General features: G+C 65.9%; 46 protein-coding genes and 1 other RNA gene. 25 read left to right on the top strand and 22 right to left on the bottom strand.

The window, feature by feature from the left end:
- Positions 1-154 precede the first annotated feature (154 nt).
- From DNK34_RS22865 to DNK34_RS22880, 4 genes are read left to right on the top strand one after another with little or no spacing between them, the layout of a single operon-like run.
- Entirely contained in the window at positions 155-622 is a 468-nt protein-coding gene (locus DNK34_RS22865; protein ID WP_131177599.1) for a MarR family winged helix-turn-helix transcriptional regulator, read from the top strand.
- Positions 622-2,082, top strand: coding sequence for an efflux transporter outer membrane subunit (locus DNK34_RS22870; protein ID WP_207390815.1), 1,461 nt, complete (start codon positions 622-624; stop codon positions 2,080-2,082). Before DNK34_RS22865 ends, DNK34_RS22870 begins: the two co-directional genes overlap by 1 nt.
- Positions 2,083-2,091: 9 nt before the next feature.
- Positions 2,092-3,276, top strand: coding sequence for an HlyD/EmrA/EmrK family protein (locus DNK34_RS22875; RefSeq protein WP_131177600.1), 1,185 nt, complete (start codon positions 2,092-2,094; stop codon positions 3,274-3,276).
- A 12-nt stretch (positions 3,277-3,288) separates the two neighbouring features.
- Positions 3,289-4,818, top strand: coding sequence for a DHA2 family efflux MFS transporter permease subunit (locus DNK34_RS22880; RefSeq protein ID WP_131177601.1), 1,530 nt, complete (start codon positions 3,289-3,291; stop codon positions 4,816-4,818).
- Between the two features lie 246 nt (positions 4,819-5,064).
- Here DNK34_RS22880 and DNK34_RS22885 read toward each other — a convergent pair whose 3' ends face one another.
- Together DNK34_RS22885 and DNK34_RS22890 are read right to left on the bottom strand one after the other, a co-directional pair.
- Positions 5,065-6,000: a hydroxymethylglutaryl-CoA lyase gene (locus DNK34_RS22885; RefSeq protein ID WP_131177602.1), complete on the bottom strand. Its 936-nt coding sequence runs from the start codon at positions 5,998-6,000 to the stop codon at positions 5,065-5,067.
- A gap of 270 nt (positions 6,001-6,270) precedes the next feature.
- Entirely contained in the window at positions 6,271-7,476 is a 1,206-nt protein-coding gene (locus DNK34_RS22890) for a CaiB/BaiF CoA transferase family protein (RefSeq protein WP_131177603.1), read from the bottom strand.
- Positions 7,477-7,654: 178 nt separating this feature from the next.
- Here DNK34_RS22890 and DNK34_RS22895 point away from each other — a divergent pair, with 178 nt between their 5' ends.
- The 5 genes from DNK34_RS22895 (at position 7,655) to dctM (ending at position 12,439) form a co-directional block, all read left to right on the top strand.
- The gene (locus DNK34_RS22895; protein ID WP_131177604.1) at positions 7,655-8,545 is read left to right on the top strand and encodes a LysR family transcriptional regulator; all 891 of its coding nucleotides are present in this window, start codon (positions 7,655-7,657) and stop codon (positions 8,543-8,545) included.
- A gap of 277 nt (positions 8,546-8,822) precedes the next feature.
- The gene (locus DNK34_RS22900; protein WP_131177605.1) at positions 8,823-9,827 is read left to right on the top strand and encodes a DctP family TRAP transporter solute-binding subunit; all 1,005 of its coding nucleotides are present in this window, start codon (positions 8,823-8,825) and stop codon (positions 9,825-9,827) included.
- A gap of 27 nt (positions 9,828-9,854) precedes the next feature.
- Positions 9,855-10,232, top strand: coding sequence for a VOC family protein (locus DNK34_RS22905; protein ID WP_131177606.1), 378 nt, complete (start codon positions 9,855-9,857; stop codon positions 10,230-10,232).
- 294 nt (positions 10,233-10,526) lie between these two features.
- Entirely contained in the window at positions 10,527-11,159 is a 633-nt protein-coding gene (locus DNK34_RS22910; protein ID WP_131177607.1) for a TRAP transporter small permease, read from the top strand.
- The gene (gene dctM, locus DNK34_RS22915) at positions 11,156-12,439 is read left to right on the top strand and encodes a C4-dicarboxylate TRAP transporter large permease protein DctM (RefSeq protein ID WP_131173287.1); all 1,284 of its coding nucleotides are present in this window, start codon (positions 11,156-11,158) and stop codon (positions 12,437-12,439) included. The genes DNK34_RS22910 and dctM overlap by 4 nt, the downstream gene beginning before the upstream one ends.
- Positions 12,440-12,926: 487 nt before the next feature.
- Here dctM and DNK34_RS22920 read toward each other — a convergent pair whose 3' ends face one another.
- Positions 12,927-14,474, bottom strand: coding sequence for an EAL domain-containing protein (locus tag DNK34_RS22920; protein WP_131177608.1), 1,548 nt, complete (start codon positions 14,472-14,474; stop codon positions 12,927-12,929).
- Positions 14,475-14,702: 228 nt separating this feature from the next.
- Between DNK34_RS22920 and acs the strand changes: the two genes are divergently transcribed.
- From acs to argR, 6 genes are all read left to right on the top strand, one after another.
- Positions 14,703-16,664: an acetate--CoA ligase gene (gene acs, locus DNK34_RS22925; protein WP_131177609.1), complete on the top strand. Its 1,962-nt coding sequence runs from the start codon at positions 14,703-14,705 to the stop codon at positions 16,662-16,664.
- A 457-nt stretch (positions 16,665-17,121) separates the two neighbouring features.
- Entirely contained in the window at positions 17,122-17,898 is a 777-nt protein-coding gene (locus DNK34_RS22930) for an ABC transporter substrate-binding protein (protein ID WP_131177610.1), read from the top strand.
- A gap of 100 nt (positions 17,899-17,998) precedes the next feature.
- On the top strand, positions 17,999-18,688 hold the full coding sequence (locus DNK34_RS22935; protein WP_131177611.1) for an ABC transporter permease: 690 nt from the start codon (positions 17,999-18,001) through the stop codon (positions 18,686-18,688).
- A 13-nt stretch (positions 18,689-18,701) separates the two neighbouring features.
- Complete coding sequence (locus DNK34_RS22940; RefSeq protein WP_131177612.1) at positions 18,702-19,400, top strand: ABC transporter permease; 699 nt, start codon at positions 18,702-18,704, stop codon at positions 19,398-19,400.
- A gap of 26 nt (positions 19,401-19,426) precedes the next feature.
- Positions 19,427-20,191, top strand: coding sequence for an ABC transporter ATP-binding protein (locus DNK34_RS22945; RefSeq protein WP_131177613.1), 765 nt, complete (start codon positions 19,427-19,429; stop codon positions 20,189-20,191).
- A gap of 55 nt (positions 20,192-20,246) precedes the next feature.
- On the top strand, positions 20,247-21,227 hold the full coding sequence (gene argR / locus DNK34_RS22950) for a transcriptional regulator ArgR (RefSeq protein WP_131177614.1): 981 nt from the start codon (positions 20,247-20,249) through the stop codon (positions 21,225-21,227).
- A gap of 236 nt (positions 21,228-21,463) precedes the next feature.
- Here the strand turns inward: argR and DNK34_RS22955 are convergent, their stop codons facing one another.
- From DNK34_RS22955 to coxB, 4 genes are read right to left on the bottom strand one after another with little or no spacing between them, the layout of a single operon-like run.
- Positions 21,464-22,285 carry a cytochrome c oxidase assembly protein gene (locus DNK34_RS22955; protein WP_131177615.1) on the bottom strand — a complete coding sequence of 274 codons (822 nt, stop codon included), beginning with the start codon at positions 22,283-22,285 and terminating at the stop codon, positions 21,464-21,466.
- Positions 22,276-22,629 (bottom strand): hypothetical protein, encoded by a 354-nt coding sequence (locus tag DNK34_RS22960; protein ID WP_131177616.1) that lies wholly within the window; start codon positions 22,627-22,629, stop codon positions 22,276-22,278. Before DNK34_RS22960 ends, DNK34_RS22955 begins: the two co-directional genes overlap by 10 nt.
- Positions 22,629-25,157 carry a cytochrome c oxidase subunit I gene (gene ctaD, locus DNK34_RS22965; protein ID WP_131177617.1) on the bottom strand — a complete coding sequence of 843 codons (2,529 nt, stop codon included), beginning with the start codon at positions 25,155-25,157 and terminating at the stop codon, positions 22,629-22,631. Before ctaD ends, DNK34_RS22960 begins: the two co-directional genes overlap by 1 nt.
- Positions 25,154-26,044, bottom strand: coding sequence for a cytochrome c oxidase subunit II (gene coxB, locus DNK34_RS22970; protein WP_131177618.1), 891 nt, complete (start codon positions 26,042-26,044; stop codon positions 25,154-25,156). The genes ctaD and coxB overlap by 4 nt, the downstream gene beginning before the upstream one ends.
- A gap of 117 nt (positions 26,045-26,161) precedes the next feature.
- Here coxB and DNK34_RS22975 point away from each other — a divergent pair, with 117 nt between their 5' ends.
- Positions 26,162-26,620: a DUF2231 domain-containing protein gene (locus DNK34_RS22975; RefSeq protein ID WP_131177619.1), complete on the top strand. Its 459-nt coding sequence runs from the start codon at positions 26,162-26,164 to the stop codon at positions 26,618-26,620.
- Between the two features lie 51 nt (positions 26,621-26,671).
- Here the strand turns inward: DNK34_RS22975 and DNK34_RS22980 are convergent, their stop codons facing one another.
- Positions 26,672-27,085 (bottom strand): CopD family protein, encoded by a 414-nt coding sequence (locus DNK34_RS22980; protein ID WP_131177620.1) that lies wholly within the window; start codon positions 27,083-27,085, stop codon positions 26,672-26,674.
- Positions 27,086-27,316: 231 nt separating this feature from the next.
- Positions 27,317-27,961 (bottom strand): TetR/AcrR family transcriptional regulator, encoded by a 645-nt coding sequence (locus DNK34_RS22985; RefSeq protein ID WP_131177621.1) that lies wholly within the window; start codon positions 27,959-27,961, stop codon positions 27,317-27,319.
- Positions 27,962-28,187: 226 nt separating this feature from the next.
- Between DNK34_RS22985 and moaA the strand changes: the two genes are divergently transcribed.
- A complete protein-coding gene (gene moaA, locus DNK34_RS22990; RefSeq protein ID WP_131177622.1) occupies positions 28,188-29,183 on the top strand; it encodes a GTP 3',8-cyclase MoaA in 996 nt (331 codons plus the stop codon).
- Positions 29,184-29,390: 207 nt separating this feature from the next.
- Entirely contained in the window at positions 29,391-29,840 is a 450-nt protein-coding gene (locus DNK34_RS22995) for a PA2169 family four-helix-bundle protein (protein WP_131177623.1), read from the top strand.
- Between the two features lie 65 nt (positions 29,841-29,905).
- Here DNK34_RS22995 and DNK34_RS23000 read toward each other — a convergent pair whose 3' ends face one another.
- From DNK34_RS23000 to puuE, 5 genes are all read right to left on the bottom strand, one after another.
- Positions 29,906-31,195, bottom strand: a complete 1,290-nt coding sequence (locus DNK34_RS23000; protein WP_131177624.1) for a urate hydroxylase PuuD — start codon at positions 31,193-31,195, stop codon at positions 29,906-29,908.
- Positions 31,196-31,232: 37 nt separating this feature from the next.
- A complete protein-coding gene (locus tag DNK34_RS23005) occupies positions 31,233-31,739 on the bottom strand; it encodes an ureidoglycolate lyase (RefSeq protein WP_131177625.1) in 507 nt (168 codons plus the stop codon).
- A gap of 66 nt (positions 31,740-31,805) precedes the next feature.
- On the bottom strand, positions 31,806-32,801 hold the full coding sequence (gene alc, locus DNK34_RS23010; protein ID WP_131177626.1) for an allantoicase: 996 nt from the start codon (positions 32,799-32,801) through the stop codon (positions 31,806-31,808).
- Positions 32,802-32,832: 31 nt separating this feature from the next.
- Entirely contained in the window at positions 32,833-33,348 is a 516-nt protein-coding gene (uraD, locus tag DNK34_RS23015) for a 2-oxo-4-hydroxy-4-carboxy-5-ureidoimidazoline decarboxylase (protein ID WP_131177627.1), read from the bottom strand.
- Complete coding sequence (gene puuE, locus DNK34_RS23020) at positions 33,345-34,277, bottom strand: allantoinase PuuE (protein WP_131177628.1); 933 nt, start codon at positions 34,275-34,277, stop codon at positions 33,345-33,347. The genes uraD and puuE overlap by 4 nt, the downstream gene beginning before the upstream one ends.
- A 341-nt stretch (positions 34,278-34,618) precedes the next feature.
- On the opposite strand from puuE, the gene uraH reads away from it, so the two are divergent.
- Positions 34,619-34,972 (top strand): hydroxyisourate hydrolase, encoded by a 354-nt coding sequence (gene uraH / locus DNK34_RS23025; protein ID WP_131177629.1) that lies wholly within the window; start codon positions 34,619-34,621, stop codon positions 34,970-34,972.
- 614 nt (positions 34,973-35,586) lie between these two features.
- Here uraH and DNK34_RS23030 read toward each other — a convergent pair.
- A complete protein-coding gene (locus DNK34_RS23030) occupies positions 35,587-36,213 on the bottom strand; it encodes a LysE family translocator (protein ID WP_131177630.1) in 627 nt (208 codons plus the stop codon).
- Positions 36,214-36,450: 237 nt separating this feature from the next.
- Between DNK34_RS23030 and DNK34_RS23035 the strand changes: the two genes are divergently transcribed.
- Positions 36,451-37,176, top strand: coding sequence for a GntR family transcriptional regulator (locus DNK34_RS23035; protein ID WP_131177631.1), 726 nt, complete (start codon positions 36,451-36,453; stop codon positions 37,174-37,176).
- Positions 37,177-37,233: 57 nt separating this feature from the next.
- Here DNK34_RS23035 and guaD read toward each other — a convergent pair whose 3' ends face one another.
- From guaD to xdhA, 4 genes are all read right to left on the bottom strand, one after another.
- Positions 37,234-38,541 carry a guanine deaminase gene (guaD, locus tag DNK34_RS23040; RefSeq protein WP_131177632.1) on the bottom strand — a complete coding sequence of 436 codons (1,308 nt, stop codon included), beginning with the start codon at positions 38,539-38,541 and terminating at the stop codon, positions 37,234-37,236.
- Positions 38,542-38,685: 144 nt separating this feature from the next.
- On the bottom strand, positions 38,686-39,558 hold the full coding sequence (gene xdhC / locus DNK34_RS23045) for a xanthine dehydrogenase accessory protein XdhC (protein ID WP_131177633.1): 873 nt from the start codon (positions 39,556-39,558) through the stop codon (positions 38,686-38,688).
- Positions 39,555-41,945: a xanthine dehydrogenase molybdopterin binding subunit gene (xdhB, locus tag DNK34_RS23050; RefSeq protein WP_131177634.1), complete on the bottom strand. Its 2,391-nt coding sequence runs from the start codon at positions 41,943-41,945 to the stop codon at positions 39,555-39,557. Before xdhB ends, xdhC begins: the two co-directional genes overlap by 4 nt.
- Positions 41,938-43,395 carry a xanthine dehydrogenase small subunit gene (gene xdhA / locus DNK34_RS23055; RefSeq protein ID WP_131177635.1) on the bottom strand — a complete coding sequence of 486 codons (1,458 nt, stop codon included), beginning with the start codon at positions 43,393-43,395 and terminating at the stop codon, positions 41,938-41,940. Before xdhA ends, xdhB begins: the two co-directional genes overlap by 8 nt.
- A 451-nt stretch (positions 43,396-43,846) precedes the next feature.
- On the opposite strand from xdhA, the gene smc reads away from it, so the two are divergent.
- The 3 genes from smc (at position 43,847) to ligA (ending at position 50,848) form a co-directional block, all read left to right on the top strand.
- The gene (smc, locus tag DNK34_RS23060) at positions 43,847-47,335 is read left to right on the top strand and encodes a chromosome segregation protein SMC (RefSeq protein ID WP_131177636.1); all 3,489 of its coding nucleotides are present in this window, start codon (positions 43,847-43,849) and stop codon (positions 47,333-47,335) included.
- Between the two features lie 235 nt (positions 47,336-47,570).
- Positions 47,571-48,386, top strand: coding sequence for a cell division protein ZipA (zipA, locus tag DNK34_RS23065; RefSeq protein ID WP_131177637.1), 816 nt, complete (start codon positions 47,571-47,573; stop codon positions 48,384-48,386).
- A gap of 104 nt (positions 48,387-48,490) precedes the next feature.
- Positions 48,491-50,848 (top strand): NAD-dependent DNA ligase LigA, encoded by a 2,358-nt coding sequence (gene ligA, locus DNK34_RS23070; RefSeq protein WP_131177638.1) that lies wholly within the window; start codon positions 48,491-48,493, stop codon positions 50,846-50,848.
- Positions 50,849-51,308: 460 nt separating this feature from the next.
- Here the strand turns inward: ligA and DNK34_RS23075 are convergent, their stop codons facing one another.
- Positions 51,309-53,021, bottom strand: coding sequence for an OPT/YSL family transporter (locus DNK34_RS23075; RefSeq protein ID WP_131177639.1), 1,713 nt, complete (start codon positions 53,019-53,021; stop codon positions 51,309-51,311).
- A gap of 164 nt (positions 53,022-53,185) precedes the next feature.
- Positions 53,186-53,464: an HU family DNA-binding protein gene (locus DNK34_RS23080; protein ID WP_131177640.1), complete on the bottom strand. Its 279-nt coding sequence runs from the start codon at positions 53,462-53,464 to the stop codon at positions 53,186-53,188.
- A 402-nt stretch (positions 53,465-53,866) separates the two neighbouring features.
- Here DNK34_RS23080 and DNK34_RS23085 point away from each other — a divergent pair, with 402 nt between their 5' ends.
- Positions 53,867-55,501: a methyl-accepting chemotaxis protein gene (locus DNK34_RS23085; protein ID WP_131177641.1), complete on the top strand. Its 1,635-nt coding sequence runs from the start codon at positions 53,867-53,869 to the stop codon at positions 55,499-55,501.
- 99 nt (positions 55,502-55,600) lie between these two features.
- Positions 55,601-55,696: signal recognition particle sRNA small type (gene ffs / locus DNK34_RS23090), an RNA gene on the top strand.
- 317 nt (positions 55,697-56,013) lie between these two features.
- Here ffs and DNK34_RS25805 read toward each other — a convergent pair.
- Positions 56,014-56,100, bottom strand: an 87-nt coding sequence (locus DNK34_RS25805) for an OprD family porin (RefSeq protein WP_165497344.1), incomplete at its 5' end; no start/stop codon positions are given.

Genomic DNA, 56,100 nt, shown 5'->3' on the forward strand with positions numbered 1-56,100 from the left:
CCTGAACCCCACCCAGCCCCCGACAGTCCTTTCAGAACCTCTTAATATTTCAAATTATTTCCAAAATTGATATCGAGTATTACGAAATGTAATTGGGCGTTTATCTGCCTAGGCAGTAATCTGCGCGGCATCAACTGCCTGGGCAGGTAATCCGATGCCACATTTCGACCGCGAGCGGTTCTCGCTCCAGCATTCCCCCGGTCATCTCATTGCGCTGATCAACCAGCTCAAGGACCGGCTGCTGGAGCGCCATCTGGTGGACCACGGCGTCACCGCCGCACAGTTCAAGGTGGTGCTGTTGATCAGCCAGGGCCGGGCCAGCACGCCGGCCGACCTGGTACGCCTGCTCAGTCTCGACAGTGGGGCGATGACCCGCATGCTCGACCGCCTGGAGCAGAAGGCGCTGATCACCCGCGAGCGCAGCAGCGAGGACCGCCGTCAGGTGCGCCTGGCCCTGACCGAGAGCGGGCATGCCCTGGGCGTGCGGGTTCCACAGATCGCCGCGGACGCCACCAACGATCTGACCGGCTGCCTGAGCCGCGCCGAACTCCACGAGCTGGAACGCCTGCTGAAAAAAATGCTGATGGCCGCCGATGCCTTGCCGCACGAGCCAGGAGAATGATGAACACCATGCCGTTGCGTACCCCTCTGACCCTGCTTTTCGGCGCCTGGCTGCTGGCCGCCTGCGCCTCGCCCGATGGCCTGCACACCGAAGGCCATACCTTGGATGCGGCCAGCCTGCGCGGTGAACACACCTTCGCCGGCAATCTGTCGCCTGCGGCCTGGCCCGCCAGTGACTGGTGGAACCGCCTGGGCGATCGGCAATTGAACGGCCTGATCGAAGAGGCGTTGCGCGCCAGCCCCGATCTGCAGGTCGCCGACGCCCGGGCCCGGCAGGCCGATGCCGCGGCGCTGGCCGCCGATGCGCAGCGTCAGCCGACGCTGGACGCCAATGCCGGGGTGACCCGTTCGCGTTCCGCGCGGGTCGACGATCCCAGCGGCCAGGGTGGGCGTTACGGCACCCTGCGCAGCCTGTCGCTGGACGCCGGCTATCGCTTCGATCTCTGGGGCGGCCAGCGCGCGGCCTGGGAAGCGGCCCTCGGCCGCGCCCGCGCCAGCGAAGTGGATCGCCAGGGCGCTCGCCTGACCCTGGCCGCCGATGTGACCCGGGCCTACAACGACCTCGGCCTGGCCTACGCCACCCGCGATCTGGCCGAGCAGGATCTCAAGCGCAGCCGCGACATGCTCGACCTGGCCAGCAGTCGGGTCGATGCCGGGCTCGACAGTGAGTATCAGCTGCAGCAGACCCAGAGCCTGGAAGCGGCCGCCGAGGCCAGCCTGACCGCTGCCGCGCAGCAGGTGGACGGTGCGCGCATCCGCCTGGCGGTATTGCTCGGGCAGGGGCCCGATCGCGGTGAAACGCTGCCGCGCCCGCAGTTGATCGCGCCCACGGCGCTCAGCCTGCCGGCCAATCTGCCTGCCGAACTGCTCGGTCGCCGTCCTGATCTGGTCGCTGCACGCTGGCGCGTCGAGGCTGCCACCCGGGACATCACCGCCAGCAAGGCCGATTTCTACCCCAACCTCAATCTGACTGCCGCGGCGGGCAGCAAGTCGCTGCTCGGTGACGCCCTGTTCGGCGGCGCCAGCCGTTTCTTCAGCGTCGGTCCGGCCCTGAGCCTGCCGATCTTCGACGGCGGCAGTCGCCGCGCCGCCCTGGCCGGGCGCAACGCCGACTACGACGTGGCCGTGGCGCAATACAACCAGACCCTGGTCACGGCCCTCGGCGATATCGGCGAGGGCATCAGCCGGGTGCGCTCGCTGGAGCAGCAGATCCAGCAACAGCAGCGCGCCCGCGACATCGCCCGCAACTCCTACGACATCGCCATGCAGCGTTACGCCGATGGCATCGGCAACTACCTCGATGCGCTGAGCGTCGAGCAGCAACTGCTGCAGAGCGAACGCCAACTGGCCAGCCTGCGTGCCGAGCGCATCGACGCTTCGGTACTGCTGATGCAGGCCCTCGGTGGCGGCTTCGAGGCCGCCGCTCCGTCATCGGCTCCCGCCGTCACTTCCGCCCGCTGAGTACTCGCCATGACCGAATCTCAAGCCACTCCCGCTGCCCCGAACCCGGGCAAACGCAAACGCCTGTTGCTGGGCCTCGGCGCCCTGGTGCTGCTGTGCGTGGTGGCGGTCTTCGCCTACCACGAACTGTATGGGCGCTTTTACCAGGAAACCGACGACGCCTACGTCAATGGCAACCTGGTGCAGATCACCCCGCAGATCACCGGCACGGTGACGCGCATCGCCGTCGACGACGGTGACTACGTCGAGGCCGGGCAGCCGCTGGTGTGGCTGGACCCCGCCGATACCGAAGTGGCCCAGCAGAGCGCCGAGGCCAACCTGGCCAAGACGGTGCGCCAGGTGCGTGGCCTGTTCAGCAATGTCGACAGCTACAAGGCCCAGGTGGCTTCGCGCAAGATCGACGTGCAGCGGGCCCGGGCGGATTACCAGCGCCGCGTGACCCTGGCGCGCAACGGAGCGATCTCCCGCGAGGAGCTGGCCCATGCCCAGGACACCCTGAGCAGCGCCGAGAGCGCGCTGATCTCGGCCCAGCAGCAACTGGACACCAACCAGGCGCTGATCGACGACACCGTGGTGGCGTCCCATCCGGATGTGAAGAGCGCCGCCGCGCAGTTGCGCCAGGCCTTTCTCAACCATGCGCGCAGCACCCTGGTGGCGCCGGTCAGTGGTTACGTGGCGCGCCGCTCGGTGCAGCTCGGCAGCCGGGTCCAGCCGGGCAGCGCGCTGATGGCCGTGGTGCCGCTGCACGAGATCTGGATCGACGCCAACTTCAAGGAAACCCAGTTGCGCGACATGCGCATCGGCCAGCCGGTGACCGTCGAGGCCGACCTGTATGGCGACGAGGTGACCTATCGGGGCCATGTCGAGAGCCTGGGCGTGGGGACCGGCAGCGCCTTCTCCCTGCTGCCGGCACAGAATGCCAGCGGCAACTGGATCAAGATCGTCCAGCGCCTGCCCGTGCGCATCCGCCTGGACGAGGAGGCGCTCGAGCGTCATCCGCTGCGCATTGGCCTGTCCACCGCGGTGACCGTCGACCTGCATGACCAGAGCGGCGTGCAACTGGCCGAACGGACACCGGCCGAGGCGCGCTTCGCCACTGCCGTGTACGACGCGCCCTTGGTCGAGGCCAATGCCCTGATCGAACGCATCATCCACGCCAACGGCCCGGCCCAGGTCGGCGCGGCGCGTGGCTGAGGCGCAGATCCCATGAGCGATGACCTGTTCCGCCCGGCCAGCATGCTGCTGGCCACCATCGGCATCTCCCTGGCGACCTTCATGCAGGTGCTCGACACCACCATCGCCAACGTCGCCCTGCCGACCATTTCCGGCAACCTGGGGGTCAGCGCGGAGCAGGGCACCTGGGTGATCACCTCGTTCGCCGTGTGCAACGCCATCGCCTTGCCCCTGACCGGCTGGCTGGCGCGGCGCTTCGGCGAGGTGAAGCTGTTCCTCGCCGCGGTGGTGCTGTTCGTCGTCACCTCGTTCCTCTGCGGCATCGCCCGCTCGATGCCGGAACTGGTGGTGTTCCGCGCCCTGCAGGGCTTCGTCGCCGGGCCGCTGTATCCCATGGCGCAGACCCTGCTGCTGGCGATCTTTCCCAGCGCCAAGCGCGGCATGGCCCTGGCGCTGCTGGCCATGGTCACGGTGGTGGCGCCGATCATCGGGCCCATCGCCGGCGGCTGGATCACCGACAGTTACAGTTGGCCGTGGATCTTCTTCATCAACGTGCCGATCGGCATCTTCGCCACCCTGGTGGTCTGGACGCAGTTGCGCAAGCGCCCGGAAAGCAGGGTCCGCCAGCCCATCGACTACGTCGGCCTGACCCTGCTGGTGCTGGGCGTCGGCATGCTGCAGGTGGTGCTCGACAAGGGCAACGACATGGACTGGTTCGAGTCCACCTTCATCTGTGTCGCCACCGCCGTATCGGTGGTGGCGCTGATCGCCCTGGTGATCTGGGAGCTGACCGACCAGCACCCGATCATCAACCTGCGCCTGTTCATGTACCGCAACTTCACCTTCGGCACCCTGGCCCTGGTGCTGGGCTATTCCGGCTTCTTCGGCATCAACCTGCTGCTGCCGCAGTGGTTGCAGACCCAACTGGGCTACACGCCCATCTGGGCCGGGCTGGCGGCGGCGCCCATCGGCATCCTGCCGGTGTTCCTCTCGCCCCTGGTGGGCAAGTACGCGCACAAGTTCGACCTGCGCCTGCTGGCCGGCGCCTCCTTCCTGGTGATCGGCGCCTCGTGCTTCATGCGCGCCTCGTTCAATACCGAGGTGGATTACCGGCACATCGCCGAGGTGCAGGTGTTCATGGGCCTGGGGATCGCGCTGTTCTTCATGCCCACCACCAGCATCCTGCTGTCCAGCCTGCCGCCGAAGGACATCGCCGATGGCTCCGGCCTGGCGACCTTCCTGCGCGTGCTGGGCGGCAGCTTCGCCTCGTCGCTGACCACCTGGATCTGGCACCGCCGGGAGATTTATCACCACGCCCAGCTCACCGAGCACGTCACGCCCTATGACCCGGCTACCCAGCACTACCTGGAACAGCTGGGCGGCGCCTCGCAATCGGCCTATGCGCAGATCGACCGTGTGGTGGAAAGCCAGGCCTACATGCTCTCGACGGTGGATTACTTCACCCTGATGGGCTGGCTGTTCTTCGGCCTGATCCTGATCATCTGGCTGGCCAAGCCGCCGTTCTCGGCCAAGGGCGCCGCGGAGTCCGGCGGCGGGCACTGAAGTGCGTGCTGGGTGTGATCCTGTAGGACGGCGATTGCTGGCCTCGATGGGGTTCTGCGCGATGGCTGCAAGCGCATCGCCCCGAGGTCGGGGCTCCTACAGGTTGTCGGCAGGCCGCGATTGCATCGCTAGCGGGTGTAGCCCGGCGTTGAGCGCAGCGATACCCGGGAACGCTTGCCCTGGGTATCGCTGCGCTCGACCACAGGCTACGGTCGTGCGATAACAGCCTTCCTTGCATCGCCGCGATCAGGCGTCCGCTTTGCTCATCCATTTCGGCTTGGGGTAGCGCCGCTCCGAGGTGCCGGCCTTGAGAATGGCGCCGGGCACGTCGTGGCCGATCAGGCCGGGCAGGGTGGCGGCGACGGCCAGCAGGGCATCGAGATCCACGCCGGTATCCAGGCCCATGCGCTGGAACATGTGCACCAGATCCTCGGTGCAGATATTGCCGCTGGCGCCTGGCGCATAGGGGCAGCCACCGAGGCCGCCGAGGGAGGCGTCGAAGCGGTCGATGCCAGCATTCAACGCCGCCAGGGCATTGGCCAGGCCCATGCCACGGGTGTTGTGGAAGTGGGCGGTGAACACCGCCTCGGGCCAGCGGCGCAGCGACTCGCGGTAGATACGTTCGACCTGGGCCGGGTCGGCCATACCGGTGGTGTCGCACAGGGTCACGCCCTGCACGCCGATATCCAGCAACTGCTGAGTCAGTTCGTACACCCGTGCTTCGCTCACTACGCCTTCGAATGGACAGCCGAAGGTAGTCGACAGCGAGGCATTGATGAACACGCCGCTGCCGCGGGTGACCTCGATGATCTCGCGAAACTGCACCAGGGACTGCTGCGGGGTCATGCGCAGGTTGGCCAGGCCGTGGGTGTCGCTGGCCGACATCACCAGGTTGATCTCGTCCACCGAGCACGACAGCGCCCGTTCGCAACCGCGCACGTTGGGTACCAGCACGGTGTATTCCACACCGGGGGCGCGGCTGATGCCACGCATCACCTCTTCGGCGTCGCGCAGGTTGGGAATGGCCTTGGGCGAGGTGAACGAGGTGACTTCGATCTTGGCCAGGCCGGTCAGGGACAGGCGGTCGATCAGGGCGATCTTGTCTTCTGTGGGCACGAAGGCCGACTCGATCTGGAAGCCGTCGCGGGTGGCGACGTCCTGGATGTAGAGGCGTTTGCTCATGGTTGAATCCTACGATTAAAGCGGCAAGCTACAAGCTGCAAGTAAGAGCTCTACGCTGTTGGCTTGAAGCTTGAAGCTGCCTTAGATGATTCCGCGTTTAGCTCGTAGGGTGGATGACGCTTTATCCATCCACCATAGCGATTGCATGTTGTAGGTTGGCTCAAGCGTGCTTTGCTCTGCGGTGCAACTGGTGGACAAGCTTCGCGTTGTCCACCCTACGGGGAGTGGCTGAGCGTTCACGCGGAGCGTGAGAGTTATCGGTACCTGACTTCAGATTATCCCGCGTTCGCGCAGGCCCTTGACCTGCTCGTCACTCAGGCCCAAGCCGGCCAATACGTCATCGGTGTGTTCGCCGAGCTGCGGGCCGCCAGCGCCGATCCGCCCTGGCGTGCGGCTGAGCTTGGGCAACACGCCCGGCACCTTGAGTGGGCCGGCGCTGGTCTGCACCGTCTCGATCATCTGCCGCGCCAGGTAATGCGGGTCGTTGACGATATCGGCGGCGGTGTAGGGGTAGCCGGCCGGTACGCGGGCGCCCTTGAGCGCTTCGATTACTTCGTCGCGGCCACGCTGCCCGGTCCATTCGCCGATGGCTTCATCGATCATCCCGGCGTGCTGGCTACGGCCATCGTTGTGCGCCAGGCGCGGGTCGTCGGCCAGATCCTGGCGACCGATCAGGTTCATCAGGCGCTTGTAGATGCTGTCGCCATTGCCGGCGATCAGCACGTAGCTGCCGTCGTTGCAGGGGTAGGAATTGGACGGGGTGATGCCGGGCAGGGCGCTGCCCGCCGGTTCACGGACATAGCCGAAGGCGTCGTATTCCGGCACCAGGCTTTCCATCATGGCGAACACCGACTCGTACAGGGCCACGTCGATCTGCTGGCCCTGGCCGCTGCGCGCCCGTTCCTGCAGGGCGAGCAGCACGCCGATCACCCCGTACAGCGAGGACAGCGAGTCGCCGATGCTCACGCCGACCCGTACCGGCGCCTGGCCGGGGTAGCCGGACAGGTGGCGCAGGCCGCCCATGGCCTCGCCGATCACGCCGAAGCCCGGCAGGTCGCGGTAGGGGCCGGTCTGGCCATAGCCGGAGATGCGCAACATGATCAGCCGCGGGTTGATGCGCGACAGCTCGTCCCAGCCCAGGCCCCATTGTTCCAGGGTGCCGGGGCGGAAGTTCTCCACCAGGATATCGGCTTCGGCGACCAGCCGGCGGACGATGTCCTGGCCCTCGGGCTCCTTGAGATTGAGCGTCAGCGACTGCTTGTTGCGCGATTGCACGTGCCACCAGAGCGAGGTGCCGTCCTTGATCTTGCGCCATTTGCGCAGCGGATCGCCGATGCCGGGCGGCTCGATCTTGATCACCTCGGCGCCGAACTCGGCAAGCATCTTGCTGGCGAAGGGACCGGCGATCAGTTGGCCCATTTCGATGACCTTGAGCCCGGCCAGGGCCATGGGTGGAGCGGTTGAATCGGCAGACATGAGCGAATTCCCGATGACTTGGGTCGATGGCGGCGAGCATCCCCCATGGCGGGCCTGGCCGCAATCAGTCAATCGCCAAGTCTGGCTTCGCGTCTCACGAAGACTTATGGTGTGGCCGCCGGTCCGCAGCGCCAGCTGCGGTAGCGCGTCTTTCGCCAATCACGAAGCGGAGCCTGTCATGCGCGTGGATTTTCTCACCCTGAAGCTGTTCGTGGCCATCGCCGACGAGCGCAGCCTGACCCGCGCCGCCGAGCGCGAGCACCTGGCGCTGGCGGCGGTGAGCAAGCGCATCAGCGACCTCGAAGCGCACCTGCGCATTCCCTTGCTGTACCGCCAGCCCAAGGGTGTCGCCCTGACGCCGGCGGGCGATGCGCTGCTGCATCACGCGCGCAACCTGCTGGACAACATCCAGCACATGCAGGCCGATCTCAGCGAGTTCAGCGAGGGCATCAATGGCCATGTGCGCATCCACGCCAATACCTCGGCGGTGATCGCCTTCCTGCCCGAGGACCTGAGCGCCTTCGCTGCCCAGCATCCGCAGATCCGCATCGACCTGGAGGAACGCGTCAGCAGCGACATCATCCATGCCGTGCGCGAGGGCCTGACCGACATCGGCATCTTCGCCGGGCATGTGGCGGCCGAGGGCCTGCAGCTGTTTCCCTACCGCAGCGACCGCCTGGTGCTGGTGGTGCCCAGGGCTCATCCGCTGGCCGGGCGTGACAGCGTCGCCCTGAGCGAGACCGTGGGCTACGACTACATCGCCCTGCAGAAGGAGGCGTCGCTGCACAGCCTGATCACCCAGGCCGCCCAGCAGCTGGGCGCGCACCTGCGGGTGCGCATCCAGGTACGCAGCTTCGAGGCGATCTGCCGGCTGATCCATACCGGCATGGGCATCGGCATCCTGCCGCAGCAGGCGGTCGGCACCTACCTGCCGCACATGGGGGTGAAGGCCATCGCCCTGAGCGATGACTGGGCGCAGCGCGAGCTGAACATCGGCGTGCGCCAGTACGACGCCTTGTCGCTGATCGCCCGGCAGATGGTCGATCACCTGCGCGGTCAGGGTTCCTGATATCAGTGGATCGCCGCCCGCTTGCGACCTGTTCGGCGTGGCCGGCGCTTCGGCGGCGCTTGGCGGGCGAGGGGGGCTGGTTTTCCGGCGGCGGGACCGGGGCTGCGCGTCGCTCCAGGCGCTTGCCTTCGCGATTGCCGAAGACAGGCTTGCCCAATTAAGAATTTGGCTGGCCGAAGCGCTGGCGTAGAGTTCGCGGGAAATCAAGGCAAGGGCCCTGGCCGGTATCCTCCGATGTCGGTCAGGGCTCACACCAATAACAACAGGAGTTTGCCTCATGTCCCGCGTCTTTCGCCGCCGTCTGACCTGCGCCTTGCTCAGCGCTTCCCTGCTGCTGAGTGCCGGCGCCTTCGCCGAAGAAATCGTCATCAAGTTCGCCCATGTGGCATCCGACCAGACCCCCAAGGGGCAGGGCGCGCGCATGCTGCAGAGGCTGGTCAAGGAACGCCTGGCCGGCAAGGCCCGGGTCGAGGTCTATCCCAACTCGTCGCTGTTCGGCGATGGCAAGGAGATGGAGGCCCTGTTGCTCGGCGACGTCCAGCTGCTGGCGCCGGCGCCGGTGAAACTGGAGAAGTATCAGCCGCGGGTGCAGATCTTCGACCTGATGTTCCTCTTCGACGATGCCGCGGCCTCCCAGCGTTTCGAGCAGTCGCCCAAGGGCCAGGAACTGCTGCACAGCCTGGAGAACAACGGCATCATCGGCCTGGCCTACTGGCTCAACGGCATGCGCCAGTTCACCGCCAACAAGCCACTGCACCTGCCGAGCGATGCCCGGGGTCTGAAATTCCGCGTGCAGCCCTCGGACCTGCAGGCGGCGCAGATCAGCGCGCTACGCGCCGTACCCCGCAAGATGGCCTTCGCCGAGATCTATCAGGGCCTGCAGACCGGCGTGATCAACGCCTCCGACAACCCCTGGTCGAACATCTACAGCCAGCGTCACCATGAAGTGCAGCAGTACATGATCGAGTCCAATCATGCGGTCGGCAATTACATGCTGATCACCAATGCGGCATTCTGGAACGGGCTGCCCGAAGACGTGCGTGGCGAACTGAAGACCATCATCGACGAGGTCACGGTCGAGGTGAATCGTCAGGCCCTGGCGCTCAATGAGAAGGACAAGCAGCAGATCCTCGCGGACGGCAAGCGTGAGCTGATCGTGCTCACGGACGAGGAACGCCAGCGGTGGCGCGAGGTGATGCGCCCGGTGTGGAAGCAGTACGAAAACCGGATCGGCAGCGACCTGATCGAAGCGGCGCAGGCGGCCAACGGCGCGGCGCAGTAACCCGTCGATCGACTACGGAGACCCCTCATGCTCGACCATCTGGATCATCTGGTGCTGACCGCCACCGACGCCGAGGCGACCACGCATTTCTACACCCAAGTGCTGGGCATGCGCCTGGAAACCTTCGGCAACGGGCGCTCGGCCTTCTGTTTCGGCGAGCAGAAGATCAACCTGCATGTGCGGGGCCAGGAGTTCGAACCCAAGGCCCACCTGCCGGTACCCGGGGCGCTGGACCTGTGCTTCATCGCCAGCCAGCCCCTGGACGCGGTGATCGCGCACCTGCAGCGAGTCGGCTGGCCGATCATCGAAGGGCCGGTGCTGCGCACCGGCGCCACCGGACCGATCCGCTCGATCTACCTGCGTGATCCCGATCTGAACCTGATCGAGATCGCCGAGCCGGCCTGAGCCTCGGAAGGCCATTACAAGGCGAAAGCGGACGCTCACCCTGTAGGGTGGATGACGCTCTTTTCATCCACCATTGCGATTGCGGAGCGGTGGACGGATGAAGCGTCGTCCACCCTACGACAGGCCGCTTTAACTTGCCGCTTGAAGCTTGAAGCTTGAAGCTTATGGCTGCCCCTACGCTATTCGCCCAGGCCGAAGGCCGCGTTTACCAATCGCGAATATCTGCACGCGAGCAGGCGAGGTTAGAGTCGCTGCGTCAGAACAATTACAACAACGCTCTCTGGGAGACCGCCGATGACTGCTTTGCGGAACCTGTGGGATCGCCTTGAGGAAATCGCCGTCGCGTTTCTTCTGGCGGCGATGACCCTGGTCACCTTCTCGTACGTGATATTCAACAACCTCTACGGAATTTTCTATTCCCTGGGCGATACGCTGCCTTTCGCCAACGATGCCCTGTTCAGCATCGGCGACGGCATCCTCTACGTCGCCCAGGAAATGACCTGGAGCGTGGCCCTGACCAAGGCCATGTTCGGCTGGCTGATCTTCGTCGGCCTGGCCTGGGGCGTACGTATCGGCGCGCACATCGGCGTCGATCTGCTGGTGCGCCTGTTCAAGCCCTCCCTGCAAAAGGCCGTGGCGATCCTCGCGCTGGTCATCTGCCTGGCCTACTGCGTGCTGATGGCCTACTCCAGCGAGCAATGGGTCGCCACCCTGATGCGCGCCGGTATCGGCGCCGAGGATCTGGATCGCTTCGGCGTCCAGCAGTGGCACATCGTGATCATCGTGCCGATCGGTTTCACCCTGATGTTCCTGCGTTTCGCCCAGGTGCTGGTGCGTGTGATTCAGAACAAGCAACTGGGTTTTGGTGGCCACGGCGAAGTCGAAGACGCCATCAAACTCGCCGAAGAAACGGAGGCTAAACGATGACCATCGCATTTTTGTTCGTCGCCCTGTTCGCGCTGATGTTCATCGGCATTCCGGTGGCGATTTCCCTGGGTCTGTCCGGGGCCATGACCATCCTGCTCTTCAGCAACGACTCGGTGCGTTCGCTGGCGATCAAGCTGTTCGAGACCAGCGAGCACTACACGCTGCTGGCGATTCCGTTCTTCCTGCTCTCCGGCGCCTTCATGACCAGTGGCGGCGTGGCCCGTCGCCTGATCGATTTCGCCAACGCCTGCGTCGGTCATATCAAGGGTGGCCTGGCTATCGCGGCCATTCTGGCCTGTATGCTGTTCGCGGCACTGAGCGGCTCGTCGCCGGCCACGGTGGCGGCGGTCGGTTCGATCGTCATCGCCGGCATGGTGCGTTCGGGCTACAAGAAGGAGTTCGCCGCCGGCATCGTCTGTAACGCCGGTACCCTGGGTATCCTGATCCCGCCGTCGATCGTCATGGTGGTCTACGCCACCGCGACCGAAACCTCGGTGGGCAAGCTGTTCATGGCCGGTGTGGTGCCGGGCCTGCTGCTGGGCGTGTTCCTGATGGTCACCATCTACATCATCGCCCGGGTGAAGAACATGCCGTCGCTGCCGCGAGCGTCGATGGCCGAGATCATGGTAGCCGGGCGCAAGGCTGGCTGGGGCCTGGCGCTGATCGTGATCATCCTCGGCGGTATCTACTCGGGCATGTTCACGCCGACCGAAGCCGCTGCGGTGGCCGCGGTGTACGCGGCCTTCGTGGCGATCTTCATCTACAAGGACATGACCGTTCGCGAGTGCCCGAAGGTGTTCGTCGAGGCCGGCAAGCTGAGCGTGGTGCTGATGTTCATCATCGCCAACGCCATGCTCTTCGCCCACGTGCTGACCACCGAGCAGATCCCGCAGTCGATCACCGCCTGGGTGGTGGAGCAGGGCTTTTCGCCGATCGAGTTCCTGATCGTGGTGAACATCGTACTGCTGGTCGCCGGTACCTTCATGGAGCCGTCGGCGATCATCCTGATCCTGGCGCCGATCCTGTTCCCGATCGCCATGCAACTGGGCATCGACCCGATCCACCTGGGCATCATCATGGTGGTGAACATGGAGATCGGCCTGATCACGCCGCCGACCGGGCTCAACCTGTTCGTCACCTCGGCGGTCACCGGCATGCCGCTGACCCGCGTGGTGCGCGCGGTGTCGCCATGGCTGCTGGTGATGCTGGCGTTCCTGATCCTGGTGACCTACGTGCCGTTCATTTCGCTGGGCCTGCCGAACTGGCTGGGCATGAACTGACGACTCTCGCGTTAAAACGAGCCCGGCCGATGTGCCTAATGCCGATCAGATAAGGTTTCTGTAGGAACAGGGAGGCCTACAGAAAAGCGATCCCCGCGCGTAGGAGCGTCGACCTCGGCGCGATGCGAGAGTGGCCATACCGCAGAAATCGCGGTATGGCCACGATTCGCCGCGGGGGCGCGGCTCCTACAGGGACAGGGCAAACTGTCGTTTTGCGGGCCAAGCGCTTAACTGACTGGCATTAGCCGATGTGCCGGGTTTTTTCGTGGCTGGAGCTGGAAAACGTTCTGGTCGGCCTTACCACAGTCAAGCTTTTTCGTTCAGCCTTCAGCGCCTTTATCGGCTTCTACCCCGTAGCCTGGCTTTTCGTCCAGCCTTCAGCCTCCAGCGCCTTTATCGGTCCCCATCCTGCTCAAGCGCCTCCTGCGCAAGAGCGATGACGATCCGCGCTTCGACCGCCGGCCCCGTGCCGGGTTTTTTCGCCTGCTCAGCCAGGCGCGGGCGGGCTTTCCAGGGTCTTGAACAGGGCCTCGGCCGGCATCGGTCTGGCGTACAGGTAACCCTGCAGGATCTGTACGCCGCGCTGGGTCAGGTAATCGCTCTGTTCCAGCGTTTCCACGCCTTCGGCGACCAGCGCCAGTTCCAGGCGCACGGCCAGGTCGAGGATATTGTCGAGGATGTGTCGCGACAGGGCGTCCGAGCCGATCAGGGCGATGAAGCTGCGGTCGATCTTCAGGCAGTCGACGCGGAACTCGCGCAGGTAGGCCAGGCTGGAGTGGCCGGTGCCGAAGTCGTCGATGGCGATGCGCACGCCGAGGCGCCGCAGTTCGGCGAACACCTGCTCGGTCACCGCGGTGGCGGCGATCATCTGGCGCTCGGTGAGTTCCAGCACCAGGGTGATGCGCCCGGGCGGAAAGGCGTCGAGAAAGTCGCGGCATTCCTCGAGCAATTGCAGGTCCAGGCAATGTGCGGCGGTGATGTTGATACCGACGTGGAAGCCCTCGGGCAACAGTTCGGCGTGGCTGGCCAATTGCTCGCGTACCTGGTGCATCAGGGTGCGGGTCATGGGCACGATCAGGCCCAGGCGCTCGGCCAGGGGAATGAACTGATCCGGTGGCACCAGGCCTTCGCTGGGATGCTGCCAGCGCATCAGCACTTCCACGCCTTCCCAGCGGCCATTGCCCGTGTCCACCAGGGGCTGGTAGTAGGGCACGAACTCGCCGGCGTGCAGTGCACGCTTGAGTTCCGAGCTGGGAGAGGCCGAGCGCAGGCTGAAACGGTAGGTAGCGGCCCCGGCCAGCGCACCCAGCAGTAGAAACAGCAGAAACTGCGGCGAGTAGTGCTGGCGTATGTACTGCAGCGAAGCGCCGGTCGGGTAACTGGCCAGCACCGTGAACGGGTAGCGGGTCGAACGGGTGCTGAAGGGGTAATCCGTGTAGCCCGCCACGGGAGCCTGGCTGACATGGCCGTCGTCGCTCATCCAGTTCGTGCCGACCGACAACTGCAGAGGGACTTCCTGGCCATTGATCTGCAACAGGTCGCTCAGGTGCTGACCGTCGATAGCGACCAGTACGCCGCCGTTTCCCCGGGGCTGCCGGTACACCAGTACCGCACGTTCCGGTGTAACGACATTGCCGTCCATCAGGAGCAAGCGGCCGTCGCTGTAGGCCGGGGCCTGCTCGGCAGTGTCGTAGGGCCCCATCATCGAGGTGCAATAGATGACGCCATCATGGACCAGATTGACCGAGCGGGCAAAGGGGCTGACGGTGGCCTGATGGCGCAATGGCTGTTCGACCTCGGCGCAGGGCTGGCCGGACAGCTCGACCACGGCATCGGCTACTTGAGCGGTGTGGTCGAGTATGACCTCGAGCTGTGCCTGCGCCTCACTGGCGCTCTCCCGCGCCTGCGACTCCAGCAGGCTCGCCGCTTGCCAGTACATCAGCGGAGCGCCCAGCAACAGCGGTAGCGCGGCGGCGCCCAGGGCGGTGCATAGGCGCAGGGGACGCCCGCGGGAGTGGGGGGTGGAGAAGGGCATGCGCGGTGTCACCTTGTCTATGGACTGTGCCGAGCTTAACGAAAGTTGCCGGTCGCAGGAGGCCCGATCCGTCTGGGCCCGGGCAAATCCCTGTGGCGTCGCGCTGGCCGACGGCGGGCGCCGCGACCCGGGTCTGGACTCGGTAAGACCATGGTCGTATGGTTGTCGGCAGGGGGGATGGTTACAAATGTGAGCATAGAAAAACAACATCAAAGCCGAGGTGATTCAATGAGCGCTGCGTCCCTGTATCCCGTGCGCCCCGAGGTGGCGGCCAATTCGTTGACCGACGAAGCCACCTACAAAGCCATGTATCAGCAGTCCGTGATCAACCCTGACGGCTTCTGGCGCGAGCAGGCTCAGCGCCTCGACTGGATCAAGCCGTTCACCAAGGTCAAGCAGACCTCCTTCGACGATCACCATGTCGATATCAAGTGGTTCGCCGACGGCACCCTCAACGTCTCCTACAACTGCCTGGATCGACACCTGGAAGAACGTGGCGATCAGCTCGCCATCATCTGGGAGGGCGACGACCCCTCCGAGCACCGGGAAATCACCTACCGCGAGCTGCACGAGCAGGTGTGCAAGTTCGCCAACGCCCTGCGTGGCCAGGACGTACACCGCGGCGACGTGGTGACCATCTACATGCCGATGATCCCGGAAGCCGTGGTGGCCATGCTGGCCTGCGCGCGCATCGGCGCCATCCATTCCGTGGTGTTCGGCGGTTTCTCCCCGGAAGCCCTGGCCGGGCGCATCATCGATTGCCGCTCCAAGGTGGTGATCACCGCCGACGAAGGCCTGCGCGGCGGCAAGAAGATCGCCCTGAAGGCCAACGTCGACGACGCCCTGACCAACCCCGAGACCCGCAGCATCCAGAAGGTCATCGTGGTCAGGCGCACCGGTTCCGGGATCAAGTGGAACCAGCACCGCGACATCTGGTTCGAGGACCTGATGAAGGTCGCCGGCAGCGTCTGCGCGCCGAAGGAAATGGGCGCCGAGGAAGCGCTGTTCATCCTCTATACCTCCGGTTCCACCGGCAAGCCCAAGGGCGTGCTGCACACCACCGGCGGCTACTTGGTGTACGCCGCGCTGACCCATGAGCGGGTGTTCGACTACCGGCCGGGCGACGTCTACTGGTGCACCGCCGACGTCGGCTGGGTCACCGGCCACAGTTATATCGTCTACGGCCCGCTGGCCAATGGCGCGACCACGCTGCTGTTCGAGGGTATTCCCAACTACCCGGACGTGACCCGGGTGTCGAAGATCATCGACAAGCACAAGGTCAATATCCTCTACACCGCACCCACCGCGATCCGCGCCATGATGGCCCAGGGCACCGCCGCCGTGGAGGGCGCCGACGGTTCAAGCCTGCGTCTGCTCGGTTCGGTCGGCGAGCCGATCAACCCCGAGGCCTGGGACTGGTACCACCGCAACGTCGGCAAGGAGCGCTGCCCGATCGTCGACACCTGGTGGCAGACCGAGACCGGCGGCATCCTGATCAGCCCGCTGCCGGGCGCGACCGCGCTCAAGCCGGGCTCGGCCACCCGTCCGTTCTTCGGCGTGGTGCCGGCGCTGGTGGACAACCTGGGCAACCTGATCGAAGGCGCCGCCGAGGGCAACCTGGTGATCCTCGATTCCTGGCCGGGCCAGTCGCGCAGCCTGTATGGCGACCACGACCGCTTCGTCGACACCTACTTCAAGACCTTTAAGGGCATGTACTTCACCGGTGACGGCGCCCGTCGCGACGAGGATGGCTACTGGTGGATCACCGGCCGTGTCGACGACGTGCTCAACGTGTCCGGCCACCGCATGGGCACCGCCGAAGTGGAAAGCGCCATGGTCGCCCATCCCAAGGTCGCCGAGGCCGCGGTGGTCGGCGTGCCGCACGACATCAAGGGGCAGGGCATCTACGTCTACGTCACCCTGAACCAGGGCGAAGAGCCGTCCGAGCAGTTGCGCCAGGAGCTGAAGAACTGGGTGCGCAAGGAAATCGGCCCGATCGCCACGCCGGACATCATCCAGTGGGCGCCGGGCCTGCCGAAGACCCGTTCGGGCAAGATCATGCGCCGCATCCTGCGCAAGATCGCTACGGCCGAATACGATTCCCTCGGCGACATCTCCACCCTGGCCGACCCGGGTGTGGTGCAGCACCTGATCGAAACCCACAAGACCATGCAGTCGGCCTGCGCCTGACCGCCGCCCGGATGCCAACGCCCCACCCGGGTCGATCCGGCGTGGGGCGTTCGCGCTTTGCTGGGTAACAGCCGTGCGCCGATCTGGGGTGTGCGGGAACAGTCTGCCCCCTCAGTGGGCCGCGGCAGGCGCCAGGGATGCCCGGAAGGTCGCTGCAGCCCAGTGTTCACGGGGTTTGCATGGAAATGGCCTGGTACTTGCTGTAAATCAAGGTTGTGGAAAATTCCCTTATTCACATCCCCTCCGTTCTGTCAATATGCCTTCGGCGGCCATCCCGGGCTTTTGTAATTACTTGTCGCATTGAGGAAATATCGGTATTCGGCCTGTCGCTAGAATGCCGCTCTCTCAGGCGCAGCCCCTCGAACGACGGCGACCCTCTCTACATTCGACCCATTCATGGCCTGCGGCCAACCTGCATCGCGCCATCGAAGCCTTTCCATTGCTAGGAGTTTTCCTGATGAACAAGATCGCACTGCTCGGCGCGCTGGCACTATCCCTGCTCTCGCCGCTGACCATGGCCCAAGAAGCCAAGGCGCTGCGTATCGGTATCGAAGCGGCCTACCCGCCGTTCGCCTACAAGACCCCGGATGGCAACATCACCGGCTTCGACTACGACATCGGCGTGGCGCTGTGCGAGGAAATGCAGGTCGAGTGCAAGTGGATCGAGCAGGAGTTCGATGGCCTGATCCCGGCGCTGAAAGTGCGCAAGTTCGACGCCGTGCTGTCGTCGATGTCGATCACCGAGGAGCGCAAGCGCGCGGTCGATTTCACCGGCAAGTACTACGCCACGCCGGCCAAGCTGGCGATGAAGGCCGGCACCGTCATGAACGATGTGGCGGATCTCAAGGGCAAGAAGATCGGCGTGCAGCGCTCCTCGGTGTATGACCGCTACGCCACCGACGTCTTCACCCCGGCGGGGGCGCAGATCGTGCGCTACACCTCGCAGAACGAGGTGTTCCTGGATCTGAGCGCGGGCCGCCTGGACGGCACCATCGCCGACTCGGTGAACATCGATGACGGCTTCCTCAAGACCGACGCCGGCAAGGGCTTCGCCTTCGTCGGCCCGGATTTCACCGAGGAGAAGTACTTCGGCGAAGGCCAGGGCATCGCCGTGCGCAAGGGTGACAAGGCGCTGGCCGACAAGATCAGTGCGGCGATCCTGGCGATCCGCGCCAACGGCACCTACAAGGCCGTGCAGGACAAGTATTTCAGCTTCGACGTCTACGGCGAGTAAGGCGTCCTTCATCGAAAGTGGCGCGCGTCGGGGCAACCGGGCGTGGGCCGCTTCTTCGTTAGCATTTCGGCGCTGCATGGCGCGCGCATGAGGTAAGCGGATGCTCAACGGCTACGGCTCGTCCATTCTCGATGGCGCCTGGCTCACCCTGATCCTGGCGTTGACCTCGATGGCGCTGGCGATCGTGCTCGGCCTGATCGGCGCGGCCTTTCGCCTGTCGCCGGTGCGCTGGCTGGCGCTGCTGGGCGAGACCTATTCGACGGTGATCCGCGGCATTCCCGACCTGGTGCTGATCCTGCTGATCTTCTACGGCGGCCAGGATCTGGTGAACCGGGTCGCGCCGCTGCTCGGCCATGACGACTACATCGACATCAACCCCTTCGTCGCCGGCGTGTTCACCATGGGCTTCATCTTCGGCGCCTACCTGTCGGAAACCTTCCGCGGCGCATTCCTGGCCATTCCCGGGGGCCAGGCGGAGGCGGGCGCCGCCTATGGCATGAGCGGCCTGCAGGTGTTCCTGCGCATCCTGGTGCCGCAGATGATCCGTTTCGCCATCCCCGGGTTCACCAACAACTGGCTGGTGCTGACCAAGGCCACGGCCTTGATCTCGGTGGTCGGTCTGCAGGACATGATGTTCAAGGCCAAGAGCGCCGCCGACGCCACCCGCGAGCCGTTCACCTTCTACCTGGCCGTGGCGGCGCTCTACCTGGTGATCACCAGCGTGTCGCTGCTGGCCCTGCGTTACCTGGAAAAACGCTACTCGGTCGGCACCAGGGCCGCCGAACTGTGAGCGGGGGCAAGCGATGATCTTCGACTACACCGTTATCTGGGACAACCTGCCGCTGTATTTCGGCGGGGTGCTGGTGACCCTCAAGCTGCTCGCCATCGCCTTGTTCTTCGGCCTGCTGCTGGCCGTGCCCCTGGCCTTGATGCGGGTGTCGCGCTCGCCGCTGGTGAATGCCCCGGCCTGGCTGTACACCTATGTGATCCGCGGCACGCCGATGCTGGTGCAGCTGTTTCTGGTGTACTACGGCCTGGCCCAGTTCGAGGCGGTGCGCGACAGCGTGCTGTGGCCCTACCTGTCCAACGCCACCTTCTGCGCCTGCCTGGCGTTCGCCATCAACACCAGCGCCTACAGTGCCGAGATCCTCGCCGGCAGCCTGAAGGCCACGCCCCATGGCGAGATCGAGGCGGCACGGGCCATGGGCATGTCGCGCAGCAAGCTGTACCGTCGCATCCTCCTGCCCTCGGCGCTGCGCCGGGCGCTGCCGCAGTACAGCAACGAAGTGATCATGATGCTGCACACCACCAGCCTGGCCTCGATCGTCACCCTGATCGACATCACCGGTGCGGCCCGTTCGGTCAATGCCCAGTACTACCTGCCGTTCGAGGCCTTCGTCACCGCCGGCCTGTTCTACTTGTGCCTGACCTTTATCCTGGTGCGCCTGTTCAAGCTGGCCGAGCGGCGCTGGCTGGCCTACCTGGCGCCGCGGCGCGCATGAGCGCTGGATTCGAGAGAGTGAAAAGCATGTACAAGCTTGAAGTGAAGGACCTGCACAAGCGCTATGGCAGCCACGAAGTGCTCAAGGGCGTGGCGCTGGCGGCCAGGGCCGGCGACGTGACCAGCATCATCGGCTCCAGCGGCTCGGGCAAGAGCACCTTCCTGCGTTGCATCAACCTGCTGGAACAGCCCCATGCCGGCGAGATCCTGCTCAACGGCGAGGCGCTCAAGCTGGTGCCCGGCAAGGACGGCGCCCTGCGCGCCGCCGATGCCAGGCAACTGCAGCGCCTGCGTTCGCGCCTGGCCATGGTGTTCCAGCACTTCAACCTGTGGGCGCACATGAGCGTGCTGGAAAACGTCATGGAGGCGCCGGTGCACGTGCTCGGCATGAGCAAGCAGCAGGCCCGAGAGAAGGCCGAGCATTACCTGGCCAAGGTCGGCGTGGCGCACCGCCGGGATGCCTATCCCGCGCACATGTCCGGCGGTGAGCAGCAGCGCGTGGCCATCGCCCGGGCGCTGGCCATGGAACCCGAGGTCATGCTGTTCGACGAGCCGACCTCGGCGCTCGATCCGGAACTGGTTGGCGAAGTGCTGAAAGTCATGAGGGATCTGGCCGACGAAGGCCGTACCATGGTGGTGGTCACCCACGAGATGGGCTTCGCCCGCGAAGTGTCCAACCAGCTGTTGTTCCTGCACCAGGGCGTCGTGGAAGAGCGCGGTGATCCGCGCGAGGTACTGAGCAATCCGCGATCCGAACGCTTGCAGCAGTTCCTCAGCGGTAGCCTCAAATAGTTGGCAACAACCCTGTGCATGCCCTCAATCGTCTCCAGAGCTTAAACTGCCTGCCATGACTGCCCACCGAATCGGCTTCCTGCTGTGGCCCAACACCAAGCCCCTGACCCTGGCGTTGGCGGAGGAAGCCCTGAGCGTCGCTCAGCGCGTCCATCCGGAAGTGGTCTACGAGTTGTCGTTCCTGCAGGTCGAAACACCGCCCGAGGGCGGCTGGCGCCTGCCGGGCGGTTCCTGGGTCGGTGCGCTGGAAAACTGCCAGAAGCTGTTCCTGCTGGCCGACGAGCCGCCGCTGAGCGTGGCGCCGCCACTGGCCGCGGCGCTCAAGCAACTGGTGCGCAGCGGCTGCACCATCGGCGCGGTTTCCGCTGGCGTCTACCCGCTGGCCCAATTGGGCCTGCTCGACGGCTACCGTGCCGCGGTGCACTGGCGCTGGCAGGACGACTTCGCCGAGCGCTTTCCCAAGGTGATCGCCACCAGCCACCTGTTCGACTGGGATCGTGACCGCCTGACCGCCTGTGGCGGCATGGCCGTGCTCGACCTGCTGCTGGCGCTGCTGGCGCGCGATCACGGCGCCGAGCTGGCTGGTGCGGTGTCCGAAGAGCTGGTGGTCGAGCGTATCCGCGAGGGCGGCGAGCGCCAGCGTATTCCGCTGCAGAATCGTCTGGGTTCCAGCCATCCGAAGCTGACCCAGGCGGTGCTGCTGATGGAGGCGAACATCGAGGAGCCGCTGACCACCGACGAGATCGCCCAGCACGTGTGCGTATCCCGCCGGCAACTGGAACGCATCTTCAAGCAGTACCTCAACCGCGTGCCCAGCCAGTACTACCTGGAGCTGCGCCTGAACAAGGCGCGCCAGCTGCTGATGCAGACCAGCAAGTCGATCATCCAGATCGGCCTGTCCTGCGGTTTCTCGTCGGGGCCGCATTTCTCCAGCGCCTATCGCAATTTCTTCGGCGCCACGCCGCGGGAAGACCGCAACCAGCGGCGCAACAACAATCCCTTCGAACTGACCTCGGCGCCGGTCGAGCGCGGCTGAGCGCCTTGCAACAAAGGCTGTGCGCCGGTGGCGCACGGCGCCATGGCGATGTGAAGATCAAGACGGGATCGCCACATTCGCGCAGGAGCCGCGACCCCGCGGCGAACAGCGGCCATGCCTCGGATTCTGCGGGATGACCGCCATCGAATCGCGCCGGGGGCGACGCTCCTACGGGTGAACCCTGTGGCTGCGAACGGCTCTTGCAGGCCAGGGATCGAGACGGTATCCACGCGGTTTCAATAGTGTTCGTCGAGCCCGTGTTGCCCGGCCTGGCGTCGCCAGATGCGCGTCAGCCAGCGCCAGGCGATCCAGCCTGCCGCCGCCAGATACACCAGCCCGCACGGCACCCACATCAGCAGGCCGGCCAGTTGCTGGTCGGCCAGGTCGCGGGCGTCGCCGTAGAAGGGCGTATTGCCGAATGTCAGCAGGGCCCCGAGCAGGCCGGTGTGCATCAGGGTCAGCAGCATCGCCATCAGTGCCTGGGGCACCTGCTGCGGCGTGGCACGCAGGCAGGACCACCAGAACAGCCAGGCGCTGAGCAGGAAGCAGGCGTGTTCGAAGGCATGCCACCATGGGTTTTCCAGGGCCAGGCGATACAGCGAGGGGGTGTGCCAGATCCAGATGACCGCGCCGTGCAGCATGGCCAGGGGCAACGGGTGCCGGCCGCAGCGCAGCACGCCGTTGTACAGCGGCTGCAACCCGCGGCCGAGGGCCGCACGCCATTGCGGCAGAGGCCTGGCCAGGGCCCACAAGGGTGCGATGACGACGATGAACAGCATGTGCTGGAGCATGTGCAGGCTGGTGCTGGTTTCCGCCCAGTCATCGATGGGGCCGAACACCGCCAGCACGGTGATGAGCATGGCCGTGTGCATCCACAAGGGCTCCCAGCCATGGGGGCGCAGGCGTCGCGCGCCGATGACGTAGAGCAGCCAGGCCGCGGCGAGCAGCACGGCGCTGATGAACAGCGCTATGCGCTCGTCGGGAGGGGCGTCGAACAGGCCATGGGCGGCCAGCGGCAACGGCAGCAGGAGAAGACCGGCAAGGACGCTCAGGCGCATGGTGGCAGGCCCACGATGGGCAGGGCGATGAACAGGGTGGCCAGCGCGGCGATCAGGTTGATCCAGGCGGCGATGCTGGCGACGAAGCGCTCGCGCTCGCTGCGCTGGGCGTGCCGTGCCGCGCGCCAGAACAGGCGGGCGAGGGCGCCCAGCAGCACCAGGGTCAGCGCCGTGCCGACGCCGAGGGCCAGGTTCAGCCAGGTCCAGGCACCGTCCTGCAACGCCGGGGGCGCCACGGAGCAGGCCACGGACTGGCCCCCATAGAGGGCGACGAACCACAGGCTCCAGATGATCAGGCCGAGGATCATGTGCATCGGGTTATAGGGTGAGCGCAGGCTTTGCATCAGGCGCCTCCGAAGGTCGGGGGAAACAGCACCAGGGCGAAGTAACTGCACCAGAGCACACCGAGGCTGTAGTTCCACCACTGCTCGACCACCAGCGGCTCGTAGGGCGAGGTCGCGCTGACATAGCCATAGCGCACGCGCAGGGCCTGCAGGGCGCTGAGCACGGCGGCCAGCAGGCCATGGCCGAGGCTGTAGACGAGCAGGACGAAGATCACCGCGTCGTGGGCCGTCGCGCGTGGCGCCAGATCGCCCGCCAGCAGTGCCCAGAACAGCAGCGCCGAGTGCCCCAGGCCGAGCAGCGTCAGGCCGACGAAGCAGGTCGTCAGGCCGCTGTCGTCGCCCCGGCGCAGGCGCTTGAGCACCTGGCGTTGCCACACGGCGGCGACCGACAGCAGCACGGCGCTGGCCAGCAGCAGGCGCTGGTCGAACACCGGCGCGTCGGGCACCTGCCAGTTGGGCGCCACGGTCCACAGGTAGAACCAGCCGAACAGCAGCGACAGGTACAACGCGCCGTTGGCCAGCAGGGTCACGCCCATGCCCCACAGGCCCGGGCCGTCGCAGGTGCGCGAGTGCAGGGGCGGCTCACCGGGCTGGGTCCTGGCGTCCGGCGCGGCCTTGGGATGGGCGCCGTTTTCCCAGCTCCAGCGCAGCAATACCAGGGTCGAGGCGACGCACGCCAGGATCGCCAGCCAGTAGACCTTGCCCAGCAGGCTCAGGCACAGCAGGGCGATCAGGCAGGCGGCGATGAACGGTAGCCAGCTGTTGCCGGGCAGGTGGATGATTTCGCGCACCTTGCCGGTCAGCGGATCGACCCCCCAGGTTTCCCGGCGGCCATGGTCGATCACCGTCAGGGCATGCTCGCCGCGGGCGATGCTGGCCGGCAGATCGGGGTCGTGCCACAGCGGATGACGATCGGTGATCTTGGCCAGGCTGACGAAGTTGTACGGGTTGGGCGGCAGGCTGGTGGCCCACTCCAGGGTGTCGGCCTGCCAGGGGTTGGCCGTGGCCCGCTTGCCGTGACGAAAATGCAGGATCAGGTCCAGCAGCAGTGTGGCGATCCCGATGGCCAGGATGAAACTGCCGACCGAGGAAATCAGGTTGGGCAGATCCCAGCCCAGCCCGCTCTGGTAGGTGTAGACCCGCCGCGGCATGCCCAGCAGCCCCGTCCAGTGCATGATCAGGAAGGTGATGTTGAAACCGCTGAATACCAGCCAGAAGCCCCATTTGCCCAGGCGCTCGGACGGCATGCGCCCGGAGAAGTGCGGCAGCCAGTAATACAGGCCGGCCACCAGTGGAAAGAACATGCCGCCGACCAGCACGTAGTGCAGGTGGGCGACGACGAAGTGGGTGTCGTGCACCTGCCAGTCGAAGGGCACCAGGGCCAGCATCACGCCGGTCAGGCCGCCGCAGACGAAGATGATCAGAAACCCCACCAGCCACAGCATCGGCACGTTGTACACCGGGCGGCCGAGCCACAGGGTGGCGAGCCAGGCGAACACCTGGATCGCCGTGGGAATGGCCACCAGCATGCTCGCGGCGGAAAAGAACGCCTGCGCCAGTTGCGGGATGCCCACCGTGAACATGTGGTGCACCCACAGGCCGAAACTGATGAAACCGGTGGTCAGCACCCCCAGCACCACGGCGCGATAGCCCACCAGCGGGCGTCGGGCGAATACCGGCAGCAGGGTGGAGACGATGCCGGCGGCCGGCAGGAAGATGATGTACACCTCGGGATGGCCGAACAGCCAGAACAGGTGCTGCCAGAGCAGTGGATCGCCGCCGCGCGCCACTTCGAAGAACGGCAGGCCGGCGGCGCGTTCCAGTTCCAGCAGGATGCTGCCCAGGATCAGCGGCGGGAAGCCGACGACGATCATCACCGCCATGGTCAGGATGTACCAGGCGTAGATCGGCATCTTGTTCAGCGCCATGCCCTCGGCGCGGGTGCGCAGGATGGACACCACCAGCTCGACGCCGGCGGACACGGCGGAAATCTCGACGAAGGTGATGCCCAGCAGCCAGAAGTCGGCATTCGGTCCCGGCGAATGGGCGGCGCTGGACAACGGGGTGTACATGAACCAGCCGGCGTTGGGGGCGACGCCGAAGAACAGGCTGGAACAGAGGATCAGGCCGCCGAACAGGTAGCACCAGTAGCCCAGCGCCGACAACCGCGGGAACACCAGATCCCGGGCGCCGAGCATCTTCGGAATCAGGTACACGGCCAGGCCCTCCATCATGGGCACGGCGAACAGGAACATCATCACCGTGCCGTGCATGCTGAAGACCTGGTTGTAGACCTCCGGCCCCATGAAGTCGTTGTTCGGCAGCGCCAGCTGCGCGCGCATCAGCATCGCCAGCAGACCGGCGAACAGGAAGAAGCCCAGCCCGGTGACCATGAAGCGCAGGCCCAGGGTGGTGTGATTGACGATGGTCAGCGCCTTCCAGCCGCGCGGGTTGCCCCAGACGTCGTTGAACTGGTCGTGCAGCGACCCGGCATCGTCCTGGCGCGGCGTATTGTCAGCATTGCTCATGGTTCGAGGGTCTCCAGCCAGGCGGCGATGGCTTGCAGCTGTTCGGCGTCGACATCGTCGGTCAGCGGCATGCCGCTGCCCGGTTTCAGGCGCTGGTGCTCGCGCAGCCAGGTGAGCGTGGCGCCGGGGGCGTTGGCTAGTACGCCGCTGCCCAGGTTGCGCCGGCTGCCCAGGTCGCTGAGATCCGGCGCGCGCGTACCTGCGCTGACGCCCGCCACGCGGTGACAACTGCCGCAGTAGCTGGCGAAGGTCTCGCCGGCAGCGCCGGACAGGGCCTCGATCCGCGGTTCCCGGCGGGCATCGAGCCAGGCGCCGAAGTCCTCTTCGGCATGGGCCTGCACGTCGAGAATCATGTTGCTGTGCTGGGTGCCGCAGAATTCCGAGCATTGCCCGCGGAAGATCCCCGGCTCGTCCGCCTGCAGGCGGATGGTGTTGTGGCGGCCGGGAATCATGTCGATCTTGCCGCCCAGGCGGGGCACCCAGAACGAGTGGATCACGTCGGCGCTGCTGACGCTCAGGTCCACCGGGCGGCCAGCCGGCAGGTGCAACTGGTTGGCGGTGACCACGCCGCTGTCGGGGTAGCGCACTTCCCACCACCACTGGTGGCCGATGACCTCGATGCGCAGCGGCTGTTCGCCGATCAGCGGCAGGGGCAGCATGCGCTGGCCCACGGGAATGCCGAACAGCAACAGCAGCACGATGCTCAGCGAGGGCAGGACGATGCCCCCGCCGATCAGCCAGCGGCGTTGAATCCGGCGCGCCTGTTCGGCATCGAAATCACGTGGCCTGCGGTGCAGGGCGTAGATCCACAGAGCGCTGACCGCGACCAGCACCAGACCGAAGAAACCGCACATGGCCCACCACAGCAGCGCCACATCGCGGGCCATGGGGCCGGCCGGGGCGAGGGTGGACTGGGCGCCGTCGCAGGCAGATATAAACGGAACTGCCAGCGTCAGCGCGGTCAACTTGCTTAACCACCCATTCAACGTTCCACGGAGGCCGCCATGGCTGAACAACAGGAATCCATCGTCAGCCGTGCCGCGATCGCCGGCCACCCACTGCACCCGATGATGATCCACTTTCCCGTGGCGGCCTTGCTCGGCCTGGTCGCCACCGATTTCGCCTACTTCTGGAGCGCCGATGAGTTCTGGGCCCGGGCCAGCCTGTGGCTGGCCGGCGTCGGCGCCCTGGGTGGCTGGGTGGCGAGCATCGCCGGCATGATCGACCTGCTCGGCGTGCGCGAAATCCGCCAGAAGATCAGCGCCTGGTGCCATGCCATCATCGCCGTGATGATGCTGTCCCTGGCGTCGCTGAACTGGCTGCTGCGCTATCGCCATGGCGACCAGGGCCTGGAGCTGTGGGCCTTCTACCTGTCCGTGCTCACGGCAGGCCTGATCGCCATCGCGGCCTACCTGGGCGGGCGCCTGGTCTACGAACACGCGGTCGGTGTCGACATCGACTGAGTGAGAGAGGGAATGTCGCCCGGCGGCATTCATGGACATTGGACTCCTTGATCAGAACGGCTTGGCCAGTACCAGCCACAGGGTGATGGCGATCATGCCGACGATCAGCGTGCCGAGGCCGGCACAGGCGCCGCCCATGGCCGGGCGGGGCGTACGTTCGCCACGCAGGATGAGCAGGCCGCACAGGCCATGGCAGATGACCAGCGCCGCCACCGAGGTCAGCTTGAGGATCAGCCAGATGCCGACGGTGTCGTCGCGCAGGAACAGGACGGTGCCGCTGCCGATGGCGACGATGGCCGCTGGCGTGGCGATCAGGTTGAACAGCGTGCGGATCAGTTCGCCGTGCTGGCGCAGCGACGAGGCCGCGCTTCGCCGTCCGCCCGCGGCGATCAGCGCCGGCAGATAGAGCAGGGCACCGCACCAGCCGATCAGGGCGATGAAATGCAGCAGTTTCAACAGTGGCATCAATGCCCTCCATTGCCAGTTGTCCCCCTGGGGCTGTGCGTGTGACTGCTCGGCCGAAGGCGCGGTTCGACCTTTTCGCGCACATGGCGAGGGGCCGCTGGCGGTGAGCGCGGCTGTGCGCGGAAAGGCCTCCAGAGCCCGTGAAACGGGGCACCGGCGAGCCGGGATGGACAGGCGGGCGACCCCTGGTGGCGCAGCGGGGCGCGGCTGGTTATGTCACTGAATGTGTGGTCAGGCGCCGCTGACCTGTTGCGAGGCTTCGCCCTGGTGTTCCTGGACGCCGCAGCCGGTGATCACCATGCGGGTGATGGTGTCGATGGCCGCTTCATAGTCGGCATCGTTGAGCCTGGCCTTGCCGGTGACATTGGCGATCTGCCAATCGAAGTCGGCGTAGGTCTGGGTCGCGGCCCAGATGCTGAACAGCAGGTGGTGGGGGTCCACGGGGGCCATCAGGCCCTGCTCGATCCAGCGTTGAATGCACGACACGTTGTGCCGGGCCTGGGCATTGAGTTGCTCGCTCTGGGTCGCGCTCAGGTGTGGCGCGCCATGCATGATCTCGCTGGCGAATACCTTGGAGGCCGCCGGCAGATCCCGGGAAATGCGAATCTTCGAGCGGATGTAGCCGCGCAGCACATCGGCCGGATGCCCGGCCTGGTTGAACGGCGCGGAGGCGGCGAGCAGGGGTTCGATGATGCTTTCCAGCACCTCGCGGTAGAGGTTTTCCTTGGACTTGAAATAGTAATAGACATTGGGCTTGGGCAGGCCGGCCCTGGCTGCGATGTCGCTGGTCTTGCTGGCGGCGAAGCCCTTGCTGGCGAACTCCTCGCTGGCCGCTTGCAGAATCAGTGCCTGGTTGCGTTCGCGGATACTGCTCATGGGCTGGGTTCGTGTGCTGTTTGCCGGGCGCCCGGGCGGGCCAGGACAGGGCATGGTAGCATTGGCTTCAGGACTGGCTCAAATCGAAGCGCCCCGCCTCCTCTGGCCTGGCTTGCGCTTCGCTGGCGACGTTGGCCGCGTCGCGTCGCTTCGGTCGCGGGCAGCATCGCCGCAGCGATCCCCACATGCACAGCTTGGCTCGCCAGTGAGCCGGGAGAAGCGTTCCATGCACGATACGCAGTTGGTCGACCCGTTCGGCCGACGCATCACCTACCTGCGGCTCTCGGTGACCGATCGCTGTGATTTTCGCTGCACCTATTGCATGAGCGAAGACATGGTGTTTACCCCGCGGGCGCAGATCCTCACCCTCGAGGAGCTGTACAGCGTCGCCGATGCCTTCATCGGCCTGGGGGTCAAACGTATCCGTATCACCGGCGGCGAGCCGCTGGTGCGCAAGAACCTGCTCAGCCTGTTGCAGCGCCTCGGCGCGCGCAGCGAACTGGAAGATCTGGCGATCACCACCAACGGCTCGCAACTGCACGAGATGGCCGCCGACCTGCGTGCGGCCGGGGTGCGCCGGCTCAACGTCAGCATCGATTCCCTGCGCCGCGAGCGTTTCGCCGCCTTCACCCGCCGCGACAAGCTCGATCAGGTGCTGGCCGGCATCGATGCCGCGTTGGCCGCGGGCTTCGAGCGGATCAAGCTGAATACCGTGGTCCAGACCGGACGCAATGACGACGAAGTGCTCGAACTGGTCGAGTATGCCGTCGCCCGTGGCCTGGACGTCAGCTTCATCGAAGAGATGCCGCTGGGCAACATCACCAGTCATCGGCGCGAGCAGACCTTCTGTTCCAGCGATGTGGTGCGTGCGCGTATCGAAGCGCGTTATCCGCTGGTGCGCAGCAGCCATGTCACGGGCGGCCCGTCGCGTTACTGGCAGGTGGCGGGGAGTGGCAGCCGGGTGGGCTTCATTTCGCCCCACAGCCACAACTTCTGTGGCGACTGCAACCGGGTGCGGGTGACGGCCGAAGGCAAGCTGGTGCTGTGCCTGGGGCACGACAATGCGCTGGATCTGCGGGCCCTGATGCGGGCCCACCCCGGCGATGGCGAGCGCCTGCGCAACGCGCTGCTCAAGGCCTTGCAGCTCAAGCCCGAGCGTCATCACTTCGACGCCGACGAGCAGGTGCAGGTGATCCGCTTCATGAGCATGACCGGCGGCTGAGCATCTGGCGCGATCAAGGCCTCCCCGGTCAGGCGACGAGTGGCGGCGGCCCAGGCGTGGCAAGTCTTTTTCGTTGTTTCTCAGGCCGTTCCGCTCGCCTGCCGGCGATAAACTTCCTGAACCTCCTCGACAGCGCTCCACTCCACTCAAGGGCACGGCACCTGCCTGCATGGTGCCCCTTTGGTAAATGCGATAGAGGACTATCCAGTGGATAACAAAGACGTCATTTCGGTACTCAACGACCTGATCGAAACCAGCAAGGATGGCGAGAAAGGCTTCCAGGAGTGCGCCGAGGATGTGAAGAACCCGCGTCTGAAAAGCTTCTTCGTGCAGCACGCCCAGGATTGCGCCGGTGCCGCCGCCGAACTGCAGCAACTGGTGCGTTCCCTGGGCGGCGATCCGGAAACCAGCTCCAGCGTTGCTGGCGCACTGCACCGCGGCTGGGTCGACTTCAAGAGCCTGATCACCGGCAAGGACGACGAAGCCATCCTCAACGAATGCGAGCGCGGTGAAGACGTGGCCCTGAAGAACTATCGCAAGGCCCTGGAGAAAGACCTGCCGGCCAACGTGCGCAGCGTGCTGGAAACCCAGCTGCAAGGCGTGCAGCGCAACCACGACCAGGTCAAGGCGCTACGCGATACCGCTCGCGCCAACTGAGTCAGCGCTACACCCCGTCCGGAAGGGATGCTGAACAAGCATCCCTTCTTGCATTGCGGGATACCTCATTCGATCTTCGCCCCGGCCGCTATCCAGGCGCCGATCAGGTCGCGCTCCGCCTGGGTCATCTGGGTGATATTGCCCAGCGGCATGATCACCGAATCCACCGATTGCGCCTTGATCTTGGCCGCCTGTTGCTGCATCTGCTGCGGCGTGTCGAGCACGAAGCCCAGCGGCGCGACACTGAACAGCGGGCTGCTCGGCGTGGCCGAATGGCAGACCGTGCAGCGCTCGTGAAGCACCTTCTCCACCGCCGCGAAGCTTGCCGTCGCGGGTGCTGAAGGCGCCGGCTCGGCTGCTGTTTCCGCGGGCTGTTGGCGTTCGATCGGTTTGCCCGGCAGGCCTGTCGCCGGCACCGGTGCGTAGGTGATGGCAGGCGCCTTGCCCGGCGCTTCGCTTCGCGTGCTCGGGCCGCTGACGAAGGCCAGGCAGAGCATGCCCAGGGCGGCGGCGGGCAGGGCCCAGGCGAAGCGGTTGCTCTGGTGGCGGGTGTTGAAATAGTGCCGCACCAGCACGGCGAACAGGGCGATGCCGGCGAGGATCAGCCAGTTGTAGCGGCTGCCGTAGGTGCTGGGGAAATGGTTGCTGATCATGATGAACAGCACCGGCAGGGTGAAATAGTTATTGTGCCGCGAGCGCATCAGGCCCTTGGCCGGCAGCGACGGATCGGGGGCGGTGTTCTGTTCGATGGCCCTGACCAGGGCGCGCTGGGCCGGCATGATGATGCGCAGCACATTGCCGACCATCAGGGTGCCGATGATGGCGCCGACATGGATATAGGCGCCGCGCCCGCTGAACACCTGGTTCAGGGCGTAGGCGGCGGCCACCAGCAGCAGGAACAGCACCAGGCCGAGCAGGGCCGGGCGTTCGCCCAGCGGCGAATCGCAGAGCACGTCGTAGACGAACCAGCCGACGATCAGCGAGCCGATGCCCAGGGTGATGGCCACGCCAGGGGTCAGGCCGCTGCCCGGGGCGATCAGGTACAGCGACGGGTTGAGGTAGTACACCACGGTGAGCAGGGCGACGCCCGAGAGCCAGGTGGAATAGGCCTCCCATTTGAACCAGTGCAGCTTCTCCGGCATTTTCTCCGGCGCCAGCTTGTACTTTTCCAGGTGGTAGATGCCGCCACCGTGAATCGCCCACAGATCGCCGGACAGGCCCTCGCGCGGGTTGCGTCGATCCAGGTGGTTTTCCAGCCAGACGAAATAGAACGAAGCGCCGATCCAGGCGATACCGACGATCATGTGAATCCAGCGGATGATCAGGTTCAGCCACTCGGTCAGGTGTGCTTCCACGGCAGTTACCTCATTGCACCGCGCAGGCGCTCGTCACTCAGGCTTGGTTCGGGTCGAGAAGCAGGCGCTGCGTCTCGTCGAAGAAATATTCGTCGCAGTTGTCGCCCGCGCCGCGGCGGTCGACCACCAGGAACTCGTCCTGCGCCTGCAGGGCCAGGATCGGGTGGTGCCACACGCCGCGGTGATAGTTGACGCCCTGCCGGCCATCGCTGCGGAAGGCGCGCGCCTGCTGCGGGTCCGGCGTGTCGCCGGGCGGCGCGACCAGGATCAGGAAGGGATGGCCGAGCAGCGGCATGAAGGCCTGGCTGCCCAGCGGGTGGCGTTCGAGCATGCATACCGTCAGCGGCATCGGCAGGCCCTGGGCGACGAAGATGCTGATGATCGCCTGATCCTCCGGCGCACTGGTCTGTACGCTGGCCAGTTGGTGATAGCGGCGGGTGGAGCCGTTGTTGATCAGGAAGAAATCGCGGCCCTGGCTTTCGATGACGTCACCGAAGGGGGCGAAGGCTGCCTGGGTCAGGGGTTCTATCTTCAGGGTGCGCATGGCTGCTCTGTCTGTCTGGTTATGGCCGCCCCGCCTCGCTGAGGAGGGCGATCCGCTTGGGGTGCTCTAGCGCGCGACCTTGCCGAACAGGCGCAGGCGGCTGACTCCGCCATCGGGGAAGACGTTCAGGCGCACATGGGTGATCGGGCCGAGGCGGGCGATCTGCCCGGCGAATTCATGCTCGGCGTGCATCGACAGCTTCTGGCTGGGCAGTAGTTCGCGCCAGAACAGGCTCTGGGTTTCGATCTGGGCATCGGTGCCGCCCTTGACGAACGCCGCCTGGATCGAGCAACTGTCCGGGTAGTTGCCCTTGAAGTGCAGGGTGTCGACGACGATGCGCTCGATTTCCCCCGGGTGGCCCAGGGCGATGATCACCCAGTCGTTGCCGGGGGTGCGCCGGCGTGCGGTTTCCCAGCCGTCGCCCATGTTCACCCCGCGGCCCGGGTTGAGCAGGTTGCCCATGTGCCCGTAGTGCTGGTCGGAGCAGGCCAGGGCACGACCGCCATTCAGGGCGGCGGCCAGGTCGAGCGATTCGTCGGCGGTGACCGTCGCCCAGTCGCGATAGGGAATGCCGTGCACGCGCAGGCGCGCGACGCCGCCATCGGGGTAGATGTTGAAACGCAGATGGCTGAACGGACGCGCATCGTCGATGGCGTGGTAGTGATGGCTGTCGCCCTGCAGCGCCACGGCGGGCAGGATCTCGATCCACTCGCTGGTGTCGTCGGGGTCGCCGTCGGCGACGAAGCAGGCTTCCAGGGACGCCGAAGGCGGGTAGTTGCCGGTGAAGTGGCTGGTGTCGATGTCCACGCCCTTGATCGAGCCCGGCACGCCCAGGCGGATCACCGCGCTGTCGTAGCCCTCGAAGCGCTTGCGCCGCGACTCCCAGCCGTCCATCCATTTGCCGTTGTCGTCGAATACGCCTTCCTTCCATACCGCCGCCGTCGGCTGGAACAGGCGGTTGACATCGGCGAACCAGTCGTCGGTCACGGACAGCGCCCGTGTGCCCAGGCGGGCATCGGCGAGGTTGACGTATTTCAGAAAGGGAGCGGCGTATGCGGTCATGGAAACGGCCTTGCTGGAAGTGGGTGAGGGCTCACAGAGCCTGCAGGCGGAACAGGGCGATCCGGTTGATTTCGCCCAGGGCGCGGGCGAATTCCTGTTCCTCGGTGTTGTGCAGGCGTTCTTCGAAGGCCGCCAGAATGCGTTTTCGGTCGCTGCCTTTCACCGCCATGATGAAGGGAAAGCCGAAGCGCTGTCTGTAGGCCTGGTTGAGTGCGGTGAAGCGGGCGTACTCCTCGGCGGAGCAGGCATCGATGCCGGCCCCGGCCTGCTCGGCGCTGCTGGCGGCGGTGAGCTGGCCGGCCAGGGCCGCCTTGCCGGCCAGGTCCGGGTGCGCCTGGATCAGTGCCAGTTGCCGCGCGCGATCCGCCCCCAGCATCTGGGCGCACATGCGCTGGTGCAGGGCCTCGATATCGTCCGGTATCGCGCCGCTGGCCTGATCGAAGGTCTGCTCGGCGATCCAGGGCGAGTGTTCGTAGATGTCGGCGAAGGCCTCGATGAAGGCCGTGCGTTCCAGCTGCGACGGGGTCAGGCTCTGGAAGCGGCTCATGTCGCGGGCTCCGCTGTGAAGGGGTGAGTGGCGTGCCAGTGACGGGCGATGTCCACGCGGCGGGCACACCAGACCTTGTCGTGCCCCTGCACGTAGTCGAGGAAGCGGGCCAGGGCCGCGAGGCGCGCCGGGCGGCCGAGCAGGCGGCAGTGCATGCCGATGGAGAGCATCTTCGGCGCCCCCGCGACCCCCTCGGCGTAGAGCACGTCGAAGGCATCCTTGAGGTAGGCGAAGAAGTCGTCGCCGGTATTGAAGCCCTGCACCTGGGTGAAGCGCATGTCGTTGGTGTCCAGGGTGTAGGGGATGACCAGGTGGGGCTGCTCGGCAGTGCTGGCCGGGTCCCAGTAGGGCAGGTCGTCGTCGTAGCTGTCGCTGTCGTAGAGGAAGCCGCCTTCTTCCCTGACCAGGCGCCGGGTATTCGGGCCGGTACGGCCGGTGTACCAGCCCAGCGGGCGTTCGCCGGTGATCTCACTGAGGATGCGGATCGCCTCGTGCAGGTGTTCGCGCTCGCGCGCTTCGTCCATGTACTGGTAGTCGATCCAGCGGTAGCCGTGGCTGCAGATCTCATGGCCATCGGCGAGCATGCTCCTGATCACCTGCGGGTGGCGCTGGGCGGCCATGGCCACGGCGAACACAGTCAGCGGGATGGCGCGCTTGCGGAACAGCTCGAGCAGGCGCCAGACCCCGGCGCGGCTGCCATACTCGTAGAGCGATTCCATGCTCATGTTGCGCACGCCCGGGAGGGGCTGTGCGGCGACCATTTCCGAGAGGAAGGCTTCCGACTCGGCATCGCCATGCAGCACGTTGCGCTCGCCGCCTTCTTCGTAGTTGAGCACGAACGACAGGGCAATGCGTGCCTCGCCCGGCCAGTGCGGGTGCGGCGGGGTGTTGGCGTAACCGATCAGGTCGCGGGGGTATTCGGCGTTCACGGCGTCGTTCCTGTACAGACATGAAGTGGCAACGGCGAGGGCGGGGTGTCAATGATTGTATACAAAACAATATGCATATTGTAACCCGTATCTTGCGTCGTGCCTTGGGCCATTTCAAAGCAAAAACCTTGCCTGATTGGTCAGCTTTTATTGCTGAATGCTTTTTCTGGCGCCCACTGCAGGAAAAATGAACGGAGCGGTCGGCATTGCCTGAATGGTTGCCGAGGCGGGAAATTGTGTACAGTTCTTGCTTCGCAGATAGCCAGCGTATCCGCTAGCGCTGGACGCATTGATCGCCGGTCACGCGAGCGTGGCCGGCCAGGCAGGGAGTGGTGAACAAGATGGGTCGATTGACCACGCATATTCTGGATGCCGCCCACGGTTGTCCGGGCAGTGCCATTCGCGTCGAGCTGTACCGGATCGAAGGCGAGCAGCCGACGCTGCTCGGGCATCAGCTCAGCAACCAGGACGGCCGCTGCGACGCGCCTCTGCTGGAAGGGGAGGATTACCGCAGCGGCGTTTACCAGTTGCATTTCCATGTCGGCGACTATTATCGGGCGCGCCAGGTGGCGCTGGCGGAGCCGGCCTTTCTCGACGTGGTGGTGCTGCGCTTCGCCATCGACGCGGCGCAGGCCCACTATCACGTGCCGCTGCTGGTGTCGCCGTACAGCTATTCCACCTATCGCGGCAGTTGAACGCCTGGGGTGAAAGCTCTATCTCGGCACAATGACCATCGCCCCGGGGAACTGTTCATTCTGTGGGAGCCGCGCCCCCGCGGCGAATGGTGGTTGCGACGCGGATTCGGCCGAATGGCCACGATCACATCGCCCCGAGGTCGGGGCTCCTACCTGGGCGGTGGTCCGCCGCGTTCCTGTGGGAGCCGCGCCCCCGCGGCGAAGGGTGGTTGCGACGCGGATTCGGCCGAATGGCCACGATCGCATCGCCCCGAGGTCGGGGCTCCTACCTGGGCGGTGGTCCGCCGCGTTCCTGTGGGAGCCGCGCCCCCGCAGCGAATGGTGGTTGCGACGCGGATTCCGCCGAATGGCCATGATCGCATCGCCCCGAGGTCGGGGCTCCTACCTGAGCGGTGGTCCGCCGCGTTCCTGTGGGAGCCGCGCCCCCGCGGCGAAGGGTGGTTGCGACGCGGATTCGGCCGAATGGCCACGATCGCATCGCCCCGGGGGCGGGGCTCCTACACGGGGCCGTTCATTCTGTGGGAGCCGCCGCCCCCACGGCGATCGAGGGTCGCGACGCGGCCTGGCGTGACAACGTATCTTTCATCATCCGGGGCGGCCAGCGCTCATGACCGTTAGCGGCTCAACAGCGAGGCGCCGCCGGCAGCGCCGAAAAGCGCGGCGCTGACCCGGTTGAACCATACCTGCCCCTTGCCCGAGCGCAGGTAGCGCGCGGCGCCATGGGCACCGAGGGCGTAGAACAGCTTGCAGGCCAGGTCGAGCACGGCCCAGGTGGCGATCATCACCAGCAGTTGCTGGAGCATCGGCTGCTGGGCGCTGATGAACTGCGGTAGAAAGGCGGCGAAGAACAGGATGTCCTTGGGGTTGCTGGCGCCCAGGCCGAAGGCCTTCCAGAACATGCCGCTGGCGCTCGGATCGCTGACCAGGGGCTCGCCGCTGGCCGGGCGGGCGGCCTGGCGCGAGGCTTGCCAGCTTTGCCAGGCGAGGTAGAACAGGTACAGGGCGCCGACCAGCTTGAGCAGGCTGAACACCTGCTCGGAGGCCAGCAGCAGGGCGCCGAGGCCCAAGGCCGAGGCGCTCAGCAGGCAGAGCGAGGCCGACACGCCGCCGAGAAAGGCGGGCGCCGAGCGGCGCAGGCCGTAATTGAGGCTATTGCTGACCATCAGCAGGGACAAGGGGCCGGGGATGAGAATCACGACCAGCGCCGCAGCGCTGAACAGCAACCAGGTTTCCAGGCTCATCGAGCGACTCCGAAGGGACACGGCCCCGTTGCGTCGGGGCCAACGCGGCGCACCTTACAACAGCGGCGAAGGGGCGGACAGGTACAGTCAGCGGGCACTTTCCTGCACCGATTGCGTGCGCAGAACGTCGATTTGCGCGGAAAGCGTGCGCGAGAGGCTGATTGTGTACAATCGTGGCGTCCGTGACGGACGGAGGCGTCGAAGACGCTCCGACGAATTTTCCCGAGGCGAGGCGGTATGAGCGAAGCAAACACTGCAACAGCACAACCTGGCGCCAGTGCCCGCGGTGGCAACCAGGATGAAGGAGTCTACGCGCATATCTTCGATGCCATTCTCGAACAGCGCCTGGCTCCCGGTACGCGTTTGAGCGAGGAGGCGCTCGGCGAGATATTCGGCGTCAGCCGCACCACCATCCGCCGTGCATTGTCGCGCCTGGCCCATGAGGGCGTGGTGCTGTTGCGGCCCAACCGCGGCGCGGTGGTGGCCAGCCCCGGCATAGACGAAGCCCGCCAGGTCTTCCATGCGCGGCGCCTGGTCGAGCGGGCCATCACCGAGCTGGCGGTGGCGCATGCCAGTGCCGAGGAACTGGCCGGGCTACGGCAGATGGTGGCCGATGAGCGCAGCAGTTTCGCCCGCGGCGACAGGGGCACCGGTATACGCCTGTCCGGCGAGTTCCACCTGAGGCTGGCCGAGGCGGCGAAGAATGCGCCGCTGGTCAGTTTCCAGCGCAGCCTGGTGTCGCAGACCTCGCTGATCATCGCCCAATACGAAAGCGGCCAGCGCAACCACTGTTCCTTCGACGAGCACAACGCCCTGCTCGATGCGCTCGAGGCGCGCAATGCCACCCTGGCGGTGAGCCTGATGATGCAGCACATGGACCATATCGACAGCAAGCTGGACTTCGATCAGGACAATGGCCGCGACGATCTGAAAGCGGTCTTTTCGCACCTCGTGAGCCGCTGACAGGGCCCGCTCATCCGCCCAGGCCTGTCAGCCTTTGAATGCACGCCCGGTACGCGCTCAGCCGTCGCGCCGGTGCACGCTGCGCCCGGCGGCGAAGGTTTCCTTGACCACGCGGTCGTCGCCCAGGGTGATCAGGGCGAACAGCCGTTCCGCCAGGCTGGCGCTCTGCTGCAGGCGATAGCGGATCAGCGGGGTGGCCTGGTAGTCGAGGACGACGAAGTCCGCTTCCTTGCCGGGGGCGAAGTTGCCGATGCGTTCGTCCAGGTACAGGGCCTGGGCGCTGCCCAGGGTGGCCAGGTACAGCGACTTGAACGGGTCGAGTTTCTGCCCCTGCAACTGCATGATCTTGTACGCCTCGCTCAGCGAGCGCAGTTGCGAAAAGCTGGTGCCGGCGCCGACGTCGGTGCCCAGGCCCACGCGCACACCGTGGCGTTCCATGGCGCGCAGGTCGAACAGGCCGCTGCCGAGGAACAGGTTGGAGGTCGGGCAGAACGCCACCGCCGAGCCGGTTTCCGCCAGGCGCCGACATTGCGCATCGCACAGGTGCACGGCGTGGGCGAACACCGAGCGTGGGCCGGTCAGCCGGTGCTGGTGGTAGACATCCAGGTAGTCGCTGCTCTCGGGGAACAGCGCCTTGACCCACTCGATTTCCTGGCGGTTCTCCGACAGGTGGGTGTGCAGGTACAGCTCGGGGTACTCGCGCAGCAACTGCCCGGCCATGGCCAGTTGCGCCGGCGTGCTGGTCGGGGCGAAGCGTGGCGTCACCGCGTAATGCAGGCGGCCCTTGCCGTGCCAGCGTTCGATCAGTTCGCGGCTGTCGGCATAGCCGGACTCGACCGTGTCGGTCAGGGCCTCGGGCGCGTTGCGATCCATCAGCACCTTGCCGGCGATCATGCGCAGGTTCAGGGCTTCGGCGGCCTCGAAGAAGGCGTCCACCGACTGCTTGTGCACGCTGGCGAACACCAGCGCGGTGGTGGTGCCGTTGCGCAGCAGCTCCTTGAGGAAGATAGCCGCCACTTCGCTGGCGTGGGCCTTGTCGGCGAAGCGCATTTCCGTGGGGAAGGTGTAGGTGTTCAGCCAGTCGAGCAGTTGTTCGCCATAGGCGCCGATCATGCCGGTCTGCGGGTAGTGGATGTGGCTGTCGATGAAGCCCGGGGTGATCAGCGCGTCGGGGTACTCGGTGAGCGCCACGCCCTGCAGTTGTGGCAGCAGTTCGGCGGCGTGGCCGAGCTGGCGCACATGGCCGTCTTCCACCAGCAGGATGCCATCTTCGAAATAGGCATAGGACGCCTCGCTGCCGACCACGGCGGGATCGGCGAGGCTGTGCAGGATGGCGGCGCGGTAGGCATGGCGGTGGTTGGGCATGGAATCCTCGTGTGACGGTAGAGGGTATTTACAAAAGTAGTGGGAAGGTCAGGCAAGGCGAAATCAGGCGAAAAAGCGCAGTGCACGTGATTTTTGCCTGCTTGCAACGCAGCATGGCCGAGCGCAGTAATGGGGAGATACTTCTCAGCTGTGGGCGCGCCGCGAAGCGGGCAGCAGACGGCTGATGCCGTCGTGCTGGGCCTGCCGTTCGGCGAAGGTGGCATTGTAGGTGGCGATCACTTCGCCGGCGATGGACACGGCGATTTCCAGCGGCAGCTTGCCCTTGACCTGGGGCAGGCCCAGGGGGCAGCGCATGCGCGCCAGGCTGTCGGCGGCGACGCCGCGTTCACGCAGGCGGTGCTCGAACTTCATGCGCTTGGTCTTCGAGCCGATCAGGCCGAAGTAGGCGAAATCGTCCCGCGCCAGGATCGCCGCGCTCAGGGCCAGATCCAGGGCGTGATCGTGGGTCATGACGATGTAGTAACTGCCGGCGGGCAACCGCTCGACTTCCTCGACCAGGTCGTCGTTGACGATGCGCTCGATGCGCGGGTCCAGGTGCGTGGGAAATTCGTCGGCGCGGGCGTCGATCCAGCTGACCCGGCACGGCAGGCCGGCCAGCAGCGGTACCAGGGCGCGGCCCACGTGGCCGGCGCCGAACACGGCGATGCGCGCCTGCGGGCGGCCCATGGGCTCGAACAGCAGCAGGGTGGCGCCGCCGCAGCACTGGCCGAGGCTGGCGCCGAGGCTGAAGCGCTCCAGGCGGGTCTCCCGGGTCTGGCTGGCGAGCATCTCCCGGGCGATCTGCATGGCCTTGAATTCCAGGTGGCCGCCACCGATGGTGTCGGCGCACTGCTCGGCGCTGACCACCATCTTCGAACCGGCATTGCGCGGCGTCGAGCCGCGCTCCTCGATGATGGTCACCAGCACGCAGGGGCGGCCCAGGCGTTGCCACTCGCCCAGGGCGCTCAGCCAGTCGTGGCTGGCGCCGTGGCCTTGCAGCGGGTCGTCGTGGCTCATGCCGGTTCCTCCCGTGTGCTGATCTCCGGCGCTGGCTGCTGCCGGGCCGCTTTCATCTGTTGCACGCCCCACAGCACCCGTTCCGGGGTCGCCGGTGCGTCGATCCGCGGTTGCAGGCGGTAGTCGGCCAGGCTCGCCACGGCATCCTTGAGCGCGCACCACACGGCGATGCCGAGCATGAACGGCGGCTCCCCCACGGCCTTGGAGTGGAAGACCGTGTCCTCGGGGTTCTTGCGGTTCTCCACCAGCTTCACCCGCAGGTCGGCCGGCACGTCGGCCACGGTCGGGATCTTGTAGCTGGCCGGGCCGTTGCTCAGCAGCCTGCCCTGGTCGTTCCACACCAGTTCTTCGCAGGTGAGCCAGCCCATGCCCTGGACGAAGGCGCCTTCCACCTGGCCGATATCGATGGCCGGGTTCAGCGAGGCGCCGACGTCATGCAGGATGTCGGCGCGCAGCAGGCGGTATTCGCCGGTCAGGGTGTCGACCAGCACCTCGGCGCAGGCGGCGCCATAGGCGAAGTAGTAGAACGGCCGGCCGTTGGCCTTGTCGCGGTCATAGTGGATCTTCGGTGTGCGGTAGAAGCCGGTGGAGGACAGCGACACCTGGTTGAAATGGGCCTTCTGCGCCACGGCCTCGAACGTCAGGCAATGCTCGCCGGCGCGCACCAGGCCGTTGCGGAACTCGATCTCGCTGTGTGCCACGCCGTACTCGCCGGCGAGCATGGCGACCAGCCGCTGCTTGATGATCTCGGCGGCGTTCCTGGCCGCCATGCCGTTCAGGTCGGTGCCGCTGGAGGCCGCGGTGGGCGAGGTGTTGGGCACCTTGTCGGTGTTGGTGGCGGTGATCTGGATGCGGGCGATATCGACCTGGAACACTTCGGCGACCACCTGGGCGACCTTGGTGTTGAGGCCCTGGCCCATCTCGGTGCCGCCGTGGTTGAGGTGGATGCTGCCGTCGGTGTAGATGTGGATCAGCGCGCCGGCCTGGTTGAGGAAACTGGCGGTGAAGCTGATGCCGAACTTCACCGGGGTCAGGGCCAGGCCCTTTTTCAGGAGCGGGCTGCCGGCATTGAAGCGGCGGATGGCCTCGCGGCGCTGTGCGTAGGTGCTGCTGGCTTCCAGTTCGGCGGTCATTTCCTGCAGCAGGTTGTGCTCCACCGTCTGCCCGTAGTGGGTCAGGTTGCGTGTGTGCTTGCCGTAGTAATTGCGCTTGCGCACGGCCAGCGGGTCTGTGCCCAGGTGGCGGGCGATGACGTCCATGATCTCCTCGATGGCGAGCATGCCCTGGGGGCCGCCGAAGCCGCGAAAGGCGGTGTTGGAGGCGATGTTGGTCTTGCAGCGGTGGCCATTGATGGTGGCGTTGCCGAGAAAGTAGGCGTTGTCGGCATGGAACATGGCGCGGTCGACGATGGAACCGGACAGGTCCGGGGAGTAGCCGCAGTTGCCGGCCAGCTCCAGTTGCAGGCCGTGGAGCCGGCCGCTGGCGTCGAAGCCGACGTCGTACTCGACGTAGAACGGATGGCGTTTGCCGGTCATCAGCATGTCGTCGAGGCGGGGCAGGCGCATCTTGGTCGGCCGACCCGTCAGGTGCGCGATCACCGCGCACAGGCAGGCCGGGCCGGCGGCCTGGGTCTCCTTGCCGCCGAAACCACCGCCCATGCGGCGCATGTCGATCACCACCTTGTGCATGGCGATGCCGAGCACCTCGGCCACCAGCTTCTGCACTTCGCTGGGGTTCTGCGTCGAGCAATGGACCAGCATGGCGCCGTCTTCGCCGGGCATCACCGAAGACACCTGGGTCTCCAGGTAGAAGTGCTCCTGGCCGCCGATATGCAGGCTGCCCTGCAGGCGATGCGGCGCGCTGGCCAGGGCCGCGTCGGCGTCGCCGATGCGCTGCTGGTGGCTGTCGAGGACGAAGTGGCGCTTGCCCAGGGCTTCGACCACGTCCAGCAGCGGCGGCAGCTCCTCGTACTCGATGAGCGCCGCCATGGCGCCCTTGCGCGCGTTGTCCAGGCTGTCGGCGGCCACCGCGAGGACGACCTGGCCGACATACTCGACCTTGCCGTCGGCGAGCAACGGATCGCCGGCCAGCACCGGGCCGATATCCAGTTGCCCGGGCACATCGACGCTGGTGATGACGCGGGCCACCCCGGGCACGGCGTAGCAGGGCGCGGTGTCGATGCCGAGGATGCGCGCGTGGGCGCGGTCGCTCAGGCGGGCGTAGACGTGCAACTGGTTGGGAAACTCCAGGCGATCGTCGACGTACAGCGCCTCGCCGGACACGTGCTTGTCGGCGCTTTCGTGCTTGACGCTCCTGCCCACGCCGGTGCTGATGTCGTGGCGCAGGCGCTGGGCCAGTTCGGCCTGGCTCGCCGAGGGCTTATGCATGGTCGATCACCCGTGTTTGCCATTCGGGGCATTGCAGTTCGAAGAAGCACTTGCGCAGCAGGTTCTGCGCCACCAGCAGGCGGTAGGCCTTGCTCGCCCGCAGGTCGCTGAGCGGCGCGAAATCCTCGGCCAGGGCCTGGCAGGCGCGCTCGATCGTGTCGTGTTCCCAGGGCGCACCGAGCAGCACGGCCTCGCAGGCAAGGGCGCGCTTGGGCGTGGCGGCCATGCCGCCGTAGGCGATGCGCACACCGTGCACCAGGCCGGCGTCGATGCGCAGGTTGAAGGCGGCGCAGACCGCGCTGATGTCGTCGTCCAGGCGCTTGCTGACCTTGTAGGCGCGAAACTGCTGGCCGGCCACGGCGCGCGGCACCCGCACCCGCTCGATGAACTCGCCCGCCTGGCGCGCGGTGACCTTGTAATCGACGAAATAGTCGTCGAGGTCCAGGGTTCGGCGTCGCTCGCCCTGGCGCAGCACCAGCTGGGCGCCAAGGGCCAGCAACAGGGGCGGGCTATCGCCGATGGGCGAGGCGTTGCCGATATTGCCGCCCAGGGTGGCCTGGTTGCGGATCTGCTGGGAGGCGAAGCGCTGCAGCAGTTCGCCGAAGTCCGGGTATTCGGCGGCCAGCAGCGGCAGGCAGTCGCTCAGCGCGGCGGCGGCGCCGATCTCGATATGGCTGTCGCCGACCTCGATGCGCCTGAGCGCCGCGACCTGGCCGAGGTGAATCATCAGCGGCAGCTCGCGCTGCTGCTGGGTGACCTCCAGCGCCAGGTCGGTGCCGCCGGCGAGCAGGCGCGCATCGGGGTGGGTCAGGTACTGCTCGGCCAGTTGTTCCAGGCTGTGCGGCAGCAGGCAGCGCTGCTCGCCATGCTGCAGTTCCCGGGGCGGGCCTGCCTCGGGGCGGGCGCCTATGGCGTTGAGCTGGGCGACGGTGGCCGGCTCGCTGGCATCGAACTGATCCTGGTAATCGAGGCGGCAGGCCTGCTCGGCGGCATCGACGATGGGCCGGTAGCCGGTGCAGCGACACAGGTTGCCGGCCAGGCTCTCGAGCGTCGCCTCGCGGGCCGGGCCGCGGTCGCGGCGTTGTTTGCTCAGGGCGAACAGCGACATGACGAAGCCCGGTGTGCAGAAGCCGCACTGCGAGGCGTGGCAGTCGACCATGGCCTGTTGCACCGGGTGCAGCGCACCCTGGTGCTTGAGCGATTCGACGCTGATCAATTGCTTGCCGTGCAGGGCCGGCAGGAAGGTCAGGCAGGCATTCAGGGTGCGGTAGCGCAGGCGCTCGTCGACCACCTCGCCGACCACCACGGTGCAGGCGCCGCAATCGCCCGAGGCGCAGCCTTCCTTGGTGCCACATTTGCCGGCGCGCTCGCGCAGGTAGCGCAGCACGGTCAGGGTCGGGTCGATGTGCTGCTCGCTGTGCAAGCGCCCCTCGAACAGGAACTGGATCAAGATCGGCCTCCGGGCACGCTCAGGTGTAGTGCGGGCAATCGACATCGCCATAGCGCGAATCTAGAAGTGCCCGCCAGCTCGGTCAACCGAAAAGCTGACTTTTGAGTCAAGCTATTTTCATGCCAGCCACCGCGGGCGCCGTGGTCAGCGCGACGGCAGGCGCTCGGGGCGCCGGTGGGCGACGATTCGTGCTTCCTATTGGTGCGCTGCGCGTCGTTTCAGGGCTACCCTCATCCTGTGGGGCAGGCTTGGCCGGGCAGGGCGCTGTGTTACACTTTCGCCCTGTTTTCGCCGGGATATGCCCGGTCTCCGGCACTTTTCGCCACACCGCGGCTCGCCCTCCACAGGACAACAGCGCCTTAAGGAAAACCATGACGCCCAGGGCTTTTCAGCTATCCCGGCCTTTTCGCGTGGGCACATCGCGACGCGCGCCATCGATGAGTGCCGCTGCATGCGTCTGAAGTCCATCAAGCTGGCCGGCTTCAAGTCGTTCGTCGACCCGACCACGGTGATCTTCCCCAGCAACATGGCGGCCGTGGTCGGGCCCAACGGCTGTGGCAAGTCCAACATCATCGATGCGGTGCGCTGGGTGATGGGCGAAAGCTCGGCGAAGAACCTGCGCGGCGAGTCGATGACCGATGTCATCTTCAACGGCTCCAACACGCGCAAGCCGGTGACCCAGGCCAGCATCGAGCTGATCTTCGACAATGCCGACGGCACCCTGACCGGCGAGTACGCCGCCTTCGCCGAGATATCCATCCGCCGCCGGGTCACCCGCGACAGCCAGAACACCTACTTCCTCAACGGCGTGAAGTGCCGCCGGCGCGACATCACCGACATCTTCCTCGGCACTGGCCTGGGGCCGCGCAGCTATTCGATCATCGAGCAGGGCATGATCTCCAAGCTGATCGAGGCCAAGCCGGAGGACCTGCGCAATTTCATCGAGGAAGCGGCGGGCATCTCCAAGTACAAGGAGCGCCGCCGCGAGACCGAGAACCGCATCCGCCGCACCCACGACAATCTGGCGCGGCTGACCGACCTGCGCGAGGAGCTGGAGCGCCAGCTCGAACGCCTGCACCGCCAGGCCCAGGCCGCCGAGAAATACCAGGAATACAAGGCCGAGGAGCGTCAGCTCAAGGCCCAGCTCACCGCCCTGCGCTGGCAGGCCCTGAACCAGCAGGTCGGCCAGCGTGAAGCGGTGATCGGCGATCAGGAGGTCGCCTTCGAGGCGCTGGTCGCCGAGCAGCGCAACGCCGACGCCAGCATCGAGCGCCTGCGCGATGGCCACCACGAGCTGTCCGAACGTTTCAACCTGGTGCAGGGGCGTTTCTATTCGGTGGGTGGCGATATCGCCCGGGTCGAGCAGAGCATCCAGCATGGCCAGCAGCGCCTGCGCCAGCTGCAGGACGACCTGCGCGAAGCCGAGCGCGCGCGGCTGGAGACCGAGTCGCACCTGGGCCACGACCGCACGCTGCTGGCCACCCTCGGCGAGGAGCTGGCCATGCTCGAACCCGAGCAGGAACTGACCGCCGCCGCCGCCGAGGAATCCGCGGCGGCGCTGGAAGAATCCGAAAGCGCCATGCACGGCTGGCAGGAACAGTGGGACAGCTTCAACCAGCGCAGTGCCGAGCCGCGTCGCCAGGCCGAGGTGCAGCAGTCGCGCATCCAGCAGCTGGAACTGAGTCTGGAGCGCCTGGCCGAGCGTCAGCGTCGTCTCGCCGATGAGCTGCAGCAGTTGGCCGCCGACCCGGAGGACGCGGCGATCCTCGAATTGAGCGAGCGGATCGCCGCCGGTGAATCGCACTTCGAAGAGCTGCAGGCCAGCGAAGCCGAGCAGGGCGAACGCCTGCAGCGCCTGCGCGATGAACTGCAGCAGGCCGGGCAGGCCCAGCAGCAGGCCCAGGGCGAGCTGCAGCGGCTCAATGGTCGGCTGGCCTCGCTCGAAGCCTTGCAGCAGGCCGCGCTGGACCCCGGCAAGGGCGCCGGCGACTGGTTGCGCGAACAAGGCCTGGAGGCGCGCCCACGGCTGGCCGAAAGCCTGCGCGTGGAGCCGGGCTGGGAGCTGGCGGTGGAAACCGTGCTCGGTGCCGACCTGCAGGCGGTGTTGCAGGACGATTTCAGCGGCCTGGATTTCTCCACCCTGGTCCAGGGCGATCTGCGCCTGGCCAACCCGCAGAGGGGCGGCACGCGGGTCGCCGGCAGCCTGCTGGACAAGGTCGACTCGGCGCTGGATCTGGCGCCCTGGCTGGCCCGGGTGCGCCCGGTCGAGTCGCTCGACGAGGCCCTGGCCGCCCGCGCGTCGCTCGGCGAAGGGCAGAGCCTGATCAGCCGCGATGGCTACTGGGTCGGTCGGCATTTTTTGCGCGTGCGCCGGGCCAGCGAGGCGGAAAGTGGCGTGCTGGCGCGTGGCCAGGAGCTGGAGCGCCTGGGCCTGGAGCGTGACGAGCGCGAAGCGGCCCTGGCGCTGCTCGACGAGCGCCTGCTGGGCCTGCGCGAAACCCGGGGCCGCGAAGAGGAACTGCGCGAGCAGCAGCGTCGCCAGCTCCAGGAGCAGGGCCGCCGTCTCGGCGAACTGAAGGCGCAACTATCCGCTGGCCAGGCCAAGGTCGAGCAGTTGCTGCTGCGCCGCCAGCGCATCGAAAGCGAACTGCAGGAACTGGGCGAGCAGCGCGAGCTGGAGCACGAGCAACTGGGGGAGGCCCGCCTGCAGCTGCAGGACGCCCTGGACGGCATGGCCCTGGACAACCAGCAGCGCGAAACCCTGCTGGCCAAGCGCGATGCCCTGCGCGAGCGGCTCGACCGGGTGCGCCAGGAGGCCCGCCAGCACAAGGACCACGCCCATCAACTGGCGGTGCGCCTGGGCTCGCTCAGGGCCCAGCACGACTCCACCCGTCAGGCCCTGGAACGGCTCGAGTTGCAGGCCGAGCGCTTGCACGAGAAGCGCGAGCAGCTCGACCTGAACCTGGAGGAGGGCGCCGCGCCGCTGGAGGAGCTGCGCCTGAAACTCGAGGAACTGCTCGAGCGGCGCCTGGGCGTCGAGGAAGAACTGCGCCTGGCGCGCCTGGCCCTGGAGGATGCCGACCGCGAGCTGCGCGATGCGGAAAAACGCCGTACCCAGGCCGAGCAACAGGCTCAGCTGCTGCGCGGGCAACTGGAGCAGCAGCGCCTGGAGTGGCAATCGCTGAACGTGCGGCGCAAGGCATTGCAGGATCAGCTGCAGGAGGATCAGTACGATTTGCACGGCGTGCTCGCCGGCTTGCCCGAGGGCGCCGGCGAAACCGCCTGGGAAGAAGAGCTGGAGCGCCTCGCCGGGCGCATCCAGCGGCTGGGCGCGATCAACCTGGCGGCCATCGACGAGTACCAGCAGCAGTCGGAGCGCAAGCGCTACCTGGATGCGCAGAACGCCGATCTGGTCGAGGCCCTGGAGACCCTGGAAAACGTCATCCGCAAGATCGACCGGGAAACCCGCAACCGCTTCAAGGAAACCTTCGACCAGATCAACGCCGGCCTGCAGGCCCTGTTCCCGAAAGTTTTCGGCGGGGGCAGCGCATATTTGGAACTCACCGGCGAAGATCTACTCGATACCGGGGTGACCATCATGGCGCGCCCGCCGGGCAAGAAGAACAGCACCATCCATTTGCTGTCCGGTGGCGAGAAGGCATTGACGGCGCTGGCACTGGTGTTCTCCATCTTCCAGCTCAACCCGGCGCCGTTCTGCATGCTCGACGAGGTCGATGCGCCGCTGGACGACGCCAACGTCGGACGCTATGCGCGACTGGTCAAGGAGATGTCGGCGACGGTGCAGTTCATCTACATCACCCACAACAAGATCGCCATGGAAATGGCCGATCAACTGATGGGGGTGACGATGCACGAGCCGGGCTGTTCGCGTCTGGTGGCGGTGGATGTGGAAGAGGCGTTGGCCATGGTCGACGCTTGAGGCGGACAAACGGACCGCGCGCACAGATTCTGTTGCGTAAAAACTGTCCCGGGCGGCGCTTTTACGGCGTGTTGGCGGTGTAAAGTTGTCTTTCGTCGTGCTAGCTTAACGCCCACTTTTGTTGCACGTGGAAAACGCCAGTCAGAACATGGAGTTGGCGCCACGTTTCAGGGTCATCGAGAGAGGGGCAGGACGCCTTTTTTCATCAATTTTTGGTTAGGGGTCAGGACATTTCATGGAATTCGGTCTACGCGAGTGGCTGATCGTCATCGGTATCATCGTCATCGCCGGCATCCTCTTCGATGGCTGGCGCCGTATGCGTGGCGGCAAGGGCAAGTTGAAGTTCCGGCTCGATCGCAGCTTCTCCAACCTGCCGGATGACGACAGCGATCCCGACCTGCTCAGTCCGCCACGGGTGGTCGAGCGTCATCAGGAGCCGTCGCTGGACGAAGAAGACCTGCCTTCCCTGAGTGCCCGCGAGCTCAACCGCCGGCGCACTGGCGAGCCGCAGCAGGGCGATCTCAACCTGGGCCTGGACGAGCCGGTTCCCACCCTGCTCAATCCGGTCGACGACGCCGAGAGCCCGCGCGAAAACAGCCCGGCCAAGGAGCAGGCGCCGGTCGACGAGGTGCTGGTGATCAATGTCATCGCCCGCGACGAGCAGGGCTTCAAGGGGCCGGCGCTGTTGCAGAACATCCTGGAAAGCGGCCTGCGTTTCGGCGAGATGGACATCTTCCACCGCCACGAGAGCATGGCCGGCAATGGCGAGGTGCTGTTCTCCATGGCCAATGCCCTGAAGCCGGGCACCTTCGACCTCGACGATATCGAAGGCTTCAGCACCCGCGCCGTGAGCTTCTTCCTCGGCCTGCCCGGGCCGCGCCATCCCAAGCAGGCCTTCGACGTGATGGTCGCTGCCGCGCGCAAGCTGGCCCACGAGCTGAACGGTGAGCTGAAGGACGACCAGCGCAGCGTGCTCACCGCCCAGACCATCGAACATTACCGTCAGCGCATCGTCGAGTACGAGCGCCGTCTGCTGACCCAGAAACGCTAGAAAAGAAGAAGCTGCAAGCGACAAGCCCCAAGCTACAAGCCAAGCGCTTGGTCTGGGGCTTTGTCGTTTCTTGCCGCTCAAGTATGCCGCTTGAGATTTTTGCAATGACCGACGCCGCCCAACGCATCCTCGAATTGCGCACCGAACTGGATGTGCACAACTACCGCTACCACGTACTCGACGAGCCGAGCATCCCGGATGCCGAGTACGACCGCATGTTCCGCGAGCTGAAGGCGCTGGAAGCCGAGCATCCCCATTTGATCACTCCGGATTCGCCGACCCAGAGGGTTGGCGATCTGGCGCTGTCGGCCTTCAGCCAGGTGCGACACGAGATCCCCATGCTCAGCCTGGGCAATGCCTTCGAGGAGAACGATCTGCGCGAGTTCGACCGCCGCGTGGTCGAGGGGCTGGACGCGCCCGCGGGCGAGCTGTTCGCCACGGTGGAGTACAGTTGCGAGCCCAAGCTCGATGGCCTGGCCGTCAGCTTGCTCTATGAGCAGGGCCAACTGGTGCGTGGGGCCACCCGCGGCGACGGCACCACCGGGGAAGACATCAGCGTCAACGTGCGCACCATTCGCAACGTTCCGCTCAAGCTGCACGGCACGGGCTGGCCCGATGTGCTGGAAGTGCGCGGCGAGGTGTTCATGTCCAAGGCCGGCTTCGAGCGGCTCAACGCCAGCCAGGCCGAGAGCGGCGGCAAGACCTTCGCCAATCCGCGCAACGCCGCGGCCGGCAGCCTGCGGCAACTGGATTCGAAGATCACCGCCAGCCGTCCCCTGGAGTTCTGTTGCTATGGTATCGGCCGGGTTTCCCACGACATCGCCACGAGCCACATCGACAACCTCAGGCAATTGCGCGAGTGGGGGCTGCCGATCAGCCGCGAGCTGAAGGTGGCGAAGAACGTGGAGGAATGCCTGGAGTACTACCGTGACATCGGCGCCCGGCGTAATACGCTGCCCTACGAGATCGACGGCGTGGTGTTCAAGGTCAACAGCATCGCCGCGCAGCGCGAGCTGGGCTTTCGCGCGCGGGAGCCACGCTGGGCCATCGCCCACAAGTTCCCCGCCACGGAAGAGCTGACCGAACTGCTGGGCGTCGAGTTCCAGGTCGGCCGCACCGGCGCGGTGACCCCGGTGGCGCGTCTCAAGCCGGTCAAGGTGGCCGGCGTGACGGTGTCCAACGCCACCCTGCACAACATGGATGAAGTGGCGCGCCTGGGGGTGATGATCGGCGATACGGTGATCATCCGCCGCGCGGGTGACGTGATTCCCCAGGTCATGCAGGTGGTGACCGACCGCCGTCCGGCCGATGCCCGCACGGTAGAGGTGCCGCAGCAGTGCCCGGTGTGCGGCTCTGCCGTCGAGCGCACCCAGTTGATCAAGCGCAGCAAGGGTCGCGAAACCGTCAGCGAGGGCGCGGTATACCGCTGTGTCGGCCGTCTGGCCTGCGCCGCCCAGCTCAAGCAGGCGATCATCCATTTCGTCTCGCGCCGGGCCATGGACATCGAAGGCATCGGTGAGAAGAGCGTCGAGCAACTGGTCGACGAAGGTCTGGTCGCTTCGCCGGCCGACCTGTACACCCTGCAGTTCGAGCAGATCGTCGGCCTCGAGGGCTTCGCCGAAGTCTCCAGCCGCAAGCTGCTGCAAGCCATCGCCGACAGCAGGCGTCCGGCCCTGGCACGCTTCATCTACGCCCTGGGTATCCCCGATGTCGGCGAGGAAACGGCCAAGGTGCTGGCGCGTTCCCTCGGCTCGCTGGAGCGGGTCATGCAGGCGCTGCCCGAGGTGCTGACCTACCTGCCGGATATCGGCCTGGAAGTGGCCCACGAGATCCACAGTTTCTTCGAGGACGAGCACAACCGCAGCGTTATCCGGCAACTGTTCGAGCGCGGCCTGGAGCTGCAGGACCAGGGCGAGCTGGGCGCCGAGTTCGCCGCCAGCACCACCCTGGCCGGTTTGCTCGACAAGCTGAACATTCCTTTCGTCGCGGCGACCGGGGCGAAGAACCTGGCCGAGCGCTTCGAGACCCTGGACGGCGTCATCGCTGCCGACTGGCTCGACCTCAGCGCGATGAAGGGCCTGAACGAAAAGGCCAAGCAGTCGGTGCGCGAGTTCTTCGGCAATGCCGAGAACGCCGAACGTGCGCGGGCCATCGAGGCGCAATTGCGCGCCTTCGGCATGCACTGGGAAAGCGCGAAAAAGGCCGTCGAAGGCCTGCCGCTCGCCGGGCAGACCTGGGTCCTGACCGGCACCCTGGAGCTGATGAGCCGCGATATCGCCAAGGGCAAGCTGGAGTCCCTCGGCGCCAAGGTCTCCGGTTCGGTTTCGGCCAAGACCACCTGCGTGGTGGCCGGCCCCGGCGCCGGTTCCAAGCTGAGCAAGGCCAACGAGTTGGGCATCAGCGTGCTGGACGAGCCAGCCTTTATCGCCAGGCTGGCCGACTACGGCATCGGTGCCGAGTAGGCCCCTGCGGGCGTGGGAGGGGCTTTAGCCGCGAGCTTTTTTGGGTGGCTGGCCATCCTGCGGGCCGTCGCGAGCGACGTCGAAATTGGCTCCCGATCCATTCTACGGGATTCAACAGTAAGCACAGAATTGCCAGACTCGTGTAGAAGCCGCGCCCTCGCGGCGAATCGTGGCCATAGCGCGATGTTTGCAGCATGGCCGCCATCGCATCGCGCCGGGTCGACGCTCCTACACGGCCTGCGGTTTGCCGCTTTTCTGTAGGAGCCGCGCCCTCGCGGCGAATCGTGGCCATAGCGCGATGTTTGCAGCATGGCCGCTATCGCATCGCGCCGGGGTAGACGCTCCTACGTGCGAACCCAGACTGCGAACGGGCTCTTGCAGGCCAAGGAGCAAGACGGTATCCACAGGCTGCCGCCGAGCTACGGCAGCGTCGCTTCCGCGTGCGGGACCGCCAGGTCGTTCAGCCACCGGCGAACATCATCCAGAACGAAGCGCCGACCCCGACGATGCTTTCACCCGCCACCAGGCCGGCGGCCGCGGCGATGCCGAAGCGTTCGCCCAGGCTGCGCCAGCGTGACTGCAGCACCCAGGCCAGCAGGGCGCCGAGGGTCATCATCAGCGAGATCGAGGCGGGAATGATGAAGGCCAGGCCGAAGGCTGCCGAGCTGGGTAGCAGGCGGGCGAAGGCCGATTGCGGCGGCAAGGTCGCCTCCAGCACACCGAAGGCCGCACCGACCAGGCCGCCGACCAGCATGGCCCAGCGAATGCTGCTGTCGAGCGAGTCGATGCCATAGCCGAGCACTTCGGCCACCGCCTTCCAGGTGGCGACCGCCGGCGCCGGCCATTGCGCGCTGATCAGCATGGCCTGTGGATCGGGAATCAGGATCTGGTACACCAGCACGCCGACGATGCTGCCGGTGACGATGCCCAGGCATTGGGCGATCAGTTGATGGTAGGGCCGGGCGCCAATGGCGTGGCCGACCCGGAAGTCGTTGAGCAGGTCGGTGCACTGGCCCGCGGCCCCGCCGGCGGTATTGGCGCTCATCAGGTTGATGCCGATCTGGCCCGGGGCGATGAGGCCGAAGGTCAGCTGCGACAGCTGGCCGGTGGCGCCGATCGGCGGAATGCCGGTGGCGCCCACCACCCGGGCGGCCATGCAGGCGAGCACCAGCGCCAGGGGGATGCTCAGCAGGGCCATCAGCGGGTCGATATCGAACATCAGCACCTGCAGGATGATCACCAGCAACGAGGACAGGCCGAGCATGGCCAGGGGCAGTTTCGCCGGGGCCTGAAAGCCGGCCCCGGCGCCTGTGCGGGTGATGTTGCGGCTACGCCGGTAACGCACGGCGAGCGCCGTCAGGGTGGCGCTCACCAGCAGGGCGACGCCTGGCCACAGCAGCCACTCCACCAGGACACCGAACTGCGGGCCACTGGCCGCCGCATCCAGTTGCACGAGCCCGCTGGCCAGCAGCCAGGGCGCCAAGCCACCCCAGGCCAGCAGTGCACCGAGCAGCAGCGACAGACCGACGCGGATACCGATGATGCCGCCAAAGCCGATCAGCAACGGCGAGGGATCGAGGTTGAAGGTCAGGCGCTCCAGAGTCGCCGTCGGCGTCCAGCGCGGCAGGCTGAACACGAAAGTGTCGGCCCACTTGATCAGGCCGCCGAGCAAGGCGGCGGCGCCCAGCACGTAGAGGCGCTGCAGCGCATCGCGGCCATGGCTGTAGACCTGCTGCATGGTTTCCAGGGTGGCCACCGCTTCGGGGAAGCGCAGGCGCGTGTCCTCGACCATGCTGCGGCGCAGGTACCAGGCGACCCAGATGCCGAGGAAACTCACCGAAAACACCCAGGCCATCAGCGCCGCGGCGTCGAGTCGTTCGCCGGTGAGCAGGGTATAGGCCGGAATCGGCGCCACCAGGCCGCCGGAGATGATCGAGGCGGCGGCCGAGGCGGTGGTCTGGTTGATGTTGCTCTCGCGCATGCTCCATGCCGTACCCAGGCGCCAGCGCTGCAGGCTGCGCCACAGGCCATAGCTGACCAGCAGGGCGATGATCGACATGTTGAACGACCAGCCGATCTTCAGTCCGGAATAGATGTTCGAGGGGGTCAGCAAAGCACCGAGTACGACGCCACTGAACAGCGAGCGAAAGGTGAGTTCGCGGTCGGTGGACATACGCAGCGTCCTGCAGAGAGAGAAGGGGCAACGCTGTTTTTGAGGGTGATGGCCGGCGAGGGTTCAGCTTGATGGGGCAGCGCGGACGGCTGGGGTGGCTCTGTGCGAAAGCGCGGAGCGGGGGCGTCATGGGACGTTCGGCACGAACGCCCCATGGCGAGAAATCAGTTGATCGCGTCGGTCAGGGCCTTGGCCGGTACGAACTTGACCACTTTCTTGGCCGCGATCTCGATCGCCTTGCCGGTCTGCGGATTGCGGCCGGTACGCGCCGGGCGCGCGCTGACTTTCAGTTTGCCGATACCAGGAAGCGTTATTTCACCACCATTTTCCAGTGCATCGCTGACGATTTCGCTGAGTTGATCGAGGGCCGAGCGAACGGTGGTCTTCGGCGTGTCGATGGCTTCTGCGATGTCACCGATCAGTTGGTCTTTGGTTATGGCCATGTGTAGCTCCTTGGAGGATAAAAAGTGTGGCATTGAGGGCGCCCGCGCATGCTCTGCGCCTGGCTGAACGGCTTTGCCAGCGACTGCCGGCAACCCCGGGCCACATTGTGACCCATTGGCGGGCGGTAAATTCCCGCTTTACTGCTCAATTACGGGGGGCGGCGCAGTTTTTTGCAGTGCTGCACAGTCCCTTCAGCGCTGTTTGCGGGTCGCTCGGCACCATTATTCCTGCGCTGACGAAGATTCCAGCTGGAGGTGGTGGCGGTTTGCCGCAGCGTACAAGTCAATCGCGGCTATGCTGCTTGGAAGCGGTGCCCCCGTCGATTCGTTTCTGAGGGTATCGGGAGCCCATCCGCTGAACCTTACATAAAAGAACCAATGGCTGTGCTGGGGGGCTGCTCAATGCTGCGTCTATTCGTTGACCTTGGATTCCGTTCGAAGATTGCCCTGCCGATCATCCTTCTGGCCTTGCTGCTGGTGTCGATGGGCGCGCTGGGCATGTGGGGCATCGGCCAGGTGGCCGACTCGAGTACGCGCCTGACCAACCGCTATCTGCCCGCGGTCAGCCTGCTGCTCAACGCCGATCGCGATCTGTACCAGGCGCTGGTGGCCGAGCGCAGTCTGCTGGATGAGGAAGCCCAGGCCCATGTCGCCGAACTCAGGGCGATGCAGGCGGAGAACGTCAAACAGGCAGCCGACCGGGTAAAGGCCTACGCGCAGATGCAGCCGGGTGACGAGGCGTTGCGCCTTGTCGCCGAGTTCGAGCGTAGTTTCGCCACGTGGAAGAGCACCGCCGAACAGGTCGTCCAGTTGACGGCCACGGATCCAGTGGCTGCGTCTCGCCTCAGTTTCGGTGACAGCGAAGCGCGGTTCGACAGCATGCGCGCTGTGATCGACAAGCTGGGTGAGCTGGAGGATCAGGCCGCTAACGAGCTAGGGGGCGCGGCCATCGAGCGCGGCAAACGTGTGGCCTGGCAACTGGGGGCGGTGATTGTCTGCGGCCTGTTGGTCTGCCTGTTGCTGGTGGTCGGTTTTCCCGTGCTCATCACCCGGCCGTTGCACCGGCTGCTCAATCGTATCGAGCAGATCGCCGACGGTGATGGGGACCTGCGGGGGCGCCTCGAGGTAGCCTCACGCGATGAGCTGGGGCGCCTGAGCCAGGCGTTCAACCGTTTTCTCGACAAATTGCAGCCTTTGATCAAGGAGGTCGGGCGGGTCACGGAAGAGGTCGCCGATTCGGCGCAGAGCCTGGCTGGCATGGCCGCCGCCAATGACCGCCTGATCCACAGCGAGCATGCCGCGGTCGATCAGGTCAGCACGGCGGCCACCGAGATGAGTGCGGCGGTGCACGAGGTGGCGCGTAGCGCACAGGGCGCTGCGGATGCCGTGCGCAGCGCCGAGGCGCAGTCCCGTGACGGCGCCCAGGTCGTGGGCGCCACCATTCATTCGATTCGGCAACTGGCGCAGGAAGTGGAAAGCGCCTCGGGCACCATCCAGGCGCTCGAGCAGGAAGCGGGCAGGATCGGCGAAGTATTGTCGGTGATTCGCGGCATCGCCGAGCAGACCAACCTGCTGGCGCTCAACGCCGCCATCGAGGCGGCTCGTGCCGGCGAGCAGGGCCGCGGTTTCGCGGTGGTCGCCGATGAGGTGAGGGCGCTGGCGGCGCGTACCCAGGAGTCGACCAAGGACATCCAGGAGATGATCCAGTGCTTGCAGAGTGGGGTGCAGAATGCCGTCAAGGTCACTCACTCCGGCAGCCAGCGTGCGCGCGACAGCGTGGAGCAGGCGGCGGGTGTCGATCAGGCGCTGAGCGACACCAGTGAGTCGCTGCAGCGCATCAACGACATGGCTGCACAGATCGCCACCGCCTGCGAGGAGCAGAGCAGCGTCACCGAAGAAATCGCCCGTAACATCAGCGATATCCGCGAACTGTCCAACGAGGCCGCGCAGACCTCGAAACAAAGCACGCAGGCCAGCCAGCGCCTGTCCGAGCTGTCCACTGGCCTCGCGCAACTGGTTGGGCGTTTCCGCGTATAGCCCTGAGAAAACGCTAAGTGCTTGAAGCAGTTGTAAGTTCGGCGCAAGCCGGTACAATGGCGCCGGCTCGCTGCATGGCGAGCCGCGTTATGGTGGCCCTGCCGGTCCCCCGCAACGATTACCCGTGAACCTGGTCAGATCCGGAAGGAAGCAGCCACAGCGGGAACATTGTGTGCCGGGGTGTGGCTGGTAGGGTCGCCTCCATTTCAACGCCCGTTCGGGTGTCCTCTGTCAATCAATCTGCCTGCCTGTCCACGCTCGGTGTCGCCGCAGCGGCGTTTGCGCTCGTCCGTGTGCACCCGCGATAAAAAATGGCCGGGAGCCATTTTTAACGTCGCTTGCGATGGCCCGAAGGGTGGCCGCCGCCAGGGATGGCAGGCCATAAAAAATAGCCGGGAGCTATTTTTAACGTCGCTTGCGACGGCCCGGAGGGTGGCCGCCAGGGATGGCAGGCCATAAAAAAGCCCGTCGTGAGGACGGGCCGAAAAGTGCCATGACCCGGGAGTGATCGGTTACAGGAACGAGATCGGGTAGTTGAAGATCAGGCGGTTCTCGTCGAACTCGTTGCTGCTGTAGTCGCGGCGCATGCTGGAGTTGCG

The organism is Phytopseudomonas dryadis, assembly GCF_004327355.1.
Classification (GTDB): Bacteria; Pseudomonadota; Gammaproteobacteria; order Pseudomonadales; family Pseudomonadaceae; genus Aquipseudomonas; species Aquipseudomonas dryadis.

Excerpts from the sequence above, each read along its gene's own strand:
- DNK34_RS22955 (WP_131177615.1), bottom strand. The coding sequence starts at position 22,285 with ATGCGCCTGAGCGTCCTTGCCGGTCTTCTCCTGCTGCCGTTGCCGCTG.
- DNK34_RS22865 (WP_131177599.1), top strand. The coding sequence starts at position 155 with ATGCCACATTTCGACCGCGAGCGGTTCTCGCTCCAGCATTCCCCCGGT.
- DNK34_RS22885 (WP_131177602.1), bottom strand. The coding sequence starts at position 6,000 with ATGAGCAAACGCCTCTACATCCAGGACGTCGCCACCCGCGACGGCTTC.
- zipA (WP_131177637.1), top strand. The coding sequence starts at position 47,571 with ATGGAATTCGGTCTACGCGAGTGGCTGATCGTCATCGGTATCATCGTC.
- DNK34_RS22940 (WP_131177612.1), top strand. The coding sequence starts at position 18,702 with ATGATCTTCGACTACACCGTTATCTGGGACAACCTGCCGCTGTATTTC.
- DNK34_RS22910 (WP_131177607.1), top strand. The coding sequence starts at position 10,527 with ATGACTGCTTTGCGGAACCTGTGGGATCGCCTTGAGGAAATCGCCGTC.
- dctM (WP_131173287.1), top strand. The coding sequence starts at position 11,156 with ATGACCATCGCATTTTTGTTCGTCGCCCTGTTCGCGCTGATGTTCATC.
- smc (WP_131177636.1), top strand. The coding sequence starts at position 43,847 with ATGCGTCTGAAGTCCATCAAGCTGGCCGGCTTCAAGTCGTTCGTCGAC.
- xdhC (WP_131177633.1), bottom strand. The coding sequence starts at position 39,558 with ATGAGCCACGACGACCCGCTGCAAGGCCACGGCGCCAGCCACGACTGG.
- xdhB (WP_131177634.1), bottom strand. The coding sequence starts at position 41,945 with ATGCATAAGCCCTCGGCGAGCCAGGCCGAACTGGCCCAGCGCCTGCGC.
- ligA (WP_131177638.1), top strand. The coding sequence starts at position 48,491 with ATGACCGACGCCGCCCAACGCATCCTCGAATTGCGCACCGAACTGGAT.
- DNK34_RS22875 (WP_131177600.1), top strand. The coding sequence starts at position 2,092 with ATGACCGAATCTCAAGCCACTCCCGCTGCCCCGAACCCGGGCAAACGC.
- DNK34_RS22880 (WP_131177601.1), top strand. The coding sequence starts at position 3,289 with ATGAGCGATGACCTGTTCCGCCCGGCCAGCATGCTGCTGGCCACCATC.
- DNK34_RS22870 (WP_207390815.1), top strand. The coding sequence starts at position 622 with ATGAACACCATGCCGTTGCGTACCCCTCTGACCCTGCTTTTCGGCGCC.
- DNK34_RS22975 (WP_131177619.1), top strand. The coding sequence starts at position 26,162 with ATGGCTGAACAACAGGAATCCATCGTCAGCCGTGCCGCGATCGCCGGC.
- DNK34_RS22935 (WP_131177611.1), top strand. The coding sequence starts at position 17,999 with ATGCTCAACGGCTACGGCTCGTCCATTCTCGATGGCGCCTGGCTCACC.
- ctaD (WP_131177617.1), bottom strand. The coding sequence starts at position 25,157 with ATGAGCAATGCTGACAATACGCCGCGCCAGGACGATGCCGGGTCGCTG.
- DNK34_RS22920 (WP_131177608.1), bottom strand. The coding sequence starts at position 14,474 with ATGCCCTTCTCCACCCCCCACTCCCGCGGGCGTCCCCTGCGCCTATGC.
- DNK34_RS22890 (WP_131177603.1), bottom strand. The coding sequence starts at position 7,476 with ATGTCTGCCGATTCAACCGCTCCACCCATGGCCCTGGCCGGGCTCAAG.
- DNK34_RS23035 (WP_131177631.1), top strand. The coding sequence starts at position 36,451 with ATGAGCGAAGCAAACACTGCAACAGCACAACCTGGCGCCAGTGCCCGC.
- DNK34_RS22985 (WP_131177621.1), bottom strand. The coding sequence starts at position 27,961 with ATGAGCAGTATCCGCGAACGCAACCAGGCACTGATTCTGCAAGCGGCC.
- alc (WP_131177626.1), bottom strand. The coding sequence starts at position 32,801 with ATGACCGCATACGCCGCTCCCTTTCTGAAATACGTCAACCTCGCCGAT.
- DNK34_RS22960 (WP_131177616.1), bottom strand. The coding sequence starts at position 22,629 with ATGCAAAGCCTGCGCTCACCCTATAACCCGATGCACATGATCCTCGGC.
- DNK34_RS22945 (WP_131177613.1), top strand. The coding sequence starts at position 19,427 with ATGTACAAGCTTGAAGTGAAGGACCTGCACAAGCGCTATGGCAGCCAC.
- acs (WP_131177609.1), top strand. The coding sequence starts at position 14,703 with ATGAGCGCTGCGTCCCTGTATCCCGTGCGCCCCGAGGTGGCGGCCAAT.
- coxB (WP_131177618.1), bottom strand. The coding sequence starts at position 26,044 with ATGGCCCGCGATGTGGCGCTGCTGTGGTGGGCCATGTGCGGTTTCTTC.
- DNK34_RS22900 (WP_131177605.1), top strand. The coding sequence starts at position 8,823 with ATGTCCCGCGTCTTTCGCCGCCGTCTGACCTGCGCCTTGCTCAGCGCT.
- DNK34_RS23030 (WP_131177630.1), bottom strand. The coding sequence starts at position 36,213 with ATGAGCCTGGAAACCTGGTTGCTGTTCAGCGCTGCGGCGCTGGTCGTG.
- argR (WP_131177614.1), top strand. The coding sequence starts at position 20,247 with ATGACTGCCCACCGAATCGGCTTCCTGCTGTGGCCCAACACCAAGCCC.
- moaA (WP_131177622.1), top strand. The coding sequence starts at position 28,188 with ATGCACGATACGCAGTTGGTCGACCCGTTCGGCCGACGCATCACCTAC.
- DNK34_RS22980 (WP_131177620.1), bottom strand. The coding sequence starts at position 27,085 with ATGCCACTGTTGAAACTGCTGCATTTCATCGCCCTGATCGGCTGGTGC.
- DNK34_RS22930 (WP_131177610.1), top strand. The coding sequence starts at position 17,122 with ATGAACAAGATCGCACTGCTCGGCGCGCTGGCACTATCCCTGCTCTCG.
- uraD (WP_131177627.1), bottom strand. The coding sequence starts at position 33,348 with ATGAGCCGCTTCCAGAGCCTGACCCCGTCGCAGCTGGAACGCACGGCC.
- guaD (WP_131177632.1), bottom strand. The coding sequence starts at position 38,541 with ATGCCCAACCACCGCCATGCCTACCGCGCCGCCATCCTGCACAGCCTC.
- DNK34_RS23075 (WP_131177639.1), bottom strand. The coding sequence starts at position 53,021 with ATGTCCACCGACCGCGAACTCACCTTTCGCTCGCTGTTCAGTGGCGTC.
- DNK34_RS23005 (WP_131177625.1), bottom strand. The coding sequence starts at position 31,739 with ATGCGCACCCTGAAGATAGAACCCCTGACCCAGGCAGCCTTCGCCCCC.
- uraH (WP_131177629.1), top strand. The coding sequence starts at position 34,619 with ATGGGTCGATTGACCACGCATATTCTGGATGCCGCCCACGGTTGTCCG.
- DNK34_RS23085 (WP_131177641.1), top strand. The coding sequence starts at position 53,867 with ATGCTGCGTCTATTCGTTGACCTTGGATTCCGTTCGAAGATTGCCCTG.
- DNK34_RS22905 (WP_131177606.1), top strand. The coding sequence starts at position 9,855 with ATGCTCGACCATCTGGATCATCTGGTGCTGACCGCCACCGACGCCGAG.
- DNK34_RS23080 (WP_131177640.1), bottom strand. The coding sequence starts at position 53,464 with ATGGCCATAACCAAAGACCAACTGATCGGTGACATCGCAGAAGCCATC.
- DNK34_RS22895 (WP_131177604.1), top strand. The coding sequence starts at position 7,655 with ATGCGCGTGGATTTTCTCACCCTGAAGCTGTTCGTGGCCATCGCCGAC.